Origin of the sequence: Propionispora sp. 2/2-37 (assembly GCF_001298735.1) — a bacterium.
Lineage (GTDB): Bacteria > Bacillota > Negativicutes > Propionisporales > Propionisporaceae > Propionispora.
Genome location: NZ_CYSP01000010.1, coordinates 115344 through 173014 on the forward strand (window position 1 = coordinate 115344; position 57671 = coordinate 173014).

Consider the following 57671-nt stretch of genomic DNA (forward strand, 5'->3'; position numbering starts at 1 on the left):
AATCTAAATTCCTTCCGTTCGGTACAACGGGGCTTAGAATATGAAGCCCTGCGGCAAGAACAAGTACTGGAGGAGGGCGGACGCGTGATTCAGGAAACACGTTCCTGGGATGAAGCAAAAGGGGTTACCCTGACGATGCGCAGCAAAGAGCAGGCCGATGACTACCGTTATTTTCCCGAACCTGATCTGGTGCCGGTTGTTGTGGATCCTGCCAAAGTGGAAGAGATACGGGACAATTTGCCCGAACTGCCGGATGCAAGGCAAAAACGGCTGATCCGGGATTACGGCCTTTCCTCTTACGACGCCGGTATAATTACGGCCAGTAAAGCCATGGCCGATTATTTTGATGAAACGGTACGCCATAAAATTGATGCCAAAGCGGCGGCTAACTGGCTGATGGGCGAGGTATCCAAACACCTGAACACTGCGGGCCTGTCAATTGAAGAGTGTCCGGTTGCACCGGCTCGGCTGGCGGGAATGCTTGCCTTGATTGAAAAGGGAACGATATCCGGGAAAATTGCCAAAACAGTATTTGAAGAAATGTGGTCAACCGGAAAGGATGCCGACACGGTTGTGAAAGAAAAAGGATTGGTTCAGATTACGGACGAAGGTGCGATCGTTGGCATTGTAGAAGCGGTCATTGCGGCTAATCCGCAGTCTGTAGAGGATTTTAAGGCCGGAAAAGACAAGGCCATCGGCTTCCTGGTCGGGCAGATTATGAAACAGACCAAGGGTCGGGCCAATCCCGAACTGGTCAATAAATTATTGCGGGAAAGGTTATAGAGGAAAAGAAGCGGGTGACCGCTTCTTTTTTTTGTGTGAATAACGGAAAAACGGAAAAAATATCTTGGCATTAAACAAAATAGGCTCGTGCATAATGGTAGTAAATAGAGTAGAACAAAAGAAGGTAACCAGATGCTGCCGGAAAAGGTAAACTGGAATATCAAAACATTGATTGCCGTTTATGTTTTGCGCATTGTTTTAGGGTTGCTCATCGTACAGACCATCTATCCTTTGTTTACGACGGTTACCAGTTTTATGGTGGAAATGACCGACCGGATTATTGTTATCCTACTTGTATGGCTGGTTATTTCCAGAGGAGAGGCTAAATTCAGCGATTTGGGGTTAGCCTTCCAATCGGTTAGATATTTTGTCCAAAACAGCATCTTGGGAGTAACTGCCGGTGTATTGCTGCTTTTCGCCAGTATCTTCAGTGAGCAATATTATACCACCTGGTTATTGCTGACTCCGGCACCTCACCCTTTAGCCCTGCAGGCACAATATGCGGGTTCCTGGCAGCAATTGCTGCCGCCGCTGTTTCTGGCCGGTATAGCCGCTCCGGTATCGGAAGAAATCTTATACCGTTTATTCACTTTTCTGCCGCTTAAGGAACGCTGGGGAGTATGGGGAGGAGCATTTGGCAGTGCCGCTATTTTTACCTTAATGCATTTTAACGTCTACTGGTTAGGAGAAATGATGGTGGTCGGTACGGGGCTTGCGCTCTTGTACTCCTGGCGTGGTTCGCTTATCAGTGCCATATGGGCCCATGCTTTTGTGAATATAAGCAAAATGCTTATGATTTTTTGGGGAATATCACCGGTCTGAGTATAAACCATCGGTAAGGGAGGTTTTTTTATGCCGCGCTGTTTGGACTGCGGGAATACCAAAAGCTTTGTTTCCAGCGTTGTGTCTCCTGCATCGCAGTATGCCAATGGACCGCTTTCCGGGTTAATCGCAGATTTTGCCGATGAAACATTGCAGCAAGTGACCAGTCTGGGTGCTGATAAAAAAACCATTAATGCCGCCAATGCCAAACCGCAGGAATTTTTTGATACCTGTTTTTATTGTGGCAGTCAGCAAATTAGCTGGGAAAAGGATTTACCATAGGTAGAGGCGAACCTTATACAGCAATCAGCAATATATTGAAGAAGAAGGGCCTGCAAACCAGAAGTGTTTTATGGGTAAAGTTTACAAGAATGAGGAAGAGGGGAATAAAGGCATGACAAAATGGAATGAACTACCTGTGGAAAAACTTCGCTTTATCTGTGAAGAAAGTATATTAAATTTTGATACAACAGCCACCGTACCTCCTCTGGATGTTATGATTGGACAAGAACGAGCTGTTAAGGCAGTGGAATTCGGCCTTTATACCAAAAATGCCGGATATAATATTTTTATTTCCGGTTTAGTAGGAACCGGAAAAATCACCTACGCTAAAACCGCCGTTGCCAAAACGGCGGCCAAACGGGTCGATTTGCCGCTGGATTGGTGTTATGTAAATAATTTTCATAATGCGGCCCAGCCTAAGGCATTGTCTTTGCCGGCAGGGATGGGCTGTCAATTTCAAAGTGATATGAAGAAACTGATTGAGGAATTAAAAAGTGATATTGCCAAAGTGTTCAGCGGGGAAGAATACGAACAATCGAAGGCGGATCTGGCAAAAACCTTTCAGGATAAACGTACCTTGATCATTGAGGGTTTTAATAAAAAAGCCGAAGAAATGGGGATACAGCCCCAATGGTCGACCACCGGGTTCGCCGGGTTGCCCATGGTTGACGGTAAGGCGATTACTCAGGAGGAATTTAAAAATCTGGGGGCGGAAGAACGTGAAGGAATTGAAAAAAACGCCTTAGCCGTTCATGAAAAAGCAATGGAAGTAATCCGGCGCCTGCAGGTTCTAGAGCGTGAGGTGCGTGAAGAACTAAAAAGCCTGGACGGGAAAATTGGTTTATTTGCGGTTGGGCATTTAATCGAAAGCTTAGCAGCCAAGTATAAAGATTTTGCCGAAGTTACGGAATATCTGGAAGCAGTAAAAAATGATATCGTTACCAATATAAATGATTTTAAACCGGCTCAGATAGATGAAGAGCAAAACCCGCTGCTGTTATTCAGAAGAAATATGCAGGACAGCGGGAAGGATAAGTACAAGGTCAACTTAGTTGTTGACAACAGTGATACCAAGGGGGTACCTGTTGTTGTCGAAACCAACCCCACCTACTATAATTTAGTAGGCAGGGTTGAATACGAAACCCGCATGGGGATGGTCAGCACCGATTATACCATGATAAAAGCAGGGGCTTTGCACCGGGCCAATGGCGGCTATCTGATTCTGAATGTTCGTGATGTCCTCACGAATATCGGGGCATGGGAAGCGTTAAAGCGCATACTGAAAACCAGAAAACTGTTTATTGAAAATTTGGGTGAGCAGTATGGCATGCTGGCCATGGCCTCCTTAAAGCCGGAGCCTATCCCGGTCAATGTCAAAGTTGTGCTTATCGGCAGTCCGCAAATGTATTATTTATTATATAATTATGATGAAGATTTCCGTAAATTATTTAAAGTACATGCTGATTTTGATGTGCAAATGGATAATAACCCAGCCAATGTGAAAAAACTGGCAGGCTTTATCAGCTCTACAGTGGAACGGAAGCAGCTTAAACATTTTGACCGTTCCGCCGTTGCTCAGGTAGTGGAATATTGTTGTCGCTTGGCCGGCAATCAAAAAAAATTAACTACCCGTTTTAACGAAGTGGTAGAAATTTTATGTGAAGCCGACGTTTGGGCCGCTCTGGATAACTGTGAGTTTGTACAATCCCGGCATGTAAAAAAGGCCGTTGAGGAAAAACGGTACCGGGCCAATAAATACGAAGAACGTCTGCAGGAGATGTTTGCCGAAGGAAAATTCCTTCTGGATACAGGAGAGGAAAAAGTCGGCCAGGTCAACGGCTTGGCAGTATTAGCGGTAGGCGAGTATATGTTCGGCAAACCGTCACGCATTACGGCCAATACCTATTTAGGTAAAAGTGGTGTGATCAATATTGAGCGGGAAACCAAAATGAGCGGCAGCAGTCATACCAAGGGAGTTCTGATTCTTAGCGGTTATATGGGAGAGAAATTTGCCCAAAGGCAGCCGCTGACGCTGACAGCCAGCATCACTTTTGAACAGACGTATGACGGCGTAGATGGCGACAGTGCCTCCAGTACGGAACTATATGCCATTTTATCCAGCCTGTCCGGGCTGCCTATTAAACAATACATTGCCGTTACCGGATCGGTGAACCAAAAAGGTGAGATTCAGCCTATCGGCGGCGCTACACAAAAAATCGAGGGATTTTTTGCAGTATGTAAAATGAAAGGCTTGACCGGCAAACAGGGGGTGATGATTCCCTGGCAAAATGCTGATGATCTTACCCTTAATGAAGAAATAACCGAAGCCGTGCGGCAAGGTCAGTTTCATATTTATGCCGTAAAAACCATTGATGAAGGAATTGAAATATTGACCGGCGTTCCAGCAGGTGAGGCAGCACCAGACGGAAGTTATCCGGAGGGAACGGTGCATCATTTGGTGGCCAAAAAATTGGATGAATACATGCAGACGTTAATCAAAATCGGCAAAAGTGTCGAAAGTGAACAAAAATAGCACAAAAAGTTATGACGGATCATAATGGATAGAGTTTTTGGGTGAAAGGTGATTGTATTTTGTCAAAACAGATTTTAATTCCGCCGGTAAAAAAGGGCGGTAGATATACACTGGAGATTGTTGGATTAGGTCATAGCGGAGAAGGCGTGGGCCGCTTGGCGGAGTTTACCGTATTTGTACCGCAGGCCCTGCCGGGAGAGAAAGTTCAGGTATCCGTGATGGAAGTGAAAAAGAATTATGCGAAAGCAAAATTATTGGCTGTGGAAAAGCCTTCGCCTTTTCGGGTGCAGCCGCCGTGTCTGGTTTATGATGTGTGTGGCGGCTGCCAACTGCAGCACCTCAGCTATGAGGGGCAGTTAATCTATAAGCGGCAAAGTGTGGTTGATGCCGTGACCCGCATCGGGAAGCTGCCGGAGGTGCAGGTCCGTGCGACACTAGGGGCGGAGTGCCCCTGGAATTACCGTAATAAAATGCAGTTTCCTGTAGGCAAAGAAAATGGAAACGTTGTGATCGGTTGTTTCGCGCAAGGCACGCATACCATCATTCCTACCGAGACTTGTGCAATTCAACAGGAGGCTAACAACCGTATTGTACGGACTGTACGTTCGGCCATTGATGAGCTGGGTATCAGTATATACAATGAAAAAAGCGGCACCGGCATTATGCGACATGTGGTAGGCCGGGTAGGCGTAGCCACCGGAGAGATTATGGTAGTGCTGGTTACCGCTCAAAAGCATTTGCCGCATAAAGAAAAGCTGATTCAAAGCCTTCGGGAGCATATTCCCGGTCTGATGAGCATTGTGCAGAATGTTAATGAGAAACAGACTAACGTGATTATGGGTGATGATACGCAGACAATTTGGGGGCAGGACACCATCACTGACCGTTTAGGGGAATTTTCTTTTGTTATTTCGGCCCGGTCCTTTTTTCAGGTAAATACGGCACAGGCGGAAATTCTTTACAATAAAGCTGTGGAATATGCCGGTTTATCCGGTACGGAAATTGTTATTGACGCTTATTGCGGAACGGGGACCATTACCCTGTTTTTGGCTAAACGGGCTAAAAAAGTATATGGTATCGAAGTAGTTGCCCCGGCCATCTGGGATGCCAAAGTAAATACCCGCCGGAATGATATTGACAATACCGAATTTATTGTTGGGGATGCAGTGGAAGTGATGCCCCTCCTTTTTAAAGACGGCGTTCGCCCTAAAGTGATTGTCGTAGATCCCCCCCGGGCCGGTTGTGACCGTACGGTTTTAGAAACTTTTCTACATATGCAGCCGCAAAGAATTGTGTATGTATCCTGTAACCCTGCTTCCCTGGCAAGAGATTTAGCCATTTTGGCAGAACATCAGTATATTGTACAGGAAATTCAGCCGGTCGATATGTTCCCGCATACGTACCACGTTGAGACAGTCGCGTTGATAGAGCGGAAGTAGCTTGAAATATAAGGCTTTGCGGGTTTGATGATAATTTGATATGTGTGATTTATGTTCGCCTAGACGTAAGGTCTGGGCGATTTTTTACCCCCGGGGGTAAAGTTTACGCGAAACGGAACTTTTTGGCGTAAGTAAGGAGAGTTTTGCGGGATGGATGGAAAATAGAGAAAAGAGATACATTTAAAAATTACCAAATTGGAGTAGTAGTCGTTTGCTGTTGCTTTGCAGTCAAGCGGCTTTTTTTATTTTTAAGGCCTATTTGCTGCCACTTTCCGCACTGAAGTAACTGTTTTTACAGTTTAATAAAGTCTATAAATAGATACTGAAATTGTAATTGGTTTGTATTATACTATAATGTGGATATTGTTGACAAAGGAGGCGCTAGTTTTGGCGGATAAAAAAACAAAAGAGAAAATGCCAATGGAACATCATAACATCGGTGATTTCCTTCGCGGGCAGTCCTCGAAGATTCTTACATCTTTGGCGGAATCGGACAAAACCGCCTTTGTTTTAAAGAATGGCAAGCCTATAGCGGTTGTAATGTCAAACGAACGCTACGAGAGGCTTCTGAAAGCCGGGATTGACATTAATGAATACTAATTGGGAGGCTCTTAAGCTATGGCTAAAGCAAAAATCACTGAAGTTATGCTGGACGATACTAGTATAAATGTCAGTAAAGAAGTTGATTTGGTCTTCTCAATTGCTAACAGTTTGAGAGGCGCTTATAAACCGGACAAGTACAAAGATGTGATTATCCCGATGATAATCATTCGCCGCTTTGAATGTGCGCTCGCGGAAACAAAGGACGCGGTTATTGCGGCATTTGAGAAAAATCGGAACACACCCGCGCAAATACTGGAAAGTATATCAGGTTATAAATTTTATAACACAAGCCGTTTTACCCTTGCAGAACTGCTGAACGATGCTGATAACATTGTTACTAATTTTATCAGCTACATCGAAGGGTTTTCAGCAAACGTCCAGAGCATTATCCGCAACCTTGACTTTGAAAAAGAAATCTACAAGATGGATAAGAATAACCGCTTGCTGGGTGTGGTCAGAAAGTTTTCTGAACTGGATTTGAATCCTAATACCATCGACGGTATCAAGGCTGGGTATATGTTTGAGGAGATTATCCGCAGGTTTTCTGAAAATGCAGAGGCTGGCGACCACTATACTCCGCGTGAGGTTATCCGGCTGTTAGTAAACATTATCTTGGCGGAAGGCTGTGATGATTTATTTGCCGAGCGCCGAGTAGCAACAGTACTGGATATGGCATGTGGTTCTGGAGGGATGTTGTCGACAACATTTGATTTTATAACGCGCATGAACCCTGATGCGGAGGTTCGTCTTTTCGGTCAGGAAATCAACCCGGAGTCCTATGCCATATGCCTTGCTGATATGCTCATTAAGGGTGAGAATGCCGAAAACATTCGCTTGCAAGACACCATGAAAAAGGATTGTTTTGAAGGACAGTCCATGAGGATTGTCATTGCTAATCCGCCGTTCGGAGCTTCGTGGGGTGGAAAGGATGCGGCAGATGGTGTTGAGAAAGCCGTCAAGGACGAGCATAAAAAAGGAATGGCCGGCCGTTTCCCCGCAGGGTTGCCATCGTCTAGCGATATGCAGCTTTTGTTCATGCAGCATGCTATTTACAAGATGGACAGAAAACTCGGACGCGCGGCAATCATCACCAATGGTTCTCCGCTGTTTTCCGGCAATACCACAAGCGGCGAAAGCCAGATTCGAAGGTATATGCTAGAGAACGATCTTATTGAAGCCATTATCGCACTGCCTACCGATTTGTTCTACAATACAAGCATAGGCATCTACGCCTTTATCCTTTCGAAGAACAAACGCCCGGAGCGTCGTGGGAAAGTTCAGCTTATAAACGCCGTGGATTTTTGGAAGCCGCTTCGCAAATCGCTCGGCAAAAAACGCAAAGAAATATCCCGTGACGATATGCGGCGCATTACCGAGATTTACTCGGAATTCAAGCCGGGCCCGTACTGCAAGATTTTTGACAACGAAGAATTCATGTATAAGGAATACGCCGTCTACCAGCCTTTGCAGCGGACAGGCTCTCTTTCCGCTGCAAATATTGCTGCGCTCAAAACCAGCGCCTTTTTCGCAGCAAATGGCAATCTTTTTAACGAAGCCGAATACGAGGAACTTTTGGAGATGAACCCGCGCGGGCCGGAGGACGAGAAGAAGTTTCAGAAATACCAAAAAGGCAAGGAGCTTATTGATGCAGTTATCGCGATTCTGGAAAAGAACGTCAGCGATACGGAATATAAAGACTTTGCTATATTTACGGAGAAGCTGAAAACACTCATCGGCGATGTGGATGGTATGAGCGCCAGCCGTCTGAACTCTATTGCGATGGAGCTTTCGGTTATGGATAAGACCGCTGTGGTGCAAAAAGATAAAAAGGGCAACCTCATTCCTGACCCGACTACGAAAGACACTGAGATTGTTGGGCTGAAAACTGACGTGGAGGAATATTTTCGGCGAGAGGTCTACCCACATGTTCCTGATGCAATGTATTTCTACGAGTACGACCCGAATAAGAAAACGAGCGCGAGCAACAAGGAAAAACTCGGCGCTGAGTTTCCGTTCACCCGCTATTTCTATGAGTATAAAGAGCCGGAAAAAGCGGACGACTTACTGGCTCAGTTTATTGAGATTGAGAAGGGACTGTCCGGCAAGGTTGCGGCTCTACTGGGAAGTGAGGGTGCAAAATGACGAATGAAATGAAACCCAGCGGTATTGCGTGGATTGGGGATATTCCAGCATCGTGGGAAGTTAAAAGGTTAAAGTATCTGGGGACAGCACGGAATGGTCTGACTTACGCTCCCGAAGATGTACACGATGATGGTGTTCTTGTGTTGCGCTCATCTAATATACAAAATAATGCGTTGGCGTTTGATGATAACGTCTATGTGCAGATGCGAATACCTTCAGAACTTGTTCTGCAAGAAGACGACCTGCTTATTTGTTCTAGGAACGGAAGCCGTGACCTTATAGGCAAATGTGCTCTGATTGATAAGCAGATGGCAGGAAACACATATGGGGCTTTCATGTGTGTTTTCCGCAGTAAATATAACAAGTTTATCCACTATGTTATGCTATCGCATATATTCAGCTTTTATCTTGACCGGTATCTAACCTCAACAATAAACCAGCTGACGAATGCGAACTTAAACGATATCACTATCCCTATTCCACCTGATATGAAAGAACAACAAAGGATAGTTGCGTTCCTTGACGACCGCTGCTCTCAAATCGACTCCATAGTTGCCGACATGGAGCGTCAGGTGGAAATTTTGCAGAAATACAAAAAAGCCCTCATCACAGAAACGGTGACTAAAGGGCTGGATAAGTCCGTACCGATGAAGAACAGCGGGATTGACTGGATTGGCGAGGTGCCGAAGCATTGGGATTTGAAAAAATTAAAACTCTTGGCAACCTTCCACAACGGAGATAGAGGGGAAAATTATCCGCTATCAACCGAAATCGTTAGCGAGGGTATCCCTTTTATCAACGCAGGTCATTTGACCGATGGTCGCGTCCCACTTGATAATATGGATTTTATTACGCCTGACAAATACAAGTTTATGGGCGGTGTAAAACTGCGGCGCAACGACATACTGTATTGCCTCAGAGGAAGTATAGGTAAAAACGCCATAGTTGATTTCGACGAGGGAACGGTAGCATCTTCGCTCGTAGCAATCAGGTGCTTTGCCTGTGTACCAAAGTATGCGTTCTATTGTCTCAATTCGGTATTAGACGATGAGCAACGATTTTTTTATGACAATGGAACAGCACAACCCAACCTTGCGGCAGACAGTTTGAGAAAGTTCCGCATAACTTATCCTCCGATTGAGGAGCAAAAAGCTATTGCTAATTGGCTCGATGCCAAGTGCGCTGAAACGGATGCGCTCATTGCCGAGAAACAACGCTCCATTGATACAATGCGGCAATACAAGAAGTCACTGATTTATGAATATGTCACGGGCAAAAAACGAGTTACCCATTAATCTATAAGCACAGGAGGAGATAATCATGCCGGTAAGAGCAGACCAGCTAAGGGAAAAAGAGGATTACCAGAAGCTGATTTTGGAAGAACTGCACGACCGAAACGGTTTTGTAATCCGTAATTCCAAAACAGATTACAGCGCCGATTACGCTATGGATATCGGTTTGCTGTTCAGTTTTCTGGAAAATACTCAGCCGGATAAAATGGAAAAGCTGCGCAAGTTTTACGGCGACAGGACGGAAAAAACCATTATCAACTATATTAATCAGGAAATAAATAAAAAAAGCCGTAGCCTTGTCGATGTGTTTAAGAACGGCGTGGAGTTCGACAACGGCGTCAAGATAGAACTTATGTACCGCCGTCCTGCCACTTCATACAACCCAAAACAGACCGAACTCTACAAAAAGAATATTCTTTCGGTTATGGAGGAGGTTTGGCACAAAGAGGGCGAGCGTATCGACCTTGTATTGTTCCTCAATGGGCTGGCGATTTTCACAGTGGAACTCAAATGCAATACTTCCGGTCAGAGCTATGAGGACGCTATAAATCAATACAAGCGACGCGATTACAATACCCGCCTATTTAAATTCAAAAGCGGTGTTTTTGCGGCGTTCGCTATGGACTTAAACGAAGTATATTTCTGTACGCAGCTAAAAGGTACATCGTCCTTTTTCATGCCGTTTAATATGGGGCGGCCTAAAGCTGAGGACAAGCCCTATTCGGTAGGCAAAGGGAATCCCCACAACGAAAACGGCATCAACGTTTCCTATATGTGGGAAGACATATGGACAAGAGATAAAATCGCTTTGTTGATTGAGCGGTTCATTTTCATAGAGAAAAAAGAGAAGAAAAACCCGGACACCGGCAAAGTTACACGACCGGAATCTCTGATATTTCCACGCTTTCACCAGCTTCGAGCTATTGAGAAACTGACAGCGGATATCCGCAAGAACCGTACTAGCTGTAATTATTTAATTGAGCACTCGGCAGGTTCAGGAAAAACGAACACCATCGCATGGCTTGCCCACATCCTTGCTTCCCTGCATGATACAAACGACAAAAATGTTTTTAGCAACATTATCATCATAACTGACCGTATAATCGTTGACCGTCAACTGCAGGACGCAGTTATGGGGATAGAACATAAAAGCGGCCAGTTAAAAGTTATGGATGATAATTGCGATTCGGGCGATTTGGCCGATGCGCTCCGTGGTAACACGAAAATCATCGTCACAACGGTGCATAAGTTTTTTTACATCATGGATAATAATCTGCTCGGCGGTCTGAAGGATAAGACATTTGCCGTTCTAATAGATGAGGCGCATTCCTCCACCGAAGGAATGCTTATGCAAGCGGTCACTACAACGCTGTCCGGCGGCGAGGCACAACGAGTAAAATTTGATGGCATAGACGATGTTGATCCGGATGACGACGATGAGAAGACCGTTGAAGATAGAATTATTGAGGAGATACAGAAAAGCGGCAAGCAGCCAAACGTGTCCATGATTGCATTTACCGCAACACCAAAGCCTGGCACGATACAGCTTTTTGGCACGCTGAACGACAAGGGTAAAAAGGTAGCTTTCGACCTTTACACCATGCGACAGGCCATTGAGGAAGGATATATACTTAATGTGCTTGACAACTATGTCACTTGGAAAACCTACTTCACCTTGAATAAAGCAATTGAGGAAGACCCGGAATTACAGTCCATTACTGCAAAACAGAAAATTGCGCGATTTATCGATCTGCACGATACCAATATTTCGCAAAAGATTGAAATTATCATTGAGCATTTCCGGCGTAATGTTTCGCCTTCCCTTGGCGGCAAGGCGAAAGCTATGGTGGTTACGTCATCACGGGAAGCGGCGGTTAAATATAAAAAGGAATTCGAGCGATACATTGAGTTGCACGGTTATACGAACATTCGTGCCCTCGTAGCATTTACCGGCAAGGTAACAATAAACGGCACATCGTACACAGAGGCTTCTATGAATGCTTTCAGCGAAGAAGCGCTGCGCGAGGAATTTGACAAAAGCATCTACCAAGTCCTGCTGGTGGCGAATAAGTACCAGACGGGCTTTGATCAACCGAAACTGGTAGCGATGTATGTTGACAAAAAACTGAAAGGCGTTTCAGCAGTGCAGACATTGTCGCGGCTCAACAGAATCTGCCCGCCTTATGACAAAAGGACGTTTGTACTGGATTTCAAGAATGAGTATGCAGATATCCAAAGTGCATTTTCACCGTATTACGAGGATACGGAGTTGTTCCAAACCGTCTCCCCGTCCGACATACGGGAACTGGAACAAGAAATCGAACGTTATGACATCCTTAATGAAAGAGATATAGACGAGTTTAACGACCTGCTCTACCTGCCGAAGCGTACCTCAAAGGAAAAGGCACGGATGTGGTCGCTTCTTGATAAATCCCTGCAGGAGGTTAGGAAAAAGCCTGATCAAGAGCAGGGCGCTATCCGTACAACGATCCGCCGTTTTCTGAAGTCTTATTGCTTCCTTATTCAGGCAACCTGCTATGAAAACGTAGACTTGCATAAGCGGTACAATTTCCTTTCCTATCTGGTGAAAGAAATTGAAGTTAGGGGCGGCAATGACTTTGAGATTGCGGACAAGATAACGGTAAGCGACTTTGAGCAGAAACAGACTTCGGTCAATACAAACCCGGACATTGAGTCTAAGCCGGAAGTCAAAATGAAAAAACCAAAAGCGGCCGAGCCAGAAATACAGCAGCTAAAAATGCTCTCCGTCATTATAGATGAGATAAACGCCATATACGGCAACAAATACGAACCAGGTGTTGCTTCAAAATCAGCGCTGCAGATTCGCGACCTCCTGCTTCAGGACGAGCGGCTGAAGGCGAGCGCAAAAAACAACCCGCTTTCTGACTTCAAATTTATCTATGAGGACAGCGTTTCTGACGCTCTTGTTGCGGGATATGAGCAGAATGTAGATTTCTATACGTTGCTTTTGGGAAACGCAGAACTGCGTGAACGCATTACAAATGTGTTTATGGAAGAAATCTATCGGACACTGAGAGAAGGAAATTAGAGACAAAAAGCTGGTAATAACAGGGTCGTGCGCAATCCAGCGCCGCCCTGTCTCTCGTTCCGAAAAAATTCTCGAATTGTTACGGAGAGGGGCATATGAATTATTATTATGATCCGAAGTCTTTTGTACCCATTAACGTCTATAGGGACAACTATGACGAAGTTGCAGAAGACTTTTTGAAAAAATACTGCCCGGAAGCTTTGACGATGCCAATGGCTGTTCCGATATTCGACATCGCCAGGAAGAAAATCCAATTGACGGTTATTGATACTGAGCAACTTTCCGAAAACCGCGATGTATTAGGAACTATTGCTTTTTTTGATGGCCAAATCGAAGTTTATGATCCTGGCACAAAGGGAACTATTGCCTTTGATGTTAAGCGAGGCACAGTTTTAATCGACTGTACTATAAATAATGAGGGACGCGAAAATAACACAATGGCGCACGAATGCGTTCATTGGTTTATTCATCGTAACTATTTTAGCAATTTACGCAAAAAAGCAGTTGATTCGGATATTGCATTCCGGTGTCCAGTTCGCGGATTTAATGGTAACGATGACTTGTCGCGCGACGAGGAAAGAATGGAAAATCAGGCAAGGGGTATCGCTCCTCGGATACTCATGCCCAAAATAACGACAAAAATAAAGCTGCAAGAGCTTTTTGTTGCACATTCTTATTCAACAGAAAATCCGAATCGCATAGCAGTACTAACTGATATTGTAGATGAATTAGCCATGTTTTTCCGTGTGTCAAAAGAATCTGCTAAATACCGTATGGTTGATTTAGGGTTCATGAGTTATGAAGATTCTCTGGAAATCTATAATTATGATAACAACGGTGCTTTTGAGTGGGATGCTGACACGCATCCGCTTACGGTTAAATCAAGCGACCGCCCTCTCACGCGCCGTATTAACATGGGTAATGCTTTTTATGAATACAGCAAAAATGAGCAATTCCGCGAAACACTCCAGCGGGGGCGCTTCCGTTATGTAGAGAATGCTTTTGTCATTGATAATGAGAAATATGTTTACAAAAATGACGATGGAGAATTACGACTTACTCCATATGCAAGACAGCACCCGGAAGAGTGCACCTTAATATTTACATATACTATAAACCTTGACTTCGGAAGTGCGGGAAAAGTCCCTTCAAATATGATGGGGTTATTAACCCGTGTTGAAACTTCAAGCAAGAAACTGCCGAAGTATACACATAACGTACAAAACGATCTTGTAATTGAAAATGCGGCGACCTTTAAGGAGGAGTTTGAGAAAAAGTATGCCCGCTTTGTTGCTACAACAAAAACGTTTTCGCAGCGCGCCGCAGAACATATGGCTGCCCAAAAATGGAATGCCACTATTTTTGCAGAAAGAACTCAACTGGAACCAAACAACTACTATCGGATAATGCGTAATGAGACAAATCATCCTTCCGTTGAAACAGTGCTGGCTATTTGCATTGGATTGCAACTGAGTTCGATGGAAAGAGAGGAATTATTGGCTTTGGCAGGACACAAGCTGCAAAACTCTCCAAAACATTTTGCTTATAGCCTTATATTCGATACCTACAAAATTATGTCCGTACACGATTTTAACGCAGCTTATGCATCGCTGGAAATTGAGCCTTCTGGAAAGTTGCCTCTTAGGACAGCTTGATGACAGGAAAATTCTTTGAATGCTGTACATCTGAAAAGGTGTACGGTTTTTTTTTTGCTTTTTTTCAAAAGTCTTTGACATGAGATGTCAGAAATTCAAGCGAGCTGGATACAGCAGATACTTCAAATTTGTACCAATCTACAAAATCAGCCATTATCCAGAAAACTGCAAAACCTGTTATATTAGCCGGTTTTGCTCTGACATTGCATGATACGACTTCGAAAGGCGCAATCATTAAAATTTACATAGACGGTTAGACAAGCCGTACTTTTCGGAAAAGGAGAGCCAATGCAGTGCGAGATATAAGGAACAGCAAAGGCAAGCTGGTCTGTCGTTTAGACGAAAAAGCTGGAATTGTCGAAATCGTATATAAAGGCTGTAAGACGCTGATTCGTTTTAAGTCGGATGGCACGGCAGAAATCATTAACACAGAAGTCGCTTAACCTAAATACAAGTCAATAGCGAAAATCCGCAGAACCGCGAGACGGGCAGGATGACACCAATCACTGGTGTTCCCGCCCGTTTCTTTTTGTTTCTACGGATTTGAGACATCGGCCTCCTGCGGATTTTCAAGCCAACTTTTGAAAATCGCAGGAGGAAAACAATGTTAATCAATTACAAAGATGCCAACGGCAAAATCATTGAACTAGAAGTGTCCGAGGAAGTCGGAACCTTTTATCTGGAGTCAATCGAAGCGGAGAAAAAGAACGATCGCAAGAATTCGCGCCATGATCGTCACTCACAGCTATCCACCTTTGAATACGAGGACATCCGCTATTTCAGCGATGGTACCGACCTTCTCGCAGATCTTATTGAATCTGAAGTCGTCAGCCACGTCATGTCCTGCCTTAATGATCGGCAGAAATACCTAATACGCAAGTGCTTTCTGGAAGGTTGGTCGTATACAGATCTCGCCGCCCTGGAGGGCAAGGACGAATCCGCTATTCGCCATGCTGTAAATCGAGCAATTAACAAAATGAAGAAAAGTTTAGAATAGATCGTCCGAAATTGACCTTTCCCAAGGCTTACATTAGAAGGCACACATAATCAGCCTTCGGAAAGGCAAGGTGATCCATATGAAGCACATGCTCAAAATCAGTGTTTCCAAGGAACCGAAAGACGGCGGGATTGTTGGTTGTCGGCACGTCACCGTCCGGGAAAAGCTGCTCCGGATGCTTTTTGGCGACAAGCGGCGGCTGACGGTTATTATCCCTGGGGACAGCGTAAAAGCGCTATCAATCATTGAAGAAGGAGGTGAGAGTTATGATTCAACCCAAGCTGCTGCTAAACCTGGCTCGTGACTTGCGTTCCCTTGCGGCCAGCATTCAGGCGGTCGCTGATACAATGACGGACAATGGACCTACTGAAGCGGCTCAACCGGAAACGCCAGTATCCGCGAAGGAAACGGAGCCGAAGGCAAAGACGGTCACGCTGGAAGAGGTTCGTGCGGTGCTGGCTGACAAAAGCCAGCAGGGTCATACCGCCGAGGTGCGGATGCTGCTGGAGAAGTACGGTGCGCCAAAACTCAGTCAGATCGATCCGGCGAACTATGCCGCGCTGCTGGCGGATGCGGAGCGCCTGAAATGAACGGAGAAAAACAACATGCTCTGCTGTCCGCTTCCGGCGCGCATCGCTGGCTGAATTGCACTCCATCCGCGCGGTTGGAGCGTGAGTTTGATGATAATAGCGGAGAAGCCGCAGCCGAAGGCACGGCCGCCCATGCACTTGCGGAACATAAGCTGCGGCGCGCGCTGAAGATGCGCTCGAAAAAACCCGTCTCCAAGTACGACTCCGACGAGATGGACAGCTACACGGATGGTTACGTAGAGTTCGTGCTGGAACTTATCGAACAGGCAAAACAAACCTGCCCTGACCCCAAGGTGCTAATTGAGCAGCGTCTGGACTTTTCCAAGTATGTGCCGGACGGTTTCGGCACCGGCGACTGCGTGATCATTGCGGACGGAACGCTCCACATCGTGGACTACAAGCACGGCCAGGGCGTTTTGGTGGAAGCTGAGGACAACCCACAGATGAAGCTGTATGCCCTCGGTGCTTTGGAACTATTTGACAACATCTATGACATCGACACGGTGTCTATGACCATCTACCAGCCCCGCCGCGAGAATATCAGCACTCATAAGGTGAACAAGGACAGTCTGTATCAATGGGCGGAGGATACTCTTAAGCATACGGCAGAAAAGGCTTTCAAAGGTGAAGGTGAGTACGTTCCTGGTGAATACTGTCAGTTCTGCCGGGCGGCGGTTAAGTGCCGCGCCCGTGCGGAGGAAAAACTCAGCCTTGCCCGGTTTGAGTTTGCCTTGCCGCCGCTTTTAACAGACGGGGAGATTGAGGAGATCCTCTCCAAGCTGGACGACCTCACCGCGTGGGCAAATGACATCAAGGCTTACGCGCTGGAGGCGGCGGTTAGTTACGGCAAGGAGTGGAGCGGGTTCAAGCTGGTTGAGGGGCGCTCCAACCGCAAGTATGCTAACGAAGATGCTGTTGCGGAAGCGGCAAAAGCGGCCGGATACCGCGACATCTATCGCCAGAGCCTTATTACCATCACCGAGATGGAACGGCTTATGGGCAAGGCTAAATTTCAGGAAATCCTCGGCGCTTTTATCGAAAGACCGCCAGGTAAGCCGACGCTGGTGCCGCTTTCGGACAAGCGCCCGGCAATAAATGCATCAAGTGCAAAAATTGATTTTATGGAGGAATGAACTATGTCGAATGCAGCCAACAGAGTCAATACGGGAAGTCGAGTCAATCCAACAAAGGTCGTCACCGGTGTGGTGCGCCTGTCCTACGCCAATGTACACGAGCCCAAATCTATCAATGGAGGTACGCCAAAATACAGCGTAAGCTTGATCATTCCCAAGTCGGATAACAAGACTATCAGCGCTATTCAAAAGGCAATTGATGCGGCAATTGAGGAAGGGCGCGGCAAATTTGGCGGCAAGATTCCGAACAAGGCCGCTCTGAAACTCCCGCTGCGCGATGGTGATATTGACCGTCCCGACGATGCAGCCTACACGAACTGCTATTTCGTGAATGCCAACAGTAGCACAGCGCCGGAAATCGTGGACAAGTCACTCAACCCTATCCTGAACCGCTCGGAAGTCTACTCCGGCGTGTACGCGAGGGTCAGTGTCAACTTCTATGCCTTCAATTCCAACGGCAACCGCGGCATCGCCTGCGGTCTTGGCAACATCCAGAAAATTCGCGACGGGGAGCCGCTCGGCGGCAAGACAAGCGCTGCTGACGATTTCGCCACCGACCCTGATGAGGACTTCCTGTCGTGAGGTCCAGGCAAATTGCTGCAGAGGGAGTAAACGCCGCTCCCTCTGCGGCTTCTGTCAAAACAGAAGATATATCGGTGAATCACATAAAATCACTCTCGCTGGATCTGGAAACCTATTCGTCAGTCGACCTTGGAAAATCAGGTGTTTACAAATATGTCGAGTCACTTGACTTCGAAATCATTCTTTTTGGATATTCCATTGACGGCGGTGAGATTAAGGTAGTCGACCTTGCAAATGGAGAAACGATACCACCTGAAATTGTCGCCGCACTGACAGATGAGAACGTGATGAAATGGGCTTTCAACGCCCAGTTCGAACGAATTTGCCTGTCAAAGTGGCTGGGGTTACCTACTGGTCAATATCTAGACCCGCGGTCATGGCGCTGCACGATGGTATGGGCGGCCTATATGGGCCTGCCCCTCTCTCTCGAAGGGTCTGGCATGGTATTGGGCTTGGAGAAACAGAAACTTGCGGAGGGAAGAGACCTCATCCGCTATTTCTGCCAACCATGTAAACCCACCGCCGCCAACGGACAGCGGACGCGCAACCTGCCGAGCCATGCTCCAGACAAGTGGGCCGCATTCAAGGCATACAACCGCCGTGATGTGGAAACCGAGATGTCCATTCAGGAAAAGCTGACAAAGTTTCCTGTGCCGGACAGCGTATGGGCTGAATACCACATCGACCAGGCGATAAACGACCGTGGCGTGGCTCTCGACATGCCGTTCGTCCAGTCCGCCATTCAAGCGGATGAACGGTCACGAGCCGAACTGACCCGCCTGATGCGCGAACTCACGGAACTGGAAAATCCCAACTCGGTGGCGCAGATGAAGCGGTGGCTTGCCGAGCATGGACTTGAAACCGACACGCTGGGCAAGAAGGCAGTGACGGAACTTTTGAAGACTGCGCCGGAGCCGCTTGGCAAGGCGCTAGAGCTCAGGCAGTCGCTGGCAAAATCATCGGTCAAAAAATACATGGCGATGGAAAACGCCGTCTGCGCCGACGGACGCGCTCGCGGGATGTTCCAGTTTTACGGCGCCAATCGCACCGGCAGGTGGGCCGGCCGGTTGATACAATTACAAAACTTGCCTCAGAACCACATGCTCGATCTGGAACAGGCCCGCAGCCTTGTTAAGTCCGGCAACTTCGCCGCGCTAGATATGCTCTACGATTCCGTGCCGGCGGTGCTGTCAGAACTCATCCGTACTGCCTTTATTCCCAAACCGGGCCTAAAGTTTATCGTAGCAGACTTTTCCGCGATCGAAGCTAGGGTTATTGCCTGGCTTGCCGGTGAAAAGTGGCGCAATGAGGTATTTGCTACCCACGGCAAAATCTATGAAGCATCAGCAAGCCGGATGTTTCACGTCCCGATTGAAGAAATCACCAAGGGCAGCCCGCTCCGGCAGAAAGGGAAAATTGCAGAACTGGCCCTGGGATATGGCGGCTCGGTCGGGGCGCTCAAAACAATGGGGGCATTAGACATGGGCCTCAGCGAAGAGGAACTTCGGCCGCTGGTGGCGGCGTGGCGATCAGCCAATCCCAACATCGTAAAACTGTGGTGGGGTGTAGATAAAGCGGCCATGACCGCGGTTAGGGAACGGACAACATCTTCAACCCATGGCATCCGTTTTGAGTGTAAGAGCGGCATGCTTTTCATTACCCTGCCATCCGGCCGGCGGCTTGCCTATGTGAAGCCCCGAATTGGCATAAACCAATTCGGCTCAGACTGCGTGACCTATGAAGGGGTGGGCGTTGCGAAAAAGTGGAAGCGCATCGAAACCTACGGCCCCAAACTCGTCGAAAACATCGTGCAGGCAATAAGCCGCGACATCCTTTGTCACGCCATGGGGCGGCTTAATAGCGCGGGCTTCCCCATTGTGATGAGCGTGCATGATGAAGTGGTGCTTGAAGTGACAAACGGCGTTTCCCCAGAAGAAGTGTGCCGAATCATGGCTGAAACTCCGCCCTGGGCAAAAGGACTTATTTTACGTGCCGATGGCTTTATGTGCCCGTTTTATAAAAAAGACTAAGAAAATATTTTGTGAAACCGTCCGATTCTGCTCCTTTTCTTGGCATATAGCGAAAAAGGCACAAAAAAAAATGACGGTTATGGTACTCAAACAGCGGCGAACTGTCCTTTGATAATTAGAAGGCATCGATGCCTTCGAGATTGGAGGTTATGCAATGAAAGAACTCGTTCCCAAAGACAAATATGGAGTATTTGCGGATGCCAACGATACCGCCCGGGTAGATAGCTTGTATGTCGCCAAATATTTTGAGAAAGAGCATTTTCACGTTCTTCGTGACATAGCGAGAATCACTGACACCAAATCTGGATTAAGCGAAGACTTCACTCAATCCAATTTTGAGCGGACCTTTTACCGGGACAGCACTGGGAGAAAACTGCCTTGCTACATGATGACCCGTGACGGTTTTACCATGCTGGTTATGGGGTACACCGGCAAAAAGGCAATGCGGTTTAAAGAATTGTATATCCGACGCTTCAACGAGATGGAAAACTTTATCCAAACCCTTGTTACTGCCCGTAAGGATTTTCCGCTGCTGACGGAAAATATCCGGCTGCTGCATGAAAATCCCAAACCATATCACTTTAGCAACGAATGTGACATGATTAACCGCATCGTTACCGGAATGACGGCAAAACAGTTCAGAGAAGCTCACGGGCTGGAAAAAGGCAAAAGCATTCGTCCTTACCTAACTGATGACCAAGTTCGGATGCTGGAGACGCTGCAAAAGGTCGATATCGGGCTTTTAGTTGCCGTACCGGACTATGAACAGCGCAAACGCTATCTGGAATGGTACAAGGCAAAGCTAATGGAAAAAACAGCATAACGCAAGGAGGCTATTAAAATGTTTTATATCAAAACGCAAATCAACGACGCAGTCGATTTAACTGCCGAAATCCACGATGATAACGTGTTTACCCGATGCCCCGAATGTGGCAGGGAACTTGCCATCGACCTTGTGGAACTGCTGCAGGGCGGTGAAAGCGACTTGTACGGTACGGCGGTTTACTGCGCCGAATGCAGCCGGAAGCGCTGTGAGGGGGTGGGCTGATGGACAGGCGTAACAGCGAAGGCTATCCGGACCCCACCGTCGCCGAAGCGTTATCAAATGTGGCGCGGGAGGAAAAGGTCAAGCAATACCGCCCGCTCGTCTATATCTGCTCTCCTTTCGCCGGTGAGACTGAATACAACATCAGTCGTGCGCGGGGGTACTGCCGGTTTGCAATCAGCAAGGGATGCATCCCTTTGGCCCCACATCTCCTGTTTCCGCAGTTCATGGACGAAAGTGACCGCCAGCAGCGCGAGTTGGGTTTGTTTTTCGCGCTGGTTTTGCTGGGGAAATGCAATGAGGTATGGGTGTTTGGCAGCCGGATCTCCGACGGCATGAGCCGGGAAATAGCCGAAGCTAGAAAACGCGGTCTACCTATCAGGTATTGGAACAGCCGATGCGAGGAGGTAATGCCCCATGGACTATCTCGTTAAGATATCCGTCTGCAATCGCAAAACGGATAAAAAATACAAAAATCAAGAGCGGCCCTGGCGTTACCTGAAAGAACGAAACCGCAGCCCAGTGCGCACCTCGGAAACGGCAGAAGAATACCCCAAACTCCCCAAAGCCGAGCGCGATGCGGCCAAAGACCATGGCGGCTTCGTGGGTGGCTGGCTAAAGGGCGGCATCCGTAAGAACGGAAACGTCCTCTGCCGCACCCTTGGGGCGCTCGATGCGGACAAAATCCCAGCCGATACCGACTTTCCGGCCCTGGTAAAACAAGCCCTTGCCGGCAACGATTATTTTATCTACTCTACCCACAGCCATACACCCGCCGCGCCGCGCTACCGGATCGTCATCCGGCTGGGGCGTGAAGTAACCGAAGACGAGTATCCGGCGCTCATGCGGATGGTGGCCAAACAAATTGGCCTGGACTACTTTGACGACACCACCTACCAAGCTAACCGCATGATGTACTGGGCCTCTTGCCCGGCAAACGCCGACTTCTTCTTTGCCGAAAATGACGGCGAGCCGCTAAATCCGGATACCTATCTTGCGATGTATGAAGATTGGCGGGATGTAACCCAATGGCCGCTATCATCCCGGGAAAGTGAAGTAAAGCAGCGCGAAAAGGCCGAGCAGCAAGACCCCTTGGCTAAAACCGGCATCGTCGGCGCCTTTTGCCGGGCCTATTCGATTGAAGATGCCATAGCGGTGTTCCTAAGCGACATCTACGAGCCGTCAGCCATTACCGGCCGCTATGACTACATTCCTGCCGACAGCACCGCCGGAGTTGTGCTCTATGACGGCAAATGGGCCTATTCCCACCACGCCACCGACCCAGCCTGCGGCAGGCTCCTTAATGCGTTTGACCTTGTGCGCATCCACAGATTCGGCGATCTTGACGAGAAAGCGTCATATAAGGCGATGTGCGAGTTTGCCGTTAAAGACGAGCGGGTCAACGCCATTTTGCTTGCCGAGCGAAAAAAACAGGCTGGCTTGGAATTTACCGCAGACACTGATTGGATAAAGGCTTTGCAGCGAGATAAAAGCGGGCTTTTGCTAAATAATCTGCATAATATCAGGCTCATCTTGGAAAACGATCCAAACCTGCAGGGGATAGTGTTCAACCAGCTTGCAGATAACCTAGAAATCAAGGGTGAAGTACCGTGGAAACATCCCAGCCGTTTTTGGCGCGATGCAGATGATGCCCAACTTATCAGCTACATCGACTCTAATTACGGCACATTCTCATCCCGCAATTATGAAATTGCGGTCACCAAAGTGGCTGATGACCGCTCATACCATCCAATCCGCGAGTATTTAAACTCACTGCCGCCGTGGGATGGTGTGCCGCGGGTAGAAAAGCTCTTAACCGTTTATCTTGGGGCGGAAGATAACCGTTATGTCCGTGCAGTAATGCGAAAAACACTTTGCGCCGCCGTTGCCCGGGTGCTTAATCCTGGCATCAAATTTGACAACATCCTCGTTTTGAACGGCCCGCAAGGAGCGGGTAAATCAACACTCATTGCCAAGTTAGGCGGCGACTGGTATTCCGACAGCCTGTCGCTTACGGATATGAACGACAAAACCGCCGCCGAAAAATTGCAAGGATACTGGCTCCTTGAAATCGGTGAACTGGCCGGGATGAAGAAAGCCGACATCGATAAGGTGAAAGCGTTCATCTCGCGTCAAGACGATAAGTACCGTGCTAGTTTCGGGCGGCGCGTTACCTCTCATCCCAGACAGTGCGTATTTTTTGGGACGACTAACTCCGAGAAAGGATATCTCCGTGACATTACCGGCAACCGCCGCTTTTGGACAGTCAAAACACCAGGCAACGGCATTAAACGCACTTGGCAGTTAACCGACGCTGATGTTCGGCAGATTTGGGCGGAAGCGCTTGTTTATGTGAAAGCCGGCGAAAAACTCTACCTGGATGCTGAATTAGAAAAACTCGCCAAAGCCGAGCAGCGCGAAGCCATGGAGATGGATGAACGTGAGGGCTTGGTGCGCAAATACTTGGACACGCCGCTTCCCGACAACTGGGAGACGATGAACGTTTACGAGCGGCGAGAGTATATCCACTCCCCGGATGAACTGACATTGCCGCAAGGCAAAACCCACCGCCAAACAGTCACCAATATTGAAATTTGGTGCGAGTGCTTTGGCAAAAAGCAAGAAGACCTAAAACCGGTGGACAGCTATGCAATTGCAGCAATTATGGAGCGGATTGAAGGCTGGGAGAAAACAGGCAAACACATATCACTGCCAATTTACGGCAAACAGCGTTATTACCATCGGACAAACTAGAATAGGCAATCCACAGTAAAATCATGAGTTCAAGCCGCTAGCTACTGTGATGCGCTCGGCATTTGCCCTAGTTGAATTGCCGATAAGCAGTCCGCGCAGAACAACCCACCGCTTGTTCTTGAGTTGTGCCTAAAGTTGTTACCGCTAAAAATGCTTGAAATTACTAGGGGAAACGGTTGTCTAGAACAAGTGAACAACTTATCTATATTAGATTAAATTTTTTATATATAAGAGAGATGTTACCTGTGCGCGTGTGCGCGTATGCACGCGTATACGCGCGTATAAGAAAATTTTGTGCAAGTTGTTGCAGCAATCCTTCAAAGCCTAGTAAAATCAAGGCTTCGAGCAGGAACAACTTTAGGGAACAACTCAGAACAAGAACAAGTCAAATCACTAAGAGGGCAAACGAATGGAAAGACAAAAGGTTACGGCCCACAGATCGTGTGGGTCAGGAAAACTGATTGATATTGTCTTGAACTCAAGCGTTCCCAGTGTTCCAAGTTCCAGCGGGAATGAAAGCTGAAAAACGCATGGAGTGAACAATGAGAGAAAAATACACCGAACAAAAACTGGTCAAAGCCGTCAAGAAAGCCGGTGGGATTACCATGAAGCTCATATCGCCGGGGTTTGCTGGAATGCCCGACCGCCTAGTGGTTTTACCCATGGGAAGAATTGCTTTCGTGGAAGTGAAAGCGCCTGGCTTGAAACCCCGGCCGCTGCAAGTAAAAAGGCATGAACTCTTAAGGCGGCTGGGGTGCCGGGTGTATGTCCTAGACGATGAGGAAGAGATACCCCGCCTGCTTGCCGCAATAACGAGAGGGGGTGATGCCACCTGAAGTTTGTGGCGCATACCTATCAACAATACTCCATTGAATATATCCTAAACCATCCTACGGCAGCGCTGTTTCTCGACTGCGGCCTGGGTAAAACCGTCATTACCCTTACCGCTATCTTCGACCTGATTTTAGACAGCTTCCAAATCCGCAAAGCGCTGGTCATCGCCCCGCTGCGCGTTGCCAGGGACACCTGGCCGGCAGAGATTGAAAAATGGGATCACCTGAAAGGCCTTACCTATGCCGTCGCAGTCGGGAGTGAAGCAAAGCGCCGCCTAGCATTGGCGAAAAAAGCCCACATCTACCTCATCAACCGCGAAAATGTGCCGTGGCTCATTGAAGAAAGCGGGCTGCCTTTTGACTTTGACATGGTTGTCATCGACGAATTGTCATCTTTCAAATCCCATCAGGCTAAGCGGTTCAAAAGCCTGTTAAAGGTAAGGCCTAAAATAAAACGCATCATCGGCCTTACCGGCACCCCGGCGGCTAACGGCTTAATAGACTTATGGGCCGAGTTTCGCCTATTGGATCTGGGAGCACGGCTGGGCCGGTTCATCGGCAATTACCGGAGTGCCTATTTCATACCGGACAAGCGAAATCAGCAGATGGTATTTTCATATAAACCCAAACCCGGCGCCGAACAAGCCATCTACCGGCAGATCGCCGATATTGCCATCAGCATGAAAAACACCGACTACCTAAAACTGCCGCCGCTGGTGATGAATAAAATCGCCGTTAGGCTGTCGTCTGAAGAGCGGCGGCATTACCAAACGCTCAAAGACGAACTGGTGCTTTCCATAAAAGGCCAGGAAATTGACGCTGCTTGTGCCGCCGCGCTATCGAACAAACTTTTGCAAATGGCCAGTGGGGCGGTATACGACGAAACCGGCAGTGCCATAACCATTCACGATCGCAAGCTGGAAGCGCTGGAGGACATCATCGAAGCGGCAAACGGCAAACCGGTATTAGTCGCCTATTGGTTCAAACACGACCTTGAGCGGATATATAAGCGCTTGCCTGCCGAGCCGCTGGACAGTGCCGACTCCATCAGGCGGTGGAATGCCGGGAAAATCCCCGTAGCGGTGATCCATCCGGCGTCAGCGGGGCATGGCCTGAATTTGCAAACAGGCGGCGCGGCTTTAGTATGGTTTAGCCTGACCTGGAGCCTGGAACTTTACCAACAGACCATTGCCCGGCTCTGGCGGCAGGGACAAACAGAAACCGTGGTGGTGCACCACATCATTGCCAAAGACACCATTGATGAAGACGTCATGGCGGCGCTAGACAAAAAAGAAGCCGGCCAAGCGGCACTTTTAAGCGCTGTAAAAGCACGAATGGGGAGGGACGAAAATGAGTATAGATGATATCGGGGCCAGAAGGCTGATTGCCAGTATTTTAAAGAAAGCCTGCGACGACTATGCAAACGACAAAGGCTGCCCGGCATGGTGTACGTTTAAAGACACCTGCGGCTTTAACAAAATAGATGCCGAACACTGCGATGCCAAGCGGTTTATCCATTCCGCCTGGTGCGCGGCCCTTTGCGACGGACTCAACATTGACCATGAAGAATACGTGGCCATCTGCATCAAAAAACATCGCCTGAGTAAAAACACCTTCAAGTATGTCGAGCAAGAAATCCGCCAGTATAAGAACATCTTAAAAGAACTCAGCCGCCTAAAAAACGACATTATCCTGGCAACACCGGAAAAACAAGAAAAGCGAAGCAGCACTTTAAGCAACAGCACGGCGAGCAAAGCTATCAAAATTAGCATGGACAGGAAAATAGTTGAACTTGAAAAAACCAAAAACGCAATTGAAAAAACCTACCAGCGCCTGTGCCACGATAAGCAGGCTGTCATGGAAGAATACTGGAAAAGCCGGTACACGACCTCTGGGCTGGCAGACAAGCTGGGCGTAGATGAACGCACCATCCGGCGCTGGAAACAGTACATCGTCTACTCGGTGGCGGCAGAACTAAATTATTTGTAAAATGTCCGGAAATGTCCGTTTTGGGCTATTTTTACGGTGTAAAATAGTATCATGGGAGAATAAGCAAAATGAGAAAAAGTCCTAAAAGCTTCATTGCTTCAAGGACTTTTTATTTCTGGGCATCAGTTTTTAATTAGCCGTTTGAGTTCTTCATAAAAATTTTGGCGAGTGCCGGCAAGCAAGACAACTACTTTTTTGCCGTCGATTTCAAAAATGGAGTAAGCAATTTCATAGTTGGTCTTGTCATAATAAACATCGTAGCCATAAATGCCGGACAAATCGCCGCGCTTGGCTTGTCCAATATACGGGTTCTCTTTAATGAGGAGTAAAGCGGCCTTGAATTTGGCAAGCAATTGTTTGTCTTTAATCTTCTTAAAATAGCGTTCTGCGGCGGGACTAAACAGCAATTCGTACATAGTTAGTTTTCCTTGCCAAACACGTCATCAAAGGAAGCCGCTGGAGTTTCGCCGGAAGCAATACGTTCAGACTCCTCAATCATGATGCTGATAGCTCTTTTAATATTCTTACTTTCCACTTCGAAGCGACGGATAAGTTCGTCGCCGGTGAAACCTTGAGCGATAAGGTCTTTTAATATTTCTACAGAGAACTCCGTCTGGTCGCTGCGAATAGGACGGATAACAAGCGAGTTATCCTGTACAAAGCATTCGACTTCATTCTCGAGACCAAGCTGCTTAAAAAATTTCAGCGGGATAGTTATCTGGCGTTTTTTTGAAACGCTGATTATTTTTCTATCCATATGCCCACGCTCCATGGCCTTTGCTAGCATAGTAATCATCTCCATATATAGTATGCCGAAAAAGATATAATTATCCCTAAAATAATAATAACAAAGAAACCAAGAAAACGCAATAAATTTGATGACGGTATATTGCCTAGCAATTGGTGCGGAGCACACTCTGGATGAATAGAAGTTGTCGCATAGATTTTTTTATAAAATGTCCGGAAATGTCCGTTTTGGGGCATTTTGACGTTGTAGAATAGTATCATGGGAGAGTAAGCAAGATAAGAAAGTCCTTGGAGCAATAGGCTTTGAGGGCTTTTTTCAGGCAAAGGTGGCTGAAGATTATGCCCATGAAACCAAAACAGCCGTGCAAGCATCCGGGCTGTCCGCGTTTAACGAACACTCGCTATTGTGAACTGCATGCCAAGCTGCATGCCCATGACCGGGAAAGCGCCAGTGAGCGCGGCTACGGCAGCCGGTGGCAAAAGGTTAGAAAGCAGTTCTTGGCCAAGCATCCGCTTTGCGCGGAGTGCGAGCGGGCCGGAAAGTTGACCCCGGCAACTGTTGTGGATCATATCAAGCCACACCGGAAAGATGCGACGCTGTTTTGGGATGAGAGCAATTGGCAGCCGCTTTGCAAAAAGTGCCATGATAGAAAGACGAGAAATAAAGACAGATATATTGAGTATACATATAAAAAATAAGGACTGTACGTCTTTCTGTACGTCCCTATTTTTACGGTTAATATTTAATCATCAGCGTAGTCAAAGCCTATTGTTCCACAATTGTGAGAACCCCATCCTTCGGCCATAGCTTTGCTTGTTAAAAGCAGTATGTCTGAAATGGAAGGTATGCGAGCCTGCCCTCTAGCGCCTTGAAGATTACCATTAGGTCTACGCCAGATGAATCTATATCCATTTTCTTCATTGCCATCACCGTACTCATATCGGCAATATTGAAAACACAGATTCCATTCACCTGGGTTACCAATTTTTGTCTCGTTTAAAACAACAACTCGGGATTGAGTCATAGAACACAGCCTCCTTGACTTATGAGATGCTTATATTATACTTATAAGATACATATAAGTCAATGGGTGATTTAAAGTGTAATGTCATGACCGGAAAACCCGGACGCAGGACCAGTATCCAGAATATACTTTTTGACGAATATGTTTGCACTATCCAATATGTTTGCGCATTCATGGGTGGTAAACTATCCCCTATAGGGGGAGGGGGTCTAAAAACCCAGGTGCCACAAGGGTTGTAGCCGCCGCCCCCTTTCGCGCGAAAAATCGCAGAATTTAATAGGGGGGATACCCCCGAAACGCCGGGAAACCAGTTGTTATCTGTGTTTCCCGTTGCCTTTTTTGCGTGGTAATTAACGCATAGGCTGTAAAACACTTGCTGAGACGCAAGGTTTTGCGGCCTTTTTTCATGCAAAAATTCCGCGAAAAGGAAGTGAAAAAGTGACAGACGCTCAAGCCAAACAAATCCTGGAGTTTCGCCTGAAAGGAATCGGCTATAAAGCCATTGCTGCCATTCTTGGCCTTTCCCGCGACAAAGTCCGCAACTATTGCAAAGACCAGGGTTTAGAAGGCTATGGCCCCGTAGTAGCAGTCAACAAGCAAGAACAAATGCAGCAGGGCGGCGTTTGTAGGTGCTGTGGCAAAACTATCCAGCAGCCGGGCATGGGACGGAAACGGAAATTCTGCTCGGAAAAATGCCGGCGACAGTGGTGGGCCGCCCATCCGGAGGACCTAAAGAAAAAGGAAACGGCCATTTATAAAAAGACCTGCGTTTATTGCGGCCGGCAATTCACCGTATACGGCAACAAAAACAGAAAATACTGCAGCCACGAATGTTACGTGCATGACAGGTTCTGGCGGGAGGAAGAAGGCAGAGAGCCGTATGTAAGCCCCGCCCGGTACGAGGAGGAGGTAATCCATGAGTGAAATGAAATGGCAGTCGTTGCCGGTGGATGCTTTGCGCCCGGCGGCATACAACCCCCGCAAGAAGCTGAAGGCGGGAGACAAGGAATATGAAAAAATCAAAAACTCCATTTTAGAGTTCGGCTATGTAGACCCTATCATCGTCAACTACGATATGACGGTTATCGGCGGCCACCAACGGCTGACGGTTCTGAAAGACCTGGGATATACCGAAGTGCAGTGTGTGGTAGTTGAAATTAAAGACGAGAATAAGGTCAAGGCGCTAAATATCGCCCTTAATAAAATCACCGGCGCTTGGGATGAGAATTTGCTGGCCGGACTATTAGTGGACCTTAAGGCAGCCAACTTCAATACCGATTTTACGGGCTTTGAAGCGCCGGAAATTGACCAGATACTGACCCGCGTGCATAACAAAAACTGCAAAGATGACGACTTTGATATAGATGCCGCCCTGCAAGAAGAAAGCTTTGTCAAACCGGGAGACATATGGCACTTGGGAAAACACCGGCTAATGTGCGGCGATGCCACCAAAGCAGAAGATGTGGCAATTTTAATGAATGGGAAAAAGGCCAATCTGGTCGTCACCGACCCGCCGTATAACTGCTCCTATGAAGGCGGCACAGGAATGACCATCATGAACGATAACATGGAATCTAAAAAATTCTATGAGTTTTTGCTTGCGGCAATGAAGAACGCATACAATCATCTTGTCGATGGCGGGGCCATCTATATTTTCCACTCCGATGCGGAAAAGGTGAATTTTTATAACGCAACGGTCAATGCCGGCTTTCATTACTCCACCACCTGTATTTGGGTGAAAAACTCCCTAGTAATCGGCAGGATGGATTATCAGATGCGCCATGAGCCGATAATTTACGCCTTCAAAGACACCGCAAAACACAAGTGGTATTCCGATAGAAAACAGAGCACCGTATGGGAGTTTGACCGCCCGGTAAAATCCAAGCTGCACCCGACCACCAAGCCGGTTGAGCTTGTGGCCTATCCTATCCGCAATTCCTCCCAGGTCAATGGGATTGTACTGGACTTATTTGGCGGCAGTGGCTCTACCTTAATTGCCTGTGAGCAGATAGACCGCAGCGCCTATCTGATGGAACTCGATCCAAGGTACGCAGCTGTGATCGTAAAGCGGTATGCGGAAGCGGTGGGCGATACGAAAAATATCTTTCTGGAAAGAGAAGGCGGCATGTACACTTGGCAGGAAGTGTTGGCAGGGATGAACGATGGTTAGGTTAAGCGTTCGTCGACAATAGCGTAGGAGGTGTAATTCCTTGGAACCAACCCAAAGAAATGACTTTGTCATATTTATTCAGGACAAATTCGAGGAAATCCAAAAACTGTTTGCCAGAAAAAATGAAGGTTATGGCACAAGCGGCGATCTCTTCTGGAATTTTCGCCAGACAGCCAAAAGGCTTTACCCAGCTATATATGCTCAGGACCCTTATGCCGCGATGTTTTTGGTGGCGGAAACACTGGTGGATAAGCACAACGTAGCTATGGCCAAAGGCATTACGGTCAGCGAATGCGACGAACGGCTAATGGATAGAATTGTTTATTCCCTGCTGCAGCTAAAAATGGTTTACGAGCGGTCCGAAGGTAAGCAAGAATAATAACTTAAAATACCAAATAAACACTTGCTATTTCCTGTGTTTAGAGTGATATATAGACTACCGAAAAAACACAGGGAGGAAAAGCAAATGACGATCAAAAAAGGCGACCGGCTTCAATCAACAATTACCAAACAAACTTATGTAGTAGTTGGCAAATGGTGTGGCAACTGGGTGCTTGCTCCGACAGCAGCAGACCAAGAAGTGTGCTTGATCTACTCGACAGGCGAACTCGAAGAGATGGTGAGCACAATGAAATGGGCCTGGGAAGCGAGGTGAGAGGCATGACGCGCAAAGAACTGGTTCAAGCCCTGGAAGCAAGATGGGGAGCCAAAGCAAAATATCTGGGCATGCCAAGCTGCGACTATGAGCTCAAATGCAGCGCGGGAACCTTCATCATCGATCGTGACGGCGTGATCCGTGATTTGGAGGGGCGCGAGGTTTCGGCCGAGGAACTTTTGCGCGAGGAAGATTTAGCCCCAGATGGCGAAACAGCGCCAAGCGAGCCGGGTGAACTACCGGCTGAAGGATATGCGGTCGAACTGCCGCTGGCAGGGCATACGACAGTTAGCCTGCGGAATTTGGTCAATATGCTTGCTAGCAAAGAGCGGCTTTTAATTAGCGCCTTTGACCTGCCACGCCCGCTTATGGAGACAAGTTTGGCTGAGGAGCTTGGCCAGAGAAGTTTCGCGGATATGAAGGCCTTTCAGGTGTTTTGGGCTGAATCCCAATCTGGATGCTGCCATGGATTAAAACTAGACTTTGAAAATCAGACACTGACGATGAAACTGTTAAAAGATAATCCGATGCCGGACGAAATGGCGGCTTTTCGCGACTTGGCGGTTTGTATGACCGAATATGCCAAAAAGCTTAAGCATTCTACCTTCAAACCGGCGCAAGAAGAAAACCCCAAATACGCCATGCGCACTTGGCTGCTGCGGCTTGGCATGAATGGCGACGCCTTTAAACTAGCCCGCAAGGTACTCTTGGCAAGGCTTGCCGGCAGTGCTGCCTTCCGTACCCCGGCAGATGAGGAAAAGCATAAAGCGCGGCTATTGGCCAAAAAACAAAAACCGTGCGAGGTGGATGGCGATGTTTGTTAAAAAAGAAATCGTCGAGCAGCTGCGCAAGCAGTATCCTGCCGGCACAAGGGTTGAGCTTGTGCGTATGGATGATGAACAGGCCCCGCCCATCGGTACGCGTGGCACGGTGCTTGGTGTAGACGATGCCGGAAGCATTATGGTTTCCTGGGATAACGGCAGCAGCCTGAGCGTGGTCTATGGCGAAGATTTGTGCAGAAAGATAAACTGAAATAAATTTTTGAGATGCGGCCCTTGCGGGGGCTGTTTCTCGTATAGCCCGACACAAGGCTTCTTCGGAGGTCTTTTTTTTATGCCAGCAAAGCCGATGAGAGGAGGTGGGGCTGATGGCGCTAAGAGGAAGAAAACCAAAACCGACTGCAATTAAGAAGCTGGAAGGCAATCCAGGCAGACGGCCGCTGAATAAAAACGAACCCAAGCCGGATAAAAAAGCGCCCCGCTGTCCGGCTTGGCTTGAGGAAGAAGCAAAAAAAGAATGGAAGCGCATGGGCAAAATTTTAGAGCAGCTGGGGCTTCTGACCGAGATGGATATGGCAGCCTTTGCGGGATACTGCCAAGCCTTTGCCCGCTGGAAGGAAGCCGAAGAATTCATCACCCAGCATGGTACGATGATCCGCACCCCCAACGGCTACCTACAACAGGTGCCGCAGGTGTCCATCGCCCAGACAAACTTAAAGATCATGCTTAAATTCTGCGAGCAGTTTGGGCTAACACCCTCGGCCAGAAGCAGGATAGCGGCAGGCGAAAATCCCGAGCACGAATCCGATCCGATGGAGCTTATCTTAATAAACGGGGGTAAGCGGAGTGTATGATGAAACAAAAGCGCAGCGGGCAATTCAGTTTATCAACTGCCTAAAACACACCAAAGGCCAGTGGCGGGGCGTGCCGTTTGAACTTTTGCCCTGGCAGGAAAAAATTATCCGGGATATCTTCGGAACGGTAAAACCCAGTGGCTATCGGCAATATAACACGGCATATATTGAAATCCCCAAGAAAAACGGAAAACAGCTGGCCCTATCGACACCGATACCTACCCCGGCCGGCTTTACTACCATGGGAGAACTAAAAGTCGGGGATCAGGTTTTTGATGAAAAGGGCAATATTTGCAATGTAGTCGCAATCAGCCCTATTGACGATACCGAACAGGCATACAAAATAAACTTTAGAGACGGCACGACAATTATTGCCGGCGAAAGGCATCTTTGGCGGGTAGAAGTAACCAATAACGGAAAAAGAGAAAAAATCCTGACCACCGGCGAGATGTATGAAAAGCAAAATAAGGCAAGCAATAAAGATAACAGGGCACTATTTCGCATCCGGATAGCGGATGCTTTTATTTTGCCGGAAAAAGAATTGCCCATTGACCCGTATCTTTACGGTTACTGGCTGGGAAACGGCCACGTTTACGACAAAAGGATACCGGATTGTTTCTTGCGTGCATCTCTTAAACAACGGCAAAGATTGCTGCAAGGGTTAATGGACTCGGACGGATGTGTGAGCAAAAATAAAGGGCAGGCCATCTATGTAACCATATTGCCTGAGCTGGCAAAAGACATTCAAAACCTGCTATGGTCTTTGGGGATAAAAAACACCTTAAAAACAACCCTTTCCCGGTTTAGGGAGCCGACCGGTGAAACGTGCTACCTCATACGCTTTACTGCATTTGACGATCAAGATGTTTCGGCACTGGACCGAAAAAAGACGAGAGCTAAAGCAAGAAACAATAACAGCCGTTCGCATTATCACTACATCAAGTCGATCGAAAAAACAAAACCCTGTCCGATGCGATGCATTCAGGTAGATAGCCCCTCCAGGCTTTATTTGGCCGGGCAGTCTATGGTGCCAACACACAACAGTGAGCTTGCCGCCGCCGTAGCCCTCTATATGACCTGCGGCGATAATGAATGGGGAGCTGAAGTTTACGGCTGTGCTTCCGATCGTCAGCAGGCCTCCATCGTCTTTGATGTAGCAGTCGACATGGTAGACCAGTGCCCGGCGCTCAAAAAACGGATCAAGCCAGTCATATCGGTAAAGCGGCTTGTGTATCAGCCTACCAACAGCTTCTATCAAGTATTGTCGGCCGAAGCCTACACCAAGCACGGGCTCAATGTGCATGCTGTGGTATTTGATGAACTGCATGCCCAGCCGAGCCGCGATCTCTATGATGTCATGACAAAAGGCTCAGGGGATGCAAGAACGCAGCCGCTATTTTTTCTCATTACCACCGCCGGTACCGACCGCAACTCGATCTGTTGGGAAGTACACCAAAAAGCAGTAGATATTTTGGCGGGGCGCAAGATTGATCCGACGTTTTATCCCGTGATTTACGGTATTGACGACGATGACGACTGGACGAGTGAAGAAAACTGGTATAAGGCCAACCCATCCCTGGGCCATACCATTGACATAGAAAAGGTCAGGGCTGCTTTTCAAAGCGCCAAGGAAAATCTGGCGGAGGAAAACCTGTTTAGGCAGCTTAGGCTTAACCAATGGGTCAAGCAATCGGTGCGCTGGATGCAGATGGATCACTGGGACGAGTGCGCTTTTCCTATTGATCCCGAAAGATTAAGAGGCAGGATTTGCTATGGCGGGCTGGATTTATCAAGCACCACGGATATTACCGCCTTTGTGCTGGTTTTCCCGCCGCTTGCGGAAGACGATAAGTTTATCGTGCTGCCATACTTTTGGATTCCTGAAGATAACCTAGCTACAAGGGTCAGGCGCGATCATGTGCCGTATGATATCTGGCAGCAGCAAGGTTACATTAAAACCACCGAGGGCAATGTCGTGCATTATGGCTTTATCGAAGCGTTTATTGAAGAACTCAATACCAAGTATCATATCAGGGAAATTGCTTTTGACCGCTGGGGCGCGGTACAAATGGTGCAAAATCTGGAAGGCATGGGCTTTACCGTCGTGCCTTTTGGCCAAGGCTACAAAGATATGTCGCCGGCAACGAAGGAACTGATGAAACTGACCTTGGAAAGAAAAATTGCCCATGGCGGCAATCCGGTGCTGCGCTGGATGATGGACAACATCTATGTCAAAACTGACCCGGCCGGCAATATCAAGCCGGACAAAGAAAAAAGCACCGAGCGCATTGACGGTGCTGTAGCTTTAATTATGGCTTTGGATAGAGCTATACGAAATGGCGGCTATAGCGGGAGCGTGTATGACGAGAGGGGGATATTGGTGCTTTAAATAGGATAAAGGGGTGGCCATGTAGAATGACAATATGGTCAGCAGTAGAAGTTTACCTAGATGGAAAATATTTCGAGTATCAATTGATACTATTTTTCTTGACGGTAAAAAATTGAGGTGATATACTGATCATGAAAGCATCCTATGAAAAAAGCACAATTGAAAGCGAATTTGATGTCAGTACTTACCTGGAGCGTTTGAAGTATGCTCTTGAGAGTGGCAGTGCGACGATCAGCTTTCAGATGAATCGTCAGGTTGACGATGCAAGGGATAGAAAGTATACAAATAGATATACTATGCATACTCTTTTTCCAGATGAAGATGTAGTAGCAGTATTAAAGCGAGAACTTGCTACGCTTACTGTACACGACTATATAGAAACAGTGAAAGATACCCGGTACCCAAAGCGCTCAGACATGCGAGTATTCGGAAAGAAATATTCGGGAGAAGACGTATATATTAAAATCCGAGTGGAGCTTGTTGGCTCGATGGGTAATAATTATGTTTTTGTAATGTCCTTTCATTTTGCCGAGAAAGCATTTGTAGAGACTGATTTTCCTTATCGGAAAAGAGGTGGATGAAATGAAAGTTCTTAAAAGTGAGGTTAAGCTTTGTCTTAGCTGCATGGAAGAACACAAGGTTGATATTGTTGAAGTAATGGAGCACGAAGTGTTTAAAGGCGTTGAAGTGGATTTTCCCGCTATCTATGAGTATTGTTCGAACACTGATGAATATCTAGAAAATGAAGACATGATACATGCCAACAGCCTTGCCATTAAAGATGCGTATAGGAAAAAAGTTGGCCTATTGACTTCGAAAGAAATTATTAGCTTGCGGGAAAAGTATGGGGTTAGCCAAAAGGATCTTTCTGAGATTCTTGATTGGGGCAAGGCAACGATCACTAGATATGAAAATCATCAGGTTCAGGATAGAGCTCATGACGATATCTTAAGAAAAATTGATTCCGATCCAAGATGGTTTTTAGAACTATTAAAACGGGCGAAGGATAAGCTGCCCCAGAAAACATTTGAAAAATATTGTCACTCGGCTCGTGAACAATATAATAAGCAGAAAAACCAATATCTTATTGCTTCTATTCAGGCACTCTACGCGAAGTTTGAAGGGGAAGACAAGACTGGATCAGTAGAATTGGACCTTGATAAAGTTGTGGAAGTAATTAATTACCTTGCCCAAAACGTCTCTGTCCTTCACAAAGTTAAACTGATGAAGCTGCTTTGGTATGCCGATATTTTGCACTATAAAAGGCATGGAAGATCTATAACAGGCCTTGTTTATAGCGCTTTGCCTATGGGAGCAGTACCAGAGGGACATGAGCAAATTGTAATGTTGGATGGAGTTAGCTTTGATACCGTAATGTATGGTGATAATGTTGGATACAAGTTCAAGCCAACGCCCGGCTTAGAAATCAAGCGGCTTACCGCGGATGAACTTGAGACGATTGATAAAGTAATCAGTGAATTTGGTCATTTAAATACCGATCAGATTGTTGACAGAATGCATGAAGAGGAAGCATATAAGTGCACAGAGGGTAATTGTATCATCTCATATTCTTTTGCTGATCAACTGTCAATAGAATAATAAACATAAGCGCTCCAAATAGGGGCGCTTTTTTGCGCCCATTTTCAGGAGGTGACTCATGAAAATCCCCTTTTTATCAAGATTTTTCCCCACAAGAGCCAGTCCAAAGAATACTTTTTGGGGCAGTGCCTACAGTTTTTTCTTCGGCACGAGCTCCAGCGGCAAGACGGTTAATGAGCGGACGGCGCTGCAGACCACCGCGGTCTACGCCTGCGTGCGGATACTGGCCGAAACCATCGCTTCCCTGCCGCTTCACACCTACAAATATACTGTTAGCGGTAAAGAAAAAGCCCTCGACCATCCCATATACTACTTGCTTCACAGCGAGCCCAACCCGGAGATGACCTCATTCGTGTTTCGCGAAACACTGATGGGTCATCTTTTGTTATGGGGCAATGCCTATGCCCAGATCATCCGGGATGGCCGGGGCAGAGTGGTTGGTTTGTATCCGCTTTTGCCCAATAAGATGGTCGTGGGCCGGAGCGACCAAGGCCAGTTATACTACCAATACGAAAAAGACGGCCAAACATATTTCCTGAGAAATTATGAAGTCCTCCACATTCCGGGGCTTGGCTTTGACGGCCTCATCGGCTACTCGCCGATCGCCATGGCCAAAAACGCTATCGGTATGGCCATCGCCACCGAGGAATACGGCGCCAAGTTCTTTGCTAACGGGGCAAGTCCCGGCGGTGTGCTCGAGCATCCCGGTGTGGTCAAAGACCCGGCGCGCATCCGGGAAAGTTGGAACGCGGTGTACCAAGGCAGCGGCAATGCTCACCGGGTGGCGGTACTCGAAGAGGGCATGAAATTCCAGCCTATCGGCATACCGCCGGAGCAGGCCCAATTTTTAGAAACCCGCAAGTTCCAAATTGAAGAAATTTGCCGGATTTTTCGCGTGCCGCCCCATCTGGTCGCCAGCCTTGACCGGGCGACCTTCTCAAACATTGAGCACCAATCCATCAGCTTTATCGACAACACCATTATTCCGTGGGTGACGAGAATTGAACAATCCCTGCAAAGAGCGCTGTTTTCGGAAACTGAGAAGAGAAGCTTTTGCATCAAATTCAATCTGAACGGGCGGTTGCGGGGCGATGCGGCCGCACGGGCAGCCTTTTACCAAACTATGCGGCAGAACGGGATCATGTCGGCCAATGACATCCGCGAACTGGAAGAAATGAACCTAATACCCGAAGAACTGGGCGGCAACAAGCTTTTGGTCAACGGCAACTTTGTAGATATGGCGAGTGCCGGGGCGTGGACGAGCAAATACGGAGGTGGTGAGAATAAAACTTAACATAGTAAGTCGATTTCAAAATCAAGATGAGGAGATGGGTATGAAAAAATTTTGGCACTGGGTAAAAAACGAGGCGGGCCGCACCCTGTACTTTGACGGCTACATCGCCCAGGACAGCTGGTTTGACGACGATATCACTCCCAAAAAATTTAAAGCCGAGCTAAACAGCGCCGCCGGGGATATCACCGTTTGGCTCAATTCACCAGGCGGCGATGTCTTTGCAGCCAGCCAGATCTACACCATGCTAAAAGAGTATGAGGGCAAGGTTACGGTCAAGATTGACGGCATTGCGGCCAGCGCCGCCTCTGTGATCGCCATGGCCGGCGATGAGGTTGTGATGTCGCCGGTGGCCATGATGATGATCCACAATCCGGCTACGATGGTCTTTGGTGAAGCTTCCGACCTTGCCAGCGGTATCAAGATGCTTAACGAGGTCAAAGAAAGCATCATTAACGCCTATGAACAGCGAACCGGGCTGCCCCGCAGCAAAATCTCAAGCATGATGGACGCGGAAACCTGGTTCAGCGCGCAAAAAGCGGTAGAACTGGGCTTTGCCGATAAAATCCTCTACGCGCCTGATGCACAGGATGCGGCAGAGGGTTTTATTTTTGACCGCTTTACCGTCACCAACGCGCTGCTTGCCAAGTTTCCCCGGGAAAAAGCCAAGCAGCCGGCGACAGTGGCGGGAACGCCATATAAAGAGCTGCTGACAAGACTGGAACTCTTGAAATAAACACGAGGGAGGAACTTACTATGAACAAAATACTCCAGCTGCGTGAAAAACGCGCCAAGCTTTGGGACAGCGCCAAAGCTTTCTTAGATTCCCGGCGAAATGAAAATGGCCTCTTATCGGCCGAAGATACGGCTACCTATGAAAAAATGGAAGCCGATGTGGTGAACCTGGGCAAAGAAATCGACCGCCTGGAACGCCAAGCGGTGCTGGATTTAGAGCTGTCCAAACCAACCACTGCTGCCATTACCAATAAGCCTAGCCAGCACCAGGAGCCGGAAAAAACCGGACGGGCGTCCGGCGAATACAAAGCCGCTTTTTGGAAAGCGATGAAAAACAAAAACAGCTTTGATGTGCAAAATGCCCTGCAGGTCGGCACCGACTCCGAAGGCGGCTACCTGGTGCCGGACGAATTTGAGCGTACTTTAATTGAAGCCTTGGAGGAAGAAAACATTTTCCGGCAATTGGCCACTATCATCACCACATCATCGGGTGATCGAAAAATTCCGGTAGTGGCATCAAAAGGCACCGCTGCCTGGGTGGATGAAGAAGGGGCTATTCCTGAAGCCGACGACGCCTTTGGTCAGGTTTCCATCGGCGCCTACAAACTAGCCACCATGATCAAGGTGTCCGAAGAACTCTTAAACGACAGCGTATTTAACTTAGAGCGATACATCGCGAAAGAATTTGCCCGGCGCATTGGGGCAAAAGAGGAAGAAGCCTTCTTTGTCGGCGACGGCGTTGGCAAGCCCACCGGCATTTTCCATGCAACTGGCGGCGCCGGCGTGGGAGTCACAACCGCCAGCGCCAGTGCCATCTCCTTCGACGAAATCATGGACCTGTTCTATTCCCTAAAATCCCCGTACCGCAAAAATGCCGTCTTCATTACCAATGACGCAACCGTCAAAGCCGTTCGCAAACTAAAAGACGGTAACGGCCAGTACCTCTGGCAGCCTTCGGTCACCGCCGGCCAACCGGATACCATCTTAAACCGCCCGCTCAAGACCTCAGCCTATGTACCAACCATTTCCTCAGGCGCCAAAACCATTGCCTTTGGCGATTTCAGCTACTACTGGGTAGCCGACCGGCAGGGCCGAAGCTTCCAGCGGTTAAATGAGCTGTTCGCCGTAACCGGCCAAGTGGGCTTTAAAGCCACCCAGCGTGTTGATGGTAAGCTCATTTTGCCTGAAGCCATCAAAGTACTGCAGATGAAAGCGTAGGTGGGAAACGATGAGTAACGTCAAAAACTATACCGAGCAAGGCGGGGAAAAGACGGTAATTGGCGGTACGCTTGCCATCACCGGAGAAGGCAGGCTGACCTTTGCGGGTACACAGCTTAAACCGGCAGCGGCGCAAGCCGACAGTACCGCTTCAACGGTAGCTGAAATGGTAACGGATTTTAATGCCTTGCTTGCCAAATTACGCGCCGCCGGCCTCATGGAAGAAAGCCATGGCTGAAGTGCTGACACTGACGGAAATAAAGGAATACCTACGCATTGACGGTGAGGAGGAAAATTCCCTGCTCACCGCTCTTTATGCCGCGGCAAAAGAACACTGCGAAAACTACCTGCAAGCACCTTTGCCAAGCGAGGTACCCATGCCGGTCAAACAGGCCTTACTCATTTTAATCGCCCATTTTTACGAGCAGCGCACGGGCGAGGATATCCCTAAGGTGGTATATGCCCTGCTCACGCCCTACCGCGAGTCAAGGTGGTAGATGACATGAATCCAGGCGAACTGAACTGCCGCATTACCTTGCTCGCGGAAGTAAAAACAGCTGACGGGCAGGGCGGCTACGAAACCGAATATGTGTCACGAGCTGCCCTATGGGCCAAGATCATGCCGGTGACGGCAAAAACAACGGACCAATACGAACAAATGACACCGGAAATACTCTACCGCATCATCATTCGCTATCGCCGCGATGTGGCGGTGACGGATAGGATTCAATACGGCAGCCGGGAGTTCGAGCAAATCGGGCCGCCTGTTGATATCGAAGAAAAACATGCATATTTAAGGCTTGAATGCCGGGAGGTGGTGGCCGATGCGGCCGACGATTAGAGTAACCGGGATTGATCAATGCATTTCCTTTGGCGATCTCATTTCCACTAATGTCAGTCAGGCCATTGAAAAGGAAACGGAGCTAGGTGCAAAAGCTGTGCGCAAGCGGGAACGAGAACTGGCGCCGGTTAAAAGCGGACTTTTGCGCAAAAGCATTGTAAACCGCAAGGGGAAATACGGCATCTCCCGCATGGTCAGGGCCAAAGCGCCGCATGCGCCGCTGCAGGAATATGGCACCAAACGAGGCGTGAAGGGCAAGCATTTCGCCGAGCGGGCGCGCCGTGAGCTGATGCCGGGTATCCAAGAGAAGATCCGGACAGCGGTGCGAAATGAGGTGAGACGATGAAGCGATCCCCAGTGTCGCCGCTAAACAAGGCGCTCTTTGAGCGTTTAAAAAGCCAGATGGTCGCTCCGGTTTATGACCATGTGCCGGCAGGCAAAAAAGCACCCTATGTGGTGCTGACCGATACTGCGGCGCAAGGCTGGACGACAAAGACTATATCCGGGGCGGAGGTAACGGCCACCATTAAGATTATCAGCGAATACCAGGGAGACAAGGAAGTGGCAGAGCTTTGCGACAGGGCTATTTCGGCAATCCAAAGGGAGCCGCTGGTTTTAACTGACGAGTGGCAGGTAGTGCTTTCAAACGTGGACAGCCATGCGGTGGAACGCTTGGAAACGCACCGCGAGGCGACGGTAACCTTCAAGTTTACGATTATTGACACCGAGGAGTGATGAAAGATGCCTTTAATTCCCAGCGACGGCGTGGATTTTCTCTTAAAAGTGAATACCGGGACGGCCGAAACGCCGGTCTGGACGGTGATTGGCGGCCAGCGGGGCGCGACCTTGAGTTTGACGGCGGAGCAAATTGATGCCTCTAATAAGCAATCGGGAGCCTGGAAAACCAGTGTACCCGGCATGATGTCCTGGAGCATTGACGCCGATGCGGTGCTGCTGACCGATGCATCGGGCCTGAGCATCGATGCCGGTCGGGCCAAACTTCTCAGTGTGTTTGCCAACCGCGAACTGGTGCATGTGCGATATGTCAGGAAAGACGGCTCGAAATTCCAAGGCTATGCGGCCATTACCGATTTGAGCGAAGAGTCCCCGCATGACGGCGTGGCGACGTATAAAATCACCTTGGCCGGGGCGGGCGCACCGGAAGAAGTGAACGGCACCAAACAGGTGGAAACGGCAGAGGTTGTCGGCACCATTACGACGGCCGGCAATGCCATATTTACGGTAACTGCCGCCGGAATGACCGGCTCGCCCAAAGCCATCAGCGTGGCCGTGGCGCTGGGTGATTCGGCGGCTGTGGTAGCGCAAAAAGCCCGTGAAGCACTGGCGGCAGACAGCGCAGTGACTGCAAAGTTCAGCGTGGGCGGCTATGGCACAAAGGTGGAGTTGACGGCTTTGACTGCGGCGGCCAATGACAGCACGCTTAACATTGCCATTGCCAACGGGACGTGCGCCGGCTTGACGGCGGCTCCGGTTTCAACCCACACTACTCCGGGCGTTGCGCCTGCGGCATAAAAACGGAGGAATGGATGATGACAAAACCTGTGTTTATTACGATTGGCGGCAAGGAGCGCCGCCTTCGATACGATATTAACTCAGCCGCAGAGATGGAAGAATTGATGGGAGGAAAATCCCTGCTTTATGTGATGAGCAATCCCATGGCAGCAGGGTTTTCGGCCATTCGCATTCTGCTGTGGGGTGGCCTCAAGCACGCGGAAAAAGGGATCACTCTGCAGCGGGTGGGGCTGATGATGCAGGAATACATGGAAGCCGGCGGCAGTTTCGGGGAGCTGGCCGGCAGGATCGGGGAAGCCATCAAGGCATCGAAAATCATGGGTGAGAGCCTGGCCGGCGAGGAAGATACTGAGGAGGAGACAGACGAGGGAAACGAGTGACCACCGTAGCCCAGTGGATCGAAAAAGCTGCGCCGGTGGCTTACGGCCCGTTGGGATTAAAGCCGTGGGAATTTGGCCGGCTGACCTTCGGTGAGTTTTACGAACTGGCGGAAGGCTATCACTGGCGAACCAAGCAGGAACAGATAATGACAGCGGGTTTTGTCGCTTCCGTCATCAACACCTGCACATCGCGCGACCTGAAAAAGCCGGTTACGGTGGACATGCTGCTTGGCCGGGAGCCGAAAGAAAAACAAAAAGTAACGCAAGAGCAAGCCAAGGCGGACATGAAAGAGCTTTTATCCAGCGTGGGATGACGATGTTGGATAGGAAGACTAAACTTTCTTGCATAGTTTTTGAGCAATAGTATGCAAAAAAGTCAAACAGCTTATCGCGAAAGTGGGGTGAGACTATGGCCGGGAATGCTTCGATGACAATTTTTATCGGCGGGGATAACAGTGATTTTTTGAAAAAGTGGGAGAGCACCAAGCGCGCACTCCGCAAAGGGCTTGGCTCGGAAGCGATGGCAGCGTCGGAGAGCATTGCCGCCGGCCTGGCCGCCGGAGCAGCTGCTCTTGCCGCTTTCGGGGTTGCCAGCATCAACCTGGCAGGTGACCTGGATGCCAGCCGCAAAGCCTTGACCACCCTCTTGGGCGACGCCAAGGCCGCGGAAAAAATGCTCGCCGATTTGGCGACCTTTGCGGCGGATACTCCCTTTGAATTGCCAGGTCTTCTGACCTCATCGAAAAAACTGCTGGCCTTTGGCTTTGCGGCCCAAGACATTATACCCATGCTGGCGGCGATCGGCGATGCGGCGGCGATGTTAGGGATTGGACAGGAAGGGATTAGCCGCTTGACCAACGCCATCGGCCAAATAGAGGCCAAAGGAAAAGTGTCCGCCGAAGAAATGATGCAGCTTGCCGAAGCCGGTGTGCCGGCGTGGAAGTTCTTGGCGGATGCTATTGGAACCGATATTCCGACGGCCATGAAAATGGCCGAGCAAGGGGTGATTGACAGCACCACCGGCATCAACGCGCTCTTAATGGGCATGCAGGAGAGGTTCCAGGGCGGTATGGAAGCCATGAGTAAAACCATTCCCGGACTTATGTCGACCATCAAGGACAATGTCAAAACGGTGATGGCGGAGATAGGCGACAGTATATCAAAAAGCCTGAATCTCCCCGAAAAAATGCAAGGCATTGCCGACTGGCTGTCAGAGTTTGCCGCAGCCGTGAAGGCGCTCGGGTTGAAAGAAGCGTTGCAAGGCATGATCCCGCCGGAGACAATCGCTGCGGTGTTTGTGCTGTCCGGAGCGCTTTTAGGCGCGGCGGTTCCGGCGATGGTGGCATTCGGGATTGCAGTTTGGACAGCACTGGCTCCTTTACTGCCCTTTATTGCGGCCGGAGCTGCGGTGGGGCTCTTGGCTTACGAAATTTGGAACAACTGGGAGCCGCTGGCCGAACTCTTCAGTACCTTATGGATTACGGTCACGGATATTTTTAACGATGCCTGGAATGGGATAACCGGCCTGGTCACTGACGCATTGGGGGCAGTTGTTCAGTTCATTGGCGATGGCTGGAATGCGGCAGGCGAAGCCACAGCGAGTGTCTGGAACAGCATTGTAGACTATATCGACGGTGCCTGGGCCAGCATCAAAGAACTGGTTGCGCAAGGCATCAACTGGATCGTAGACAAGCTCAGCCCGCTGAAAAGCTTTTTTGCCCAGTTCATTCCTGATTCGGTAGGGAACTGGTTTAACAAGGTTACTGAAGGCATCGGCAGAATCGGCGCGGTGGCGGGTAAGTTCAATTTTGGCTTCAGCCGCAAGGATATATCCGCCCTGCTTCCCCAGATGACAAAGCCCAACACCAAGTTTACGGGACTTACAAATGCCGCTCAAAGTGCCGGTTCGCCAGCGAGCGGCAGCGGAACCGATCAAGCGGCAAAAGATTTTGAGAAACTGCAGAAAAAAGCGGAACAGGCGAGCAAGGCAATTGAAAAAGAATGGCTGCAACTGACCGCCACCCAGATGGACGCCCTCGATGCCTGGTATGCCGACGAACTGGAGACCTTAAACGAATCAAAAGATGCCAATGAAAACTATGAGCGGGATGTCCTGCGGCTTAATGAGATTTACGCAGCTAAAAAGAAAAAGATTCTGCTGGACGAGCAAAAGGAAAACAACCGGATTGCCGATCAGGCGGCTGACCTAGCCCGGAGTCTCTCCGACAAACTGGGCGGGCTTGGCCTGGCTGGTGCCAGCAAGCAGAAGTTTGACATCGAAACCGACGCGGCGCGGCAAATCGAGGAAGTGCAGAAAAAATACCGGGACCTTGCCCTCGAGTATTCCGCCGGCACAGCCGCCCAGCAGGAGCAGTTTCGCAAAGCGTGGGAAGAGAGTGGCATCCAGTTTGCCATTACCGAAACCGGCATGGTGGACTTCAGCCGCCAGGCGGCTGCCGAACAGGTCGCCATTGAAGCGGAGAAAAACCAGCGCATAAAAGACTTGCACTATGAGCGCGTCAAGTTCCAGGAGGAACTGGACCGGGCGCGGGAAGAGGGCGACGTCGCCAGATTCCAGCAGCTTCTAACTACCGAACAGGCGATGTTTACCCGTGACCTAGCCGGAAAACAACAGTACATTGATGCCTACTATGAAGTGTGGAAAGGGTCTCATAAATCCTCCATGGAGATTATGGCACAGCAAATGGCCGGTACGTACGAGGGCCTGAAAGGCTTTTTCGCAGACATTCTTACCGGTACGAAATCCATCGGTGAGGCCTGGCAAGCCCTAGGCAAAAGCATAATGAAAATTATCGCAGATATGGCGGCCGAGTGGCTGGCGAGCCAAATTACCATGTCTTTGTTTCCCGCATTGACGCCGATCCAAACACAAGGCGGGATATCCGGAGTCCCCAGACGATATGCTGCTGGCGGTAACTACCCCGGTGGCCTTGCTTTAGTAGGGGAAAAGGGGCCGGAACTCATTCATTTTAATCGCGGCGGCCATGTGTTTACCGCTGCCGAAACAAAGAAAATTATGAGCCAAAGTGCAGAAGTAAAAAATAGCAGACCGATGATCATTAATATGAACATCACGACACCGGATGCGGCCAGTTTCCGCCGCAGCCAATCACAAATATTAGCAGAGGCCAACGCTGCTTTGGCCTTGGGAAGGAGAAACCTGTAATATGCAAGCTTTTCATGAAGTGCAGTTTCCGCCCGATATTTCCTATGGCGTAACTGGCGGTCCTGAGTATTCAACCGATGTTGTAATTACCGGTTCCGGGTATGAACAGCGGAACATAAACTGGTCCCAGGCTCGGTGCAAGTATCAGGCAGCCCATGGAGTAAAAAATGAAGACCAAATGAGAAGGCTGCTCGCCTTCTTTCGGGCGCGCCGCGGTAAGGCATATGGCTTTCGTTTCAAAGATTGGCTTGATTTTCGGGGAAAAGGAGAATATGTCGGTACAGGTGATGGCAAAACAACCACCTTTCAGCTGATTAAAACCTATATTGACGATGGCGGGTATACGGATGTACGCAAAATCAGAAAGCCAGTTGTTGGAACAGTAAAGGTGTATATGGATGGCATTGAGCAGCAGGCCAATTGGTCGGTAAATTTTACCAACGGTATTATTACTTTTGTTTCAGCACCGGCTCAGGGCACAGTTATTACCGCTGATTTTGAGTTTGACGTGCCTGTTCGATTTGATACCGACCATTGCCCTCAGTCTATCAAAGACTGGAATATCTACGGCTGGGATAATATCCCCCTCGTAGAAATACGTGTTTAGGGAGAAAAAGTGTGGCTATCATCGTCTATAACGGCACTGTTACCGCAGGAGGTACAGATGGAAACCCTATAACACAAGATAATCCCATTCTCGTGTCTGCGGATAGAGGAACGGTATCCGAGACTGTGAATCTTGCGCTGCGAGCCACTGGTTCCCTTCATTTCTTATGTAATATTAAAGTTACAGGAAAAGGCGCTGAGGCTGTGCAGTTATCGCTAGATGGCGTTACATGGTCTCAGAGTTTATTTATCCACCAGGTGGACACAATCAACCGTCTGTTCTTTTTACGGACAGTAGTCGGCGATGAGGAAGATTATGGTGATAACACTACGGTATCTTTGCAGCTAGACTACTATCAACCTGTATAGGGGTGGTATTTTTGGGATTAAAATTTTATATTAATGGAACCGTTGGTGCCAAAGACGGCACCTTAGTGTCGAGTGGCAGTATGACATCGCCTATTGTCTTCGGCGGTATGTATCCAGGCGCAAGCGGATCACAAGTGTCAAAAACCATTTTTATTCGCGCCGACGATGGTGAGACTTGGCGCGATGTAAACGTGCAGTTTAAAGGCAATACATCTGCCCGTTTTGAATATTCTTCTCCTTCATCCGGCTTTATCACGGGCTATGATTCTGGTAACCCACAAGTTATCTTGTTTCTTCCTAAGGTAACATCAAATAACATTTCGTTCGTGGTAACTGCTAAAGCTTTTTCTAGTGAATCAACCTCACCAGATACTTCAGTATCCTTAGTTGCTTGGGGGTGGCAAAGTTAATGGCACATTTACGCTTGTATAAGAGGGGAACTCCGGGGCTAACGGATGGTATTGAGCTGATACCGGGAACGGATTTGATTGATGCAAGCGGTCTTTACCCCAGAATACCTTCAGGACACGTAAGTGCAGCAGTTATGTCCTTGTGCCTGCGGTGTGATGTTGGATTTAAAGCAACTAATGTAACAATATCGACAGTTTCATCGGGAATAACAGGTGTATATGCCAATGTTTATGGGCCGATTACTACGGTAGCCCAGTGGGAAGGGCTTTCAAATATGAGTAATATTCTAAATTGGAGTTGCAGCATTTCGACCGTTTTAAATGTAAACATCATGTTTTTACTTGCTGTTTATGCCTATTCTGGATACCCTGCCGTAAATCAAGCTGGGAATCTCTTAAATATCTCCTTTACCGAGGCCGAGGTATAAATGGCTACCACCTTAACCTGGCAAGCCCAATTTAAAACCTATGGGAATAACAATATTGAGTACGCTGCTGATATCATACGTATTTGGACTCCGGGAGGTTTGACCTGGCAAGCCCAGTATAAAACATTCGGGAATAATCAGGCTGAGTTTGCAGCTGATATTAAAAGAAACTGGATTCCAGGCGGGTTGATATGGCAAGCCCAATATAAAACTTATGGCAATAACAAAACGGAGTATTCGGCAGATATCCAGAGAATCTGGGTCCCGGGCGGATTGACGTGGCAAGCTCAGTTTAAGACGTACGGTAATAATAACAGTGAAAGTGTTGGCGACATATTTCGCATTGTAGGCGTTACGCTTGTTTATCGTACCGACACGGTTTCTCTAGTTAGGAGAGTCAAGCAACCTCCTGGAGTACCCTGGTTACAAGAGGAAGTGACAACAGCGGCATGGTGCTGGAAGCTATCGCTTAGGGACGGAACGGTATTTGGGTTTACCAATCATGATGAAGATATCATCTTAGGCGGTGTAACGTATGAAGCTTCCACGGGGTTTGTCCCAACTGCTGTGGAAACCGCAAATAATATGGCAGTAGACAATCTCGAGGTCGAGGGCTTTTTAGACAGTAACCGGATTAAGGCGGAGGATATTGCCGCCGGGCGGTTTGATTTTGCTAAGGTTGAGATCTTCTTGTGTAACTGGCAAAATACCAAAGATCCTTTATTGGTTATCCGCAAAGGAACAACAGGACAAATAAAAACCGGCAAATACGGATTCCAGGCAGAAGTCCGGGGGTTACTTGAGGCCTATCAACAATCAGCAGGTACGGTGTATCAAAAGAGTTGCCGGGCAAAACTTGGAGATTCACGCTGTAAAGTAGAGCTTGGCTCGTTAGCGGCATTGGGCCAAGTAACACAAGTAAACTCTAATGGAACAATACAGACCAATCTTTCTTATCCAAAAGGTTATTTTGATTACGGCGTGCTGACTTTTCATACGGGTGCCAATAGCGGTTGTCAGTATGAAGTAAAAACCTTTGACGAGGGGTTACTAACACTTTTCCTGCCAACTACTTTTAGCGTAGCTATAGGTGATACCTTTACAATAACGCCAGGCTGCGACGGTAACTTTTCAACCTGCCGGACAAAGTTCAATAATGGGATAAATTTCAGAGGAGAGCCGCATATACCGGGTAATGATTATCAATCCGCATATCCGGGGCAAGGCTCCAGCAATACTGTTTCCGAAGGCAGTGATGTCAGACGTGGATAGGAGGGAATCAGAAATGACGCGTGGAGAAATAGTGGCGGAGGCTCGTGCCTGGATCGGTACCAAATGGGTCCACCAAGCCTGCCTAAAGAACGTAGCTGCTGATTGTGTTGGTTTAATCCGAGGGGTATATGAGCATATTACCGGTCAAACGGTGGAGGTAGTGATTGATTATCCTGCTACCTGGCATTTGTTTAAAGCGGAAGAACGCTTATATACCGAAGTAAAAAAACATCTGGAAGAAATTCCTGTAGAAGAAGCGCGTCCTGGCGATGTGCTTCTTTTTGGTTTTGGAAAAGGTCCTGCGCACCATGCAGGTATTTTAGCAACGCCACAAACTTTTATTCATTCATGGGCCGATGTCGGCAAAGTAGCGGAAACAAGACTGGATGAGTTTTGGACCAAAAACATCCGGGCTGCTTTTCGTTATCCTGGAGCTTTAGACTAATGGCTACGCTCATTTTAGGAACCATAGCAAAGAACGCCGGTTGGAATGCCTTTTGGTCCGGGGTAGCCGCTATGGCAGGCAGTGTCATTGACCAATCCTTATTTGCTCCTGGCTTTAGCAGGGAAGGACCGAGATTAGATGACCTTAGACTACAAACTTCAACTTTTGGGGCTAGCATTCCCAAGATTTATGGAACGGTCAGAACAGAGTGCAATGTAATTTGGGGAACCAATTATGTTGAGCATGTTACAACCGAAAAACAGGGAGGCGGGAAGGGGGGCGGTGGCGGAGAGGTCACTACAACTAGCTATTCCTATTCTGTTTCCTTTGCGGTTGGACTCTGCCAGGGGCCAATCAGCGGTATTGGCAGAGTGTGGGCAGACGGCAAGCTGATTGATTTATCGAAACATGACTATACCCTCTATTACGGTACGGAAACACAGACCCCGGATCCTTATATAGAAGGTATCGAAGGAGTTGGTATGGTTCCGGCATACCGTGGACTGGCCTACATCGTATTTAAAAATTTCTTTGTGACTGACTATGGAAATCGGATACCTAACCTGTCCTTTGAGGTCATTCATTCTACTACAAATCTTAAAAGCATTGTGGAAGAAATTAGCGTTGACGCCGGGTTAGACTTGTCGGAGATAGACGTGTCGAGTATGGCGGATATCGATGTTCCGGGCTATAAGACTGGCGGCGAAAAGTCTCGCAGAGCCCAGATCGAACAACTCCAACTGCTATATGTCTTTGATGGAGTGGAGAGAAACGGCAAAGTAGTATTTAAGCAGCGGGATTTTACGAAAGTTTTACCGATAAGCTTGGACTCAATAGGCGCATATGAAAACTCTCCGCCCTCTGAAGCCTATACCGCCACCCGAATGGATGAAAGAGAACTGCCGGCGCGCCTTACGGTGAAATATCTGTCTGCTGACAAAGAGTATCAGCAAGGTGTAATGTCCGCCTTTCGACAGGTAACACTGAGCCGAAATGAGAAAACAATCGACACAGAGTTTGTTTTGACTGATTCGCAGGCGAAAGCCTTGGCAGATACTCGTCTCTATGAAGCGTGGGTTGGCAGAACCAAATATGAGTTTTCACTTGGGTCAAAATATGCTCACATACTTCCCGGTGATATTTTGGAACTGAATCTGCCCGATGAACGTAAGGCTTTAGTCGTGGTTAGCAAGGTCTCATATGGCAAACCAGGAATCATAAAAATTCAGGCAGAGTCAACTTACGCCAGCACGTATATCCTTGTAACTCGGGACGTAGATCCTGAACCGCAGCCACAGACTGCAGAACCGGCAACCGAAATTACAACCGAATTTTTAGATATACCTCGTTTACCGGGTGACAACAGCCTGACCGATGATACCATTTATGTTGCTTCAACGGCTAGTGTGTATTATGGAGCCAGTATATTCCGCTCCAACGACGGGGGGCTGACTTATTCATTAAGTCTGTATCGAACACCACAAGCCTATATGGGGATAACGGCCAGCACCTTAGCAAGTGGAACAACCTTTTATTGGGATAATGCTAATACACTGGATGTAGTTATGAGCTATGGAACCTTAGAAAGCCGACCAGCCCTGGATGTACTCAATGGATTTAATGCCGCTTTAGTTGGTGAGGAGATTATTCAGTTTACTACCGCCGTATTGATTGCGCCTAACACCTATCGACTATCTGGCTTGCTAAGGGGCAGGCTTGGTACTGAACACAAAGTAGCGTCCCATGTGGCGGGCGAAAGGTTTGTGTTGTTATCATCGACAATACTCGGCAGGCTGACAGTGCCTTCTTCAGACTGGTTTCAGAGTCGGTTATTTCGCGTGGGGCCTTCGACGCTCCCCATGACAAATCATTTATATCAGGATAAGCGCTTTACCTCACAGGGAATCATGGCGCTTCCGTTATCGCCGTGCCATGTAACTGGTGCTAGAGATGATGAGGGAAATCTCACGATTTCCTGGATACGTCGTACACGGGGAGACGGCGGCTGGAAAGACTTGGTTGACGTTCCTCTCGCTGAGAAAAGTGAAATGTATGAAATTGATGTGGTGAGTGGATTTGCCGTGAAAAGAACCTTGCGGACTGCAACATCATCTGCTCTTTATTCAGCAGCTCTGCAAATAGCCGATTTCGGCAGTGTGCAAAGCCTGATAAAAGTTCGGATCTATCAGCTGAGCGAAGCGAGAGGTCGAGGAACTATGAGGGAGGAAGTAATTTGAGCGACAATACACCTAGATTAATATTGCCCTATATTGTGCAAAGCCAGGCGCAGAAGGAAGTCACACATGCTGTCGGACTCAACCGCCTAGATGCATTTACGCAAACGGCAGTAGAAACTATAGCACTTACCGCCCCGCCTGTTGGTATCGAGGGGAACTTGTATATTGTAGGGGCAGGAGCCACTGGGGGTTGGATTGGAAAAGATAACCAACTAGCCCAGTTTATTGGCGGAAGTTGGGTTTTCTATACACCGTTTGAGGGGCTGCGGGTTTGGGATAAACAAACAGCCCAGCCACTTGTCTATAAAGGATCGACCTGGCAAAATGAGTTTTCAGCCGCAAGCAAGATCGGTTTTTTTGGTGCAACACCTGTCGTTAAAGCAACAGTTTCTTTTGGAAATACGGACAATGAAATCGGCGGGCTTGCCATCAGCGCGGCTTATTCGCAGGCCGAGGTGCAGGCGCTGCGGGATAAATGCGAGAAACTGGCCGATGACGTGCGGGCGCTAAAAGCGGCGCTGAGCAGCTATGGCTTGGTATGAAAGGAGGATGGGAAATGATTGAATACACCCAAATAGAGCTGCGCATCATGGCCTTGTTTTCCGCCATAGGCGCAGTTTTTTCCTTTCTTGTCGGCGGTGTCGACAAGCTGATTACGGCGCTTTTGATTTTTGTTGTGATTGACTATGTGACTGGGCTGATCGCTGCATGGAAGACGGCAGCGCTTGACAGTAAAAAGGGTTTTGAAGGGATAAAGCGCAAGGTCGTTATGCTGGTGATCGTCATTATGGCTCACTGGATTGATGAGGGACTTTTTGGCGTCAGCACCTGCCGGTCCATGGTGATCTTTGCGTATCTGGGAAATGAAGGCTTAAGCATTATTGAGAACTTAGACCGTATGGGGTATGGCGAATATATTCCCGCTTTCATCCGGGAGAAACTGGTGCGGCTAAGGGAAGAAAAAGAGTCTTTCAGGAATAACACGTAGGTGGTCGCTTGTTTAATGAGTTTTTCATTTCGTATGGCTGACAGCTTAGTTTTATCTGCATATTGACGCTGTTATCTGCATAAAAAAAGATAAAATTATGCAGAAAATAAGGCTCTATTCATAACGAATTGTGTGTGAAAATGAGGTATAATAACTATTAACGCATGTTCTGATTAATGGGAGGGATTATTGATGGAGAACTGTTGCTGTTCATCCTCTTGCTGTGGCGCAGCTTTGGTATGTCCGGTTTGCAACAATTTAGGGCAGTCTGTACCCTTTGAAACAGTCAAAAGTATGGTTCGTGGCAATACTCCGGCAGAGGGTGAATTTGGCGTTTGTTTAACAGCCGATTGTGACGTGGTGTATTTTAGTTCCAATGCTATATTTCATCAGGCGGATGTTGCGGTTCCAATTGCATGGAAGAAGGGAGCTAGTCCCAAGTACGTATGCTATTGCAATCGAGTTACCGAGGAAGAAATTGTTCGTGCCGTAGTGGAAAACAAAGCAAAAACAGTTGGTGATGTTGCCAAGGCAACAGGAGCTATGAAAAACGGCAAATGTCTAATCAATAATCCTAAAGGAACTTGTTGCCATAAGGATATTGAGAACGTAATTCAGCAGGCATTAGAGAGTAAATGAGTCTCGCCCCGGTTTTGCAATGAAAAATGTGAACAGAATTAAATAGCGAGATAGTTTGATCATTAGGGAACTTCAATGTTGAGGTTCCTTTTTTGTTGCTTGTTTTGAACATTGGAAGTCAAAAAATCATAATCCAAAGCCGAAATTGAGGAGGGAGACGTTTGAAGATGAGAATCGTAATTGACCCAGGCCATGCGGGCCGAAACATTGATCCTGGCGCGGTAAATGGAACAACGGGCCTGCAGGAAGCGGATGTCGCGCTAGTAATTTCGCGACTGGTAGAAAAATATCTATTTGCCGTAGGGTATGAGGTGAAGCTGACCCGAACCGAATGGGAACAAGCAGAAACGGATGATTTAAGCTATCGGACAGCTCTGGCGAATGAGTGGGGAGCCGATATTTTTATTTCTCTTCACTGCAACAGCGCGGCAAACCCGAACGCAAAAGGCTATGAGGTCTGGACTTCACCGGGGGATACATTAGGAGACAGACTGGCGACCTGCATATATAAGCAAATTGCTGCCGAGTTTCCCGATCGGGCAGGAAGGGCGGATTACTCTGATGGCGATCCCGATAAGGAGTCACGCTTTTATGTACTCATTCATACCGATGCTCCTGCTTGCCTGGTGGAAATGGCGTTTATTTCCAACGATGAGGAAGCGGCATTATTGGCGGACGGCGCATGGCAGGATCGCTATGCGAGAGCGATTGCACGGGGAGTGACTGATTATGCAGCTACGCTGGAGGGATGAGGGATGATCCAGGTGTTCCAAACGTGGAAAGCTGCCTTTAAGCAAAATAAGTGGCTGATAATGCTCGTTGTTTTCTTCCTATTAATAAGCGCAATGCTTATCTGGCTTTGGCAGCGTACACGGCAGGCAGAGGAACAGTACCGGCAGGCAGTGGTGCTGCACCAGGAGCAGATGGAGCAGACTCAGGCGTTAAGCAAAGCGCTTCATATTTCACAGATGAATGCTAAGGAATTGCAGGCGGCTTATGACGAACTAAAAACTAAGCCGCCTGCCGCCAGTTTTACCGTCAAAGCACCTTCGCTGGAGCTTGCAGCTGAGCAGGTGGCGGAGAGAATCAATAAACAGGATACAGCCTTGTCGCCTGCCGCACTGGAAAAGACCGAGCGGACGGTCGTGGTCAAAAACGATGAGGAATATAAGGTGGACGTGCTGAAGATTAATCTGGACAAAGCTTGGGAGCTTTCCGCGGGGGTAGGCAGCCACCGGGGGGATGCCTATATACCGCTTGGGGTCCAGAAAAACTATGCTCCGAATAAGGCCGTGGCGGCGGAAGTGCATCTGGTGCCGGAGGAACTGGCGAGGGGAAAAATAAAGACCTCAGGCTGGGAGGTCAAGCATGTGTGGCGGTTTTAAGGTGAGGAGCAGTATTGATGACCAGCTTTTAAGAAAAGGGGATTTGCGAGCGGAAAGGTTAGCCGTACCCGTGTGGATTTTAATAATATTTGGAAACACCGTAAATTTAACTTGCCATCCGGCGCAGCCAGAGTTACTATGTCAGACTACAAGGGGGCTGGCATATGGGAAAACGAATTTTAAAAATATATCAGTCAGCGGCTTATTCAAAACCGGGCGTTCCCTGCATTATGCTGCAGGGACTTTGGCTGCACAGCTTAGGCTTTGAAAAAGGAACCAGGATTATAGTCGAGGAAGGACAGGGAGAATTGGTTATCCGCCTATTGAAAGAAACCGAAAGTGAATATGACGGTAAGGAATAGCAGTTGTGGCGGCAATGAATTTTTCATCTATTAACTTGACTTATACGCCACCCAGAGCGATGTATAGTACTGAACTTTGATAGAGAGGAGAAGCCATATGAAAGTCCGAATCCTCGAGCCCATAAAATCGCCCGCACTCAAACGCAAACGGGTCTGTGCTTATGCCAGAGTATCTTCTGCCAGCGAAGCTCAAGGTGAGTCGCTGGAAAATCAAACGACGTACTACCGGAGCTTGATCGAAGCCAATCCGGAATATGAGTATGTTGGCGTTTTTGCCGACTATGGCACCACCGGCACCAAGGACGAGCGGCCGGAGTTTCAGAAGATGCTGGCTTTGGCCAGGGCAGGGGAAATAGACCTAATCCTAACGAAATCCATCTCGCGTTTTGCCCGAAATACAACGCTTGTGCTGGAGGTGGTCAGGGAGTTAAAGGAACTGGGAGTAGAAGTCGTTTTTGAGAAAGACAATATTTCGAGCCTGACTGGGGACGGTGAGTTAATGCTTACCGTCCTCTCTTCTTTTGCCCAGGAAGAGAGCAAAAGCGCCAGCGAAAACTTAAAGTGGCGGTACAGGCGAAAATTTGAGCAAGGTGAATTGGCCGTCAATGCCACAAGATTTTTGGGCTATGACAAAAACAAGCATGGCGAATTGGTGATTAACCCTGTCCAGGCGAAAGTGGTCGAGCGGATTTTTGCTGACTATATTAGCGGCAAGGGAAGCTTTGTGATTGCCAAAGAACTGAACACCGAAGGAGTGCCAACCATTGCCGGCGGCAGATGGCATTCCAGTACTGTCTTAGGCATCCTCAAGAATGAGAAGTACAAAGGAGATGCCAAGCTGCAAAAGACTTACAGCAAGGATCACCTCAGCAAAAAGAAGTGCATCAATCATGGCGAGGTCGACAGCTTTTATATCAAGAATAACCATCCGCCCATCGTAAGCAAAGAAATCTGGGATGAAGCGCAAAGACAGATCGCTTTGCGTGCTAAGGCCAAAGGCAATATCGGGGAAACAAAAAATAAGTATCAAAACCGCTATCCGCTGACTGGGATGCTGCTGTGCGGGAAGTGCGGAGCGCCACTGCGCCGGCGGATTTGGAACAGTAAATACGCTTGCAAAAAAGTTGTATGGCAATGCAGCAACTACATTAAAAACGGCAAAAACGCCTGCCAGGGAACATCGATTGACGATATGACAGTCGGCAGGCTGAACATACAAAGCCAAACCATAGTCGAGGAGGTTGTGGAACATGGCCAAAAATATTACCGTTATACCAGCAAAGGCAAACCGGACAAGCCTTGCAGAAAACCTGCAGCCCCGGAAAAAACGCGTAGCCGCGTACTGCCGGGTATCGACCGATCAGGAAGAGCAGCTATCAAGCTACGAAGCCCAGGTTAACTACTACACGAACTATATAGAAAAGCACCCGGATTATGAATTTGCCGGCATTTATGCCGATGAAGGCATCAGCGGCACCACCACCAAAAAGCGCGAGCAGTTTAACAGGATGATCGAAGACTGCAAAGCCGGAAAAATCGATATGATCATCACAAAATCCATCTCACGGTTTGCCAGAAACACCCTCGATTGTCTCAATTATGTCCGCCAGCTCAAAGACCTTGGAATCGGGGTGACGTTCGAAAAAGAAAACATTTTCACACTCGACAGCAAGGGGGAGGTGCTTTTATCCATTTTAAGTTCGCTGGCGCAAGACGAGTCGCGGTCAATCTCGGAGAACTCGACCTGGGGTATCCGCCGGCGTTTTGAACAGGGCAAGCTGCATGTTAATCACACTAAGTTTTTGGGATATGACAAAGATAAAAACGGGAATCTGGTCGTCAATGAAAAGCAGGCCAAAATTGTCAGGCGTATCTATAAGGAATTCCTAGACGGCAAAGGAGCCAACCGGATTGCGAGGGACTTGGAGTTGAGCGGCGTACCAAACTGGAATGGCAAGGCAAAATGGTATGAAGGCAGCATCCGGAAGATGCTTACTAACGAAAAATATAAGGGTGACGCGCTCCTTCAGAAAACCTACACGGTCGATTTTCTGAGCAAAAAACGGGCCGACAACAATGGGGAGGTGCCGCAGTATTATGTGGAAGATAGCCATCCTGCCATTATTGATAAAGAAATGTGGGAAGCAGTCCAGCTTGAAATGGAACGCAGGCGGAATTTCGCCCTGCAGTACGGCATTCAGAAGCTTGAGTATGCGACAACCAGCAATCCCTTTGCTGGTAGGGTCATCTGCGGTTCTTGTGGCCAAATTTTTGGCAGGAAGGTATGGAACTCTACCGATGACCGGTTCAGGCGGATTATCTGGCGCTGCAATGGCAAATATCCAGCAAAGGGCGAAAAGGGCTGTGAAAGCAGGCATATCGATGATGTAGTTTTATATCAGACATTTGTAAATGTGTTCAATATGATGGCCGAAAACAAGGATTATTTTCTCGACAAATGGAAAGGAATGCGGGAAAGTGATAGTTCGCTTCAACGCTACAAAGCAAAGCAGTTTGCAAAAATCATAGCGGATAGAGGACGGATCAAGGAAT

65 protein-coding genes (2 of these 65 cut by a window edge) are annotated in these 57671 nt (G+C 48.2%); 62 read left to right on the forward strand and 3 right to left on the reverse strand.

The window, feature by feature from the left end:
• The 24 genes from gatB to P22_RS12230 form a co-directional block, all read left to right on the forward strand.
• Positions 1-783, forward strand: partial view of an Asp-tRNA(Asn)/Glu-tRNA(Gln) amidotransferase subunit GatB gene (gene gatB, locus P22_RS12120; protein WP_054260502.1) — the 3' portion only. The gene continues 651 nt to the left of window position 1, outside the view; 783 of the gene's 1434 nt are visible here — the last part of the coding sequence; its start codon lies off the left edge, out of view; it ends in the stop codon at positions 781-783.
• A gap of 132 nt (positions 784-915) precedes the next feature.
• Positions 916-1605 carry a CPBP family intramembrane glutamic endopeptidase gene (locus P22_RS12125; RefSeq protein ID WP_054260503.1) on the forward strand — a complete coding sequence of 230 codons (690 nt, stop codon included), beginning with the start codon at positions 916-918 and terminating at the stop codon, positions 1603-1605.
• A gap of 30 nt (positions 1606-1635) precedes the next feature.
• The gene (locus P22_RS12130) at positions 1636-1887 is read left to right on the forward strand and encodes a hypothetical protein (RefSeq protein WP_054260504.1); all 252 of its coding nucleotides are present in this window, start codon (positions 1636-1638) and stop codon (positions 1885-1887) included.
• A gap of 112 nt (positions 1888-1999) precedes the next feature.
• The gene (locus P22_RS12135) at positions 2000-4420 is read left to right on the forward strand and encodes a Lon protease family protein (RefSeq protein ID WP_054260580.1); all 2421 of its coding nucleotides are present in this window, start codon (positions 2000-2002) and stop codon (positions 4418-4420) included.
• A gap of 59 nt (positions 4421-4479) precedes the next feature.
• A complete protein-coding gene (gene rlmD, locus P22_RS12140) occupies positions 4480-5859 on the forward strand; it encodes a 23S rRNA (uracil(1939)-C(5))-methyltransferase RlmD (RefSeq protein ID WP_054260505.1) in 1380 nt (459 codons plus the stop codon).
• A 387-nt stretch (positions 5860-6246) separates the two neighbouring features.
• Positions 6247-6459: a type II toxin-antitoxin system Phd/YefM family antitoxin gene (locus tag P22_RS12145; RefSeq protein ID WP_216598073.1), complete on the forward strand. Its 213-nt coding sequence runs from the start codon at positions 6247-6249 to the stop codon at positions 6457-6459.
• Positions 6460-6477: 18 nt separating this feature from the next.
• Positions 6478-8604 (forward strand): type I restriction-modification system subunit M, encoded by a 2127-nt coding sequence (locus tag P22_RS12150; protein WP_054260506.1) that lies wholly within the window; start codon positions 6478-6480, stop codon positions 8602-8604.
• Positions 8601-9899 carry a restriction endonuclease subunit S gene (locus P22_RS12155; RefSeq protein WP_054260507.1) on the forward strand — a complete coding sequence of 433 codons (1299 nt, stop codon included), beginning with the start codon at positions 8601-8603 and terminating at the stop codon, positions 9897-9899. The genes P22_RS12150 and P22_RS12155 overlap by 4 nt, the downstream gene beginning before the upstream one ends.
• Positions 9900-9924: 25 nt before the next feature.
• Entirely contained in the window at positions 9925-12966 is a 3042-nt protein-coding gene (locus P22_RS12160; protein WP_054260508.1) for a DEAD/DEAH box helicase family protein, read from the forward strand.
• A gap of 95 nt (positions 12967-13061) precedes the next feature.
• Positions 13062-14621, forward strand: a complete 1560-nt coding sequence (locus P22_RS12165; RefSeq protein WP_054260509.1) for an ImmA/IrrE family metallo-endopeptidase — start codon at positions 13062-13064, stop codon at positions 14619-14621.
• Positions 14622-14914: 293 nt separating this feature from the next.
• Entirely contained in the window at positions 14915-15064 is a 150-nt protein-coding gene (locus tag P22_RS20925; RefSeq protein WP_172675840.1) for a hypothetical protein, read from the forward strand.
• Between the two features lie 161 nt (positions 15065-15225).
• A complete protein-coding gene (locus P22_RS12170) occupies positions 15226-15618 on the forward strand; it encodes a sigma factor-like helix-turn-helix DNA-binding protein (protein ID WP_054260510.1) in 393 nt (130 codons plus the stop codon).
• A 79-nt stretch (positions 15619-15697) separates the two neighbouring features.
• Positions 15698-15922, forward strand: a complete 225-nt coding sequence (locus P22_RS12175) for a hypothetical protein (protein ID WP_054260511.1) — start codon at positions 15698-15700, stop codon at positions 15920-15922.
• Positions 15885-16208 carry an rRNA biogenesis protein rrp5 gene (locus P22_RS12180; protein ID WP_054260512.1) on the forward strand — a complete coding sequence of 108 codons (324 nt, stop codon included), beginning with the start codon at positions 15885-15887 and terminating at the stop codon, positions 16206-16208. The genes P22_RS12175 and P22_RS12180 overlap by 38 nt, the downstream gene beginning before the upstream one ends.
• Complete coding sequence (locus tag P22_RS12185; protein WP_054260513.1) at positions 16205-17341, forward strand: DUF2800 domain-containing protein; 1137 nt, start codon at positions 16205-16207, stop codon at positions 17339-17341. The genes P22_RS12180 and P22_RS12185 overlap by 4 nt, the downstream gene beginning before the upstream one ends.
• Positions 17342-17344: 3 nt before the next feature.
• Entirely contained in the window at positions 17345-17923 is a 579-nt protein-coding gene (locus P22_RS12190) for a DUF2815 family protein (protein WP_054260514.1), read from the forward strand.
• A gap of 83 nt (positions 17924-18006) precedes the next feature.
• The gene (locus tag P22_RS12195; protein WP_054260582.1) at positions 18007-19953 is read left to right on the forward strand and encodes a DNA polymerase; all 1947 of its coding nucleotides are present in this window, start codon (positions 18007-18009) and stop codon (positions 19951-19953) included.
• 154 nt (positions 19954-20107) lie between these two features.
• Positions 20108-20776 (forward strand): Rha family transcriptional regulator, encoded by a 669-nt coding sequence (locus tag P22_RS12200; RefSeq protein WP_054260515.1) that lies wholly within the window; start codon positions 20108-20110, stop codon positions 20774-20776.
• A gap of 18 nt (positions 20777-20794) precedes the next feature.
• The gene (locus P22_RS12205) at positions 20795-21001 is read left to right on the forward strand and encodes a hypothetical protein (RefSeq protein ID WP_054260516.1); all 207 of its coding nucleotides are present in this window, start codon (positions 20795-20797) and stop codon (positions 20999-21001) included.
• Positions 21001-21432 (forward strand): DUF7768 domain-containing protein, encoded by a 432-nt coding sequence (locus P22_RS12210; protein WP_054260517.1) that lies wholly within the window; start codon positions 21001-21003, stop codon positions 21430-21432. The genes P22_RS12205 and P22_RS12210 overlap by 1 nt, the downstream gene beginning before the upstream one ends.
• Positions 21416-23752, forward strand: a complete 2337-nt coding sequence (locus tag P22_RS12215; protein WP_054260518.1) for a virulence-associated E family protein — start codon at positions 21416-21418, stop codon at positions 23750-23752. The genes P22_RS12210 and P22_RS12215 overlap by 17 nt, the downstream gene beginning before the upstream one ends.
• 542 nt (positions 23753-24294) lie before the next feature.
• The gene (locus P22_RS12220; protein ID WP_054260519.1) at positions 24295-24588 is read left to right on the forward strand and encodes a VRR-NUC domain-containing protein; all 294 of its coding nucleotides are present in this window, start codon (positions 24295-24297) and stop codon (positions 24586-24588) included.
• Positions 24585-25949, forward strand: coding sequence for a DEAD/DEAH box helicase (locus P22_RS12225; protein WP_054260520.1), 1365 nt, complete (start codon positions 24585-24587; stop codon positions 25947-25949). Before P22_RS12220 ends, P22_RS12225 begins: the two co-directional genes overlap by 4 nt.
• A complete protein-coding gene (locus P22_RS12230; protein WP_054260521.1) occupies positions 25936-26574 on the forward strand; it encodes a hypothetical protein in 639 nt (212 codons plus the stop codon). The genes P22_RS12225 and P22_RS12230 overlap by 14 nt, the downstream gene beginning before the upstream one ends.
• Positions 26575-26696: 122 nt before the next feature.
• Here the strand turns inward: P22_RS12230 and P22_RS12235 are convergent, their stop codons facing one another.
• Together P22_RS12235 and P22_RS12240 are read right to left on the reverse strand one after the other, a co-directional pair.
• The gene (locus P22_RS12235; protein ID WP_054260522.1) at positions 26697-26990 is read right to left on the reverse strand and encodes a type II toxin-antitoxin system RelE/ParE family toxin; all 294 of its coding nucleotides are present in this window, start codon (positions 26988-26990) and stop codon (positions 26697-26699) included.
• A 2-nt stretch (positions 26991-26992) separates the two neighbouring features.
• A complete protein-coding gene (locus P22_RS12240; RefSeq protein WP_054260523.1) occupies positions 26993-27361 on the reverse strand; it encodes an AbrB/MazE/SpoVT family DNA-binding domain-containing protein in 369 nt (122 codons plus the stop codon).
• Positions 27362-27660: 299 nt separating this feature from the next.
• On the opposite strand from P22_RS12240, the gene P22_RS12245 reads away from it, so the two are divergent.
• Entirely contained in the window at positions 27661-28020 is a 360-nt protein-coding gene (locus tag P22_RS12245) for an HNH endonuclease (protein WP_054260524.1), read from the forward strand.
• 44 nt (positions 28021-28064) lie between these two features.
• Here P22_RS12245 and P22_RS12250 read toward each other — a convergent pair whose 3' ends face one another.
• Positions 28065-28346, reverse strand: coding sequence for a hypothetical protein (locus tag P22_RS12250; RefSeq protein ID WP_054260525.1), 282 nt, complete (start codon positions 28344-28346; stop codon positions 28065-28067).
• A 438-nt stretch (positions 28347-28784) separates the two neighbouring features.
• On the opposite strand from P22_RS12250, the gene P22_RS12255 reads away from it, so the two are divergent.
• The 37 genes from P22_RS12255 to P22_RS21195 form a co-directional block, all read left to right on the forward strand.
• Positions 28785-29270 (forward strand): helix-turn-helix transcriptional regulator, encoded by a 486-nt coding sequence (locus P22_RS12255; RefSeq protein ID WP_054260526.1) that lies wholly within the window; start codon positions 28785-28787, stop codon positions 29268-29270.
• A 1-nt stretch (position 29271) separates the two neighbouring features.
• Positions 29272-30516, forward strand: a complete 1245-nt coding sequence (locus tag P22_RS12260) for a site-specific DNA-methyltransferase (RefSeq protein ID WP_054260583.1) — start codon at positions 29272-29274, stop codon at positions 30514-30516.
• Between the two features lie 40 nt (positions 30517-30556).
• Positions 30557-30895 (forward strand): hypothetical protein, encoded by a 339-nt coding sequence (locus P22_RS12265; protein WP_054260527.1) that lies wholly within the window; start codon positions 30557-30559, stop codon positions 30893-30895.
• Positions 30896-30982: 87 nt separating this feature from the next.
• A complete protein-coding gene (locus tag P22_RS12270) occupies positions 30983-31171 on the forward strand; it encodes a hypothetical protein (protein WP_054260528.1) in 189 nt (62 codons plus the stop codon).
• Between the two features lie 5 nt (positions 31172-31176).
• On the forward strand, positions 31177-31995 hold the full coding sequence (locus tag P22_RS12275) for a hypothetical protein (protein ID WP_054260529.1): 819 nt from the start codon (positions 31177-31179) through the stop codon (positions 31993-31995).
• A complete protein-coding gene (locus P22_RS12280; protein ID WP_054260530.1) occupies positions 31985-32203 on the forward strand; it encodes a DUF4314 domain-containing protein in 219 nt (72 codons plus the stop codon). The genes P22_RS12275 and P22_RS12280 overlap by 11 nt, the downstream gene beginning before the upstream one ends.
• A 115-nt stretch (positions 32204-32318) precedes the next feature.
• Complete coding sequence (locus P22_RS12285) at positions 32319-32804, forward strand: phage terminase small subunit P27 family (protein WP_054260531.1); 486 nt, start codon at positions 32319-32321, stop codon at positions 32802-32804.
• A complete protein-coding gene (locus P22_RS12290) occupies positions 32797-35193 on the forward strand; it encodes a terminase TerL endonuclease subunit (protein ID WP_054260532.1) in 2397 nt (798 codons plus the stop codon). Before P22_RS12285 ends, P22_RS12290 begins: the two co-directional genes overlap by 8 nt.
• A 131-nt stretch (positions 35194-35324) precedes the next feature.
• A complete protein-coding gene (locus P22_RS12295) occupies positions 35325-35774 on the forward strand; it encodes a hypothetical protein (protein WP_054260533.1) in 450 nt (149 codons plus the stop codon).
• 1 nt (position 35775) lies between these two features.
• Positions 35776-36792, forward strand: a complete 1017-nt coding sequence (locus tag P22_RS12300; RefSeq protein WP_054260534.1) for a type II TA system antitoxin MqsA family protein — start codon at positions 35776-35778, stop codon at positions 36790-36792.
• Positions 36793-36856: 64 nt separating this feature from the next.
• On the forward strand, positions 36857-38086 hold the full coding sequence (locus P22_RS12305) for a phage portal protein (RefSeq protein WP_373432676.1): 1230 nt from the start codon (positions 36857-36859) through the stop codon (positions 38084-38086).
• A 40-nt stretch (positions 38087-38126) separates the two neighbouring features.
• On the forward strand, positions 38127-38819 hold the full coding sequence (locus tag P22_RS12310) for a head maturation protease, ClpP-related (protein ID WP_054260536.1): 693 nt from the start codon (positions 38127-38129) through the stop codon (positions 38817-38819).
• Positions 38820-38839: 20 nt separating this feature from the next.
• Entirely contained in the window at positions 38840-40036 is a 1197-nt protein-coding gene (locus P22_RS12315) for a phage major capsid protein (protein ID WP_054260537.1), read from the forward strand.
• A gap of 10 nt (positions 40037-40046) precedes the next feature.
• A complete protein-coding gene (locus tag P22_RS12320; RefSeq protein WP_054260538.1) occupies positions 40047-40274 on the forward strand; it encodes a head fiber protein in 228 nt (75 codons plus the stop codon).
• On the forward strand, positions 40267-40533 hold the full coding sequence (locus P22_RS12325) for a head-tail connector protein (RefSeq protein ID WP_054260539.1): 267 nt from the start codon (positions 40267-40269) through the stop codon (positions 40531-40533). The genes P22_RS12320 and P22_RS12325 overlap by 8 nt, the downstream gene beginning before the upstream one ends.
• A 5-nt stretch (positions 40534-40538) precedes the next feature.
• Positions 40539-40877 (forward strand): phage head closure protein, encoded by a 339-nt coding sequence (locus P22_RS12330; protein ID WP_054260540.1) that lies wholly within the window; start codon positions 40539-40541, stop codon positions 40875-40877.
• Positions 40861-41223: an HK97 gp10 family phage protein gene (locus tag P22_RS12335; protein WP_054260541.1), complete on the forward strand. Its 363-nt coding sequence runs from the start codon at positions 40861-40863 to the stop codon at positions 41221-41223. Before P22_RS12330 ends, P22_RS12335 begins: the two co-directional genes overlap by 17 nt.
• On the forward strand, positions 41220-41612 hold the full coding sequence (locus P22_RS12340; RefSeq protein WP_054260542.1) for a DUF3168 domain-containing protein: 393 nt from the start codon (positions 41220-41222) through the stop codon (positions 41610-41612). Before P22_RS12335 ends, P22_RS12340 begins: the two co-directional genes overlap by 4 nt.
• A gap of 6 nt (positions 41613-41618) precedes the next feature.
• Positions 41619-42410, forward strand: coding sequence for a phage tail tube protein (locus P22_RS12345; RefSeq protein WP_054260543.1), 792 nt, complete (start codon positions 41619-41621; stop codon positions 42408-42410).
• A 14-nt stretch (positions 42411-42424) separates the two neighbouring features.
• Positions 42425-42790 carry a hypothetical protein gene (locus tag P22_RS12350; protein ID WP_235814638.1) on the forward strand — a complete coding sequence of 122 codons (366 nt, stop codon included), beginning with the start codon at positions 42425-42427 and terminating at the stop codon, positions 42788-42790.
• Complete coding sequence (locus P22_RS12355; protein WP_054260545.1) at positions 42787-43104, forward strand: hypothetical protein; 318 nt, start codon at positions 42787-42789, stop codon at positions 43102-43104. Before P22_RS12350 ends, P22_RS12355 begins: the two co-directional genes overlap by 4 nt.
• Positions 43105-43199: 95 nt before the next feature.
• Positions 43200-45977 carry a tape measure protein gene (locus tag P22_RS12360; RefSeq protein ID WP_054260546.1) on the forward strand — a complete coding sequence of 926 codons (2778 nt, stop codon included), beginning with the start codon at positions 43200-43202 and terminating at the stop codon, positions 45975-45977.
• Position 45978: 1 nt separating this feature from the next.
• A complete protein-coding gene (locus P22_RS12365) occupies positions 45979-46584 on the forward strand; it encodes a DUF2460 domain-containing protein (RefSeq protein ID WP_054260547.1) in 606 nt (201 codons plus the stop codon).
• A gap of 11 nt (positions 46585-46595) precedes the next feature.
• Positions 46596-46952, forward strand: a complete 357-nt coding sequence (locus P22_RS12370) for a hypothetical protein (protein ID WP_054260548.1) — start codon at positions 46596-46598, stop codon at positions 46950-46952.
• Positions 46953-46963: 11 nt separating this feature from the next.
• Positions 46964-47362 carry a hypothetical protein gene (locus P22_RS12375; protein WP_054260549.1) on the forward strand — a complete coding sequence of 133 codons (399 nt, stop codon included), beginning with the start codon at positions 46964-46966 and terminating at the stop codon, positions 47360-47362.
• The gene (locus P22_RS12380) at positions 47362-47790 is read left to right on the forward strand and encodes a hypothetical protein (RefSeq protein WP_054260550.1); all 429 of its coding nucleotides are present in this window, start codon (positions 47362-47364) and stop codon (positions 47788-47790) included. Before P22_RS12375 ends, P22_RS12380 begins: the two co-directional genes overlap by 1 nt.
• Positions 47791-49062, forward strand: coding sequence for a DUF2163 domain-containing protein (locus P22_RS12385; RefSeq protein ID WP_082378478.1), 1272 nt, complete (start codon positions 47791-47793; stop codon positions 49060-49062).
• Between the two features lie 13 nt (positions 49063-49075).
• On the forward strand, positions 49076-49507 hold the full coding sequence (locus P22_RS12390; protein ID WP_054260551.1) for an NlpC/P60 family protein: 432 nt from the start codon (positions 49076-49078) through the stop codon (positions 49505-49507).
• The gene (locus tag P22_RS12395; protein WP_054260552.1) at positions 49507-51744 is read left to right on the forward strand and encodes a phage tail protein; all 2238 of its coding nucleotides are present in this window, start codon (positions 49507-49509) and stop codon (positions 51742-51744) included. Before P22_RS12390 ends, P22_RS12395 begins: the two co-directional genes overlap by 1 nt.
• Positions 51741-52286: a DUF2793 domain-containing protein gene (locus P22_RS20255; protein WP_054260553.1), complete on the forward strand. Its 546-nt coding sequence runs from the start codon at positions 51741-51743 to the stop codon at positions 52284-52286. The genes P22_RS12395 and P22_RS20255 overlap by 4 nt, the downstream gene beginning before the upstream one ends.
• A 14-nt stretch (positions 52287-52300) precedes the next feature.
• Positions 52301-52732 carry a phage holin family protein gene (locus P22_RS12405; RefSeq protein ID WP_054260554.1) on the forward strand — a complete coding sequence of 144 codons (432 nt, stop codon included), beginning with the start codon at positions 52301-52303 and terminating at the stop codon, positions 52730-52732.
• A 192-nt stretch (positions 52733-52924) separates the two neighbouring features.
• Positions 52925-53371 (forward strand): (2Fe-2S)-binding protein, encoded by a 447-nt coding sequence (locus tag P22_RS12410; RefSeq protein ID WP_069972817.1) that lies wholly within the window; start codon positions 52925-52927, stop codon positions 53369-53371.
• A gap of 167 nt (positions 53372-53538) precedes the next feature.
• Positions 53539-54123: an N-acetylmuramoyl-L-alanine amidase family protein gene (locus tag P22_RS12415; protein WP_054260555.1), complete on the forward strand. Its 585-nt coding sequence runs from the start codon at positions 53539-53541 to the stop codon at positions 54121-54123.
• A gap of 3 nt (positions 54124-54126) precedes the next feature.
• Positions 54127-54756, forward strand: a complete 630-nt coding sequence (locus P22_RS12420; RefSeq protein WP_054260556.1) for a hypothetical protein — start codon at positions 54127-54129, stop codon at positions 54754-54756.
• A gap of 164 nt (positions 54757-54920) precedes the next feature.
• Complete coding sequence (locus P22_RS12425) at positions 54921-55118, forward strand: SymE family type I addiction module toxin (protein ID WP_054260557.1); 198 nt, start codon at positions 54921-54923, stop codon at positions 55116-55118.
• Between the two features lie 97 nt (positions 55119-55215).
• The gene (locus tag P22_RS20105) at positions 55216-56517 is read left to right on the forward strand and encodes a recombinase family protein (RefSeq protein ID WP_072169801.1); all 1302 of its coding nucleotides are present in this window, start codon (positions 55216-55218) and stop codon (positions 56515-56517) included.
• Positions 56429-57671 carry the 5' portion of a recombinase family protein gene (locus P22_RS21195; RefSeq protein ID WP_235814640.1) on the forward strand. Its footprint extends 110 nt past the window's final position, so only the first 1243 of its 1353 coding nucleotides appear in the window; the start codon lies at positions 56429-56431; its stop codon lies off the right edge, out of view. Before P22_RS20105 ends, P22_RS21195 begins: the two co-directional genes overlap by 89 nt.

Excerpts from the sequence above, each read along its gene's own strand:
- P22_RS12125 (WP_054260503.1), top strand. The coding sequence starts at position 916 with ATGCTGCCGGAAAAGGTAAACTGGAATATCAAAACATTGATTGCCGTT.
- P22_RS12130 (WP_054260504.1), top strand. The coding sequence starts at position 1,636 with ATGCCGCGCTGTTTGGACTGCGGGAATACCAAAAGCTTTGTTTCCAGC.
- P22_RS12135 (WP_054260580.1), top strand. The coding sequence starts at position 2,000 with ATGACAAAATGGAATGAACTACCTGTGGAAAAACTTCGCTTTATCTGT.
- P22_RS12150 (WP_054260506.1), top strand. The coding sequence starts at position 6,478 with ATGGCTAAAGCAAAAATCACTGAAGTTATGCTGGACGATACTAGTATA.
- P22_RS12155 (WP_054260507.1), top strand. The coding sequence starts at position 8,601 with ATGACGAATGAAATGAAACCCAGCGGTATTGCGTGGATTGGGGATATT.
- P22_RS12160 (WP_054260508.1), top strand. The coding sequence starts at position 9,925 with ATGCCGGTAAGAGCAGACCAGCTAAGGGAAAAAGAGGATTACCAGAAG.
- P22_RS12165 (WP_054260509.1), top strand. The coding sequence starts at position 13,062 with ATGAATTATTATTATGATCCGAAGTCTTTTGTACCCATTAACGTCTAT.
- P22_RS12170 (WP_054260510.1), top strand. The coding sequence starts at position 15,226 with ATGTTAATCAATTACAAAGATGCCAACGGCAAAATCATTGAACTAGAA.
- P22_RS12175 (WP_054260511.1), top strand. The coding sequence starts at position 15,698 with ATGAAGCACATGCTCAAAATCAGTGTTTCCAAGGAACCGAAAGACGGC.
- P22_RS12180 (WP_054260512.1), top strand. The coding sequence starts at position 15,885 with ATGATTCAACCCAAGCTGCTGCTAAACCTGGCTCGTGACTTGCGTTCC.
- P22_RS12185 (WP_054260513.1), top strand. The coding sequence starts at position 16,205 with ATGAACGGAGAAAAACAACATGCTCTGCTGTCCGCTTCCGGCGCGCAT.
- P22_RS12190 (WP_054260514.1), top strand. The coding sequence starts at position 17,345 with ATGTCGAATGCAGCCAACAGAGTCAATACGGGAAGTCGAGTCAATCCA.
- P22_RS12200 (WP_054260515.1), top strand. The coding sequence starts at position 20,108 with ATGAAAGAACTCGTTCCCAAAGACAAATATGGAGTATTTGCGGATGCC.
- P22_RS12205 (WP_054260516.1), top strand. The coding sequence starts at position 20,795 with ATGTTTTATATCAAAACGCAAATCAACGACGCAGTCGATTTAACTGCC.
- P22_RS12210 (WP_054260517.1), top strand. The coding sequence starts at position 21,001 with ATGGACAGGCGTAACAGCGAAGGCTATCCGGACCCCACCGTCGCCGAA.
- P22_RS12215 (WP_054260518.1), top strand. The coding sequence starts at position 21,416 with ATGGACTATCTCGTTAAGATATCCGTCTGCAATCGCAAAACGGATAAA.
- P22_RS12220 (WP_054260519.1), top strand. The coding sequence starts at position 24,295 with ATGAGAGAAAAATACACCGAACAAAAACTGGTCAAAGCCGTCAAGAAA.
- P22_RS12230 (WP_054260521.1), top strand. The coding sequence starts at position 25,936 with ATGAGTATAGATGATATCGGGGCCAGAAGGCTGATTGCCAGTATTTTA.
- P22_RS12235 (WP_054260522.1), bottom strand. The coding sequence starts at position 26,990 with ATGTACGAATTGCTGTTTAGTCCCGCCGCAGAACGCTATTTTAAGAAG.
- P22_RS12240 (WP_054260523.1), bottom strand. The coding sequence starts at position 27,361 with ATGCTAGCAAAGGCCATGGAGCGTGGGCATATGGATAGAAAAATAATC.
- P22_RS12245 (WP_054260524.1), top strand. The coding sequence starts at position 27,661 with ATGCCCATGAAACCAAAACAGCCGTGCAAGCATCCGGGCTGTCCGCGT.
- P22_RS12250 (WP_054260525.1), bottom strand. The coding sequence starts at position 28,346 with ATGACTCAATCCCGAGTTGTTGTTTTAAACGAGACAAAAATTGGTAAC.
- P22_RS12260 (WP_054260583.1), top strand. The coding sequence starts at position 29,272 with ATGAAATGGCAGTCGTTGCCGGTGGATGCTTTGCGCCCGGCGGCATAC.
- P22_RS12270 (WP_054260528.1), top strand. The coding sequence starts at position 30,983 with ATGACGATCAAAAAAGGCGACCGGCTTCAATCAACAATTACCAAACAA.
- P22_RS12275 (WP_054260529.1), top strand. The coding sequence starts at position 31,177 with ATGACGCGCAAAGAACTGGTTCAAGCCCTGGAAGCAAGATGGGGAGCC.
- P22_RS12280 (WP_054260530.1), top strand. The coding sequence starts at position 31,985 with ATGTTTGTTAAAAAAGAAATCGTCGAGCAGCTGCGCAAGCAGTATCCT.
- P22_RS12285 (WP_054260531.1), top strand. The coding sequence starts at position 32,319 with ATGGCGCTAAGAGGAAGAAAACCAAAACCGACTGCAATTAAGAAGCTG.
- P22_RS12295 (WP_054260533.1), top strand. The coding sequence starts at position 35,325 with ATGAAAGCATCCTATGAAAAAAGCACAATTGAAAGCGAATTTGATGTC.
- P22_RS12300 (WP_054260534.1), top strand. The coding sequence starts at position 35,776 with ATGAAAGTTCTTAAAAGTGAGGTTAAGCTTTGTCTTAGCTGCATGGAA.
- P22_RS12310 (WP_054260536.1), top strand. The coding sequence starts at position 38,127 with ATGAAAAAATTTTGGCACTGGGTAAAAAACGAGGCGGGCCGCACCCTG.
- P22_RS12315 (WP_054260537.1), top strand. The coding sequence starts at position 38,840 with ATGAACAAAATACTCCAGCTGCGTGAAAAACGCGCCAAGCTTTGGGAC.
- P22_RS12320 (WP_054260538.1), top strand. The coding sequence starts at position 40,047 with ATGAGTAACGTCAAAAACTATACCGAGCAAGGCGGGGAAAAGACGGTA.
- P22_RS12325 (WP_054260539.1), top strand. The coding sequence starts at position 40,267 with ATGGCTGAAGTGCTGACACTGACGGAAATAAAGGAATACCTACGCATT.
- P22_RS12330 (WP_054260540.1), top strand. The coding sequence starts at position 40,539 with ATGAATCCAGGCGAACTGAACTGCCGCATTACCTTGCTCGCGGAAGTA.
- P22_RS12335 (WP_054260541.1), top strand. The coding sequence starts at position 40,861 with ATGCGGCCGACGATTAGAGTAACCGGGATTGATCAATGCATTTCCTTT.
- P22_RS12340 (WP_054260542.1), top strand. The coding sequence starts at position 41,220 with ATGAAGCGATCCCCAGTGTCGCCGCTAAACAAGGCGCTCTTTGAGCGT.
- P22_RS12345 (WP_054260543.1), top strand. The coding sequence starts at position 41,619 with ATGCCTTTAATTCCCAGCGACGGCGTGGATTTTCTCTTAAAAGTGAAT.
- P22_RS12350 (WP_235814638.1), top strand. The coding sequence starts at position 42,425 with ATGATGACAAAACCTGTGTTTATTACGATTGGCGGCAAGGAGCGCCGC.
- P22_RS12360 (WP_054260546.1), top strand. The coding sequence starts at position 43,200 with ATGGCCGGGAATGCTTCGATGACAATTTTTATCGGCGGGGATAACAGT.
- P22_RS12365 (WP_054260547.1), top strand. The coding sequence starts at position 45,979 with ATGCAAGCTTTTCATGAAGTGCAGTTTCCGCCCGATATTTCCTATGGC.
- P22_RS12380 (WP_054260550.1), top strand. The coding sequence starts at position 47,362 with ATGGCACATTTACGCTTGTATAAGAGGGGAACTCCGGGGCTAACGGAT.
- P22_RS12385 (WP_082378478.1), top strand. The coding sequence starts at position 47,791 with ATGGCTACCACCTTAACCTGGCAAGCCCAATTTAAAACCTATGGGAAT.
- P22_RS12390 (WP_054260551.1), top strand. The coding sequence starts at position 49,076 with ATGACGCGTGGAGAAATAGTGGCGGAGGCTCGTGCCTGGATCGGTACC.
- P22_RS12395 (WP_054260552.1), top strand. The coding sequence starts at position 49,507 with ATGGCTACGCTCATTTTAGGAACCATAGCAAAGAACGCCGGTTGGAAT.
- P22_RS12405 (WP_054260554.1), top strand. The coding sequence starts at position 52,301 with ATGATTGAATACACCCAAATAGAGCTGCGCATCATGGCCTTGTTTTCC.
- P22_RS12410 (WP_069972817.1), top strand. The coding sequence starts at position 52,925 with ATGGAGAACTGTTGCTGTTCATCCTCTTGCTGTGGCGCAGCTTTGGTA.
- P22_RS12415 (WP_054260555.1), top strand. The coding sequence starts at position 53,539 with ATGAGAATCGTAATTGACCCAGGCCATGCGGGCCGAAACATTGATCCT.
- P22_RS12420 (WP_054260556.1), top strand. The coding sequence starts at position 54,127 with ATGATCCAGGTGTTCCAAACGTGGAAAGCTGCCTTTAAGCAAAATAAG.
- P22_RS12425 (WP_054260557.1), top strand. The coding sequence starts at position 54,921 with ATGGGAAAACGAATTTTAAAAATATATCAGTCAGCGGCTTATTCAAAA.
- P22_RS20105 (WP_072169801.1), top strand. The coding sequence starts at position 55,216 with ATGAAAGTCCGAATCCTCGAGCCCATAAAATCGCCCGCACTCAAACGC.